The organism is Actinomadura sp. 9N407 (assembly GCF_044326315.1).
Taxonomy (GTDB): Bacteria; Actinomycetota; Actinomycetes; order Streptosporangiales; family Streptosporangiaceae; genus Spirillospora.
The window spans coordinates 114304-171451 of the sequence record NZ_JBIRAW010000010.1; the positions used below are offsets into that span (position 1 = coordinate 114304).

The following is a 57148-nucleotide window of genomic DNA, read 5'->3' on the forward strand; positions in this document are numbered from 1 at the left end:
TGGGCTGTCGCGGCCGCGGTGGTCGCCGAGTTCGGGGCGGTCCTGGCCACGTTCCGGTTCATGTCCGGCTGGGGGAATCAGCGGTACGGGCTCCTCACACTCTCGGTGCTGGTCGGCGGCGTCTGGCTGCTCGGGCTGTACATGCGGACCCGGCGGCAGTACCTGCGCTCGGTGGAATTGCGGGCCGAGCGGCTGGAACGCGAGCGCGACACCGAGGTACAGATCGCGATGGCCTCGGAGCGCGCCCGGATCGCCCGAGAGCTGCACGATGTCGTCGCGCACAACGTGAGCGTGATCGTGGTGCAGGCCGACGGCGCCTCGTACGCGATCGAGACCGACACCGAGCGGGCCCGGCAGGCACTGGAGGCGATCTCGGCGACCGGCCGGCAGGCGCTGGCCGAGATGCGCCGGATGCTCGGGGTCCTGCGGGAGACCGATGACGGCGGCTCGTACGCGCCGCAGCCGGGGGTGGAGCAGCTCACCGACCTGGTGGCGCAGATCAGGGACGCCGGGCTGCCGCTGGAGTTCGCGGTCGAGGGCGTACCGCTGGAGATCTCCGAGGGCCGGCAGCTGACCATCTTCCGGATCGTCCAGGAGTCGCTGACCAACACCCTCAAGCACGGCGGGCCCCGCGCCACGGCGCGGGTGTGCCTGCATTACGGTGACGACGCGATCGAGATCCGCGTCACCGACGACGGCCGGGGAGCCAGCGCCCACAACGACGGGCGCGGGCACGGGCTGATGGGGATGCGCGAGCGCGCCGCCGTCTACGGCGGCGGTGTCGAGGCCGGCCCCCGCCCCGGCGGCGGTTTCCAGGTCGTCGCACGCATTCCGGTACGCGAGGAGGCCAAGATTTGAGCGAGGCAGCATTTTGAGTGAGGCACGATGTTGAGCGAGGCACCATGTTGAGCGAGGCACCATGTTGAGCGAGTTCGAGGATTCTTCGCGGCCCGTGCGGGTGCTGCTCGTGGACGATCAGGAGCTGGTGCGGGCGGGCTTCACGATGGTGCTGGACGCGCAGCCGGACATCGAGGTCGTCGGCGAGGCCGGGGACGGGGCGCAGGCGCTGGAACGGCTGCGGCACACCGCCGCCGACGTGGTGCTGATGGACGTGCGGATGCCGCGGATGGACGGGATCGAGGCGACCCGGCGGATCACCTCGGACGGCACCGCCAAGGTGATCATCCTGACCACGTTCGACCTGGACGAGTACGCGTTCGCGGCGATCAAGGCCGGGGCCGCCGGGTTCCTGCTGAAGGACGCGGGGCCGGCCCAGCTGATCGAGGCGATCAAGTCGGTGCACTCGGGGGACGCGGTGGTGGCGCCGAGCACGACCCGGCGGCTGCTGGACCGGTTCGCGGTGCATCTGCCGGACGAGGAGCGGCGGGCGGCGAGCGGGGCACTGGACTCGCTGACCGCGCGCGAGGACCAGGTGCTGCGGCTGGTGGCCCGCGGGCTGTCCAACGCCGAGATCGCCGAACGGCTGTACGTGTCGGAGGCCACGGTCAAGACGCATATGGGGCGGATCCTGATGAAGCTGGAGCTGCGGGACCGGGTCCAGGCGGTGGTCTTCGCGTACGAGACGGGCCTGGTCAAGAGTGGACAAATGGGTGACTCTATGTAACAGGCCGATTACCGTTCGATGACCTTTCGTGCGCGAACCCGGCTTACCGTTTGCATTACCAATGAGTAGTTGAATAACTACCGTACGTGACGTCACGTTGATCGTGACGGCATGCGCATGTGAATGCAGGAAGGGCCTACGGCCCCCACGTACGGGAGGATCCACGTGCTCAAGAAGCTCGCAGCGACCGGCGTTCTGACCTTCGCCGTCTCCGGCGCCATCATGGCCGCCGCCGGGGCGGCCAGCGCCGACGCCTACACCACGAACGACAACAGCGCCGTCTCGGGCAACCAGGTGATCGCGCCGGTCTCCGTCCCGGTCACCGCGTGCGGCAACAACGTCCAGGTGATCGCGGTCCTGAGCGACTCCGGCGCCGGGTGCGAGGGCAACGCCACCGTGTACCCGCGGCACCACGGCAAGGGTCACCACTCGTAACACCGCTCGTAACACCACACCGAAAGCGCCGGTGACCCCGCTCCGGGGGTCACCGGCGCTTTCGCGTGCGTACGGGCCCTGCGTCCGTACGGGCCCTTTGTGCGTACGAGCCCTCTGTGCATACGAGCCCTCTGTGCGTACGTGGCCTGTAAGCCGGTGCGGTGACGATCGCGTACGACTCAAGTCGTACGGCGGCGCCGGAACCCGCCCTGATGCTGATGCCAAGCGTGGCCGCGCGGTCGATGGCACGGAGGGCGGCCGTTCCTAACGTTGGTGATGGCCGAGATCAGCTCGCCAGGACCCCTGTTTGCCAGGACACCTGTTTGCCAGGACACCTGCTCGCCGTGACCCGAAGGAGCCAACGTGACCAGTACGTTCACCACCCCGCCCGGACCGGCGCCGAGCGCGGGAACGGCACCGCCGGCCGCGCGGGCCACCGAGGTGACCAAGGTGTACGGGACGGGTGACGCGGCCGTGCACGCCCTGCGCGGAGTCTCCGTCGGGTTCGCCGCCGGGGCCTTCACCGCGATCATGGGGCCGTCCGGATCGGGCAAGTCGACGCTGATGCACTGCCTGGCCGGGCTCGACACCGTCAGCGGCGGCCGGATCATGCTGGGCGACGCCGAGATCACCGGGATGAACGACCGGCAGCTCACGCTGCTGCGCCGGGAGCGGGTCGGGTTCGTTTTCCAGGCGTTCAACCTGCTGCCCACGCTGACGGCCGAGCAGAACATCCTGCTGCCCTCCCAGCTGGCCGGGCGCAAGCCGGATCGAGCGTGGTTCGACCAGGTGGTGGAGGTGGTCGGGCTGCGGGACCGGCTGAGCCACCGGCCCGGCGAGCTGTCCGGCGGGCAGCAGCAGCGGGTCGCCTGCGCGCGGGCGCTGGTCTCCCGGCCCGAGGTGATCTTCGCGGACGAGCCGACCGGCAACCTGGACTCCACGTCCAGCGCCGAGGTGCTCGGCTTCCTGCGGACCTCCGTCCGCGAGATGGGCCGGACGATCGTCATGGTCACGCACGACCCGGTGGCCGCCTCGTACGCCGACCGGGTGGTGTTCCTGCGCGACGGCGAGATCGTCACCGAGCTGTACGGGCCGACGCCCGACACCGTCCTGGACCGCCTCAAGAGCCTGGGCGGCTGACCGATGCTGAAGACGACACTCGCGGGCCTGCGGGCCCACAAGCTGCGGCTGCTGCTGACGGCGGTCGCGATCACCCTCGGGGTGGGGTTCATCGGCGGGACGTTCGTCCTGACCGACACCATGCAGGCGGGGGTCCAGAAGTCCTTCGCCCAGTCCGCCGACAAGGTGGACGTGGCGGTGCTGCCGTCGGACGAGGCCGAGGACGGCCTGCCCGCCGAGATGCTGGCCCGGATCCGCTCGGTACCGGGCGTCCAGGAGGCCCAGGGCCGGGTCCGGGGCGACGCCGCGCTGATCGGCAAGGACGGCAAGGCGGTCGGCGACGTCCCGACGCTCGGGATCTCGGTCACCGGCGGCCGGATGCCCCGGTACGAGTTCGACCAGGGCCGGGCACCGAACGGGCCGAACGAGGCCGTCCTGGACTCGCGGGTCGCCTCGCGCGAGAAGTTCAAGGTCGGCGACACCGTCACGGTGCTGGACGGCCGGAAGGCCACGCACACGTTCACCGTGGTCGGCCTGATCGGCGTCGGCCTCGACAGCGACGCCGCCTTCCGCGGCTCGGTCGGCTTCGACACCGCCACCGCGATCCGGATGACCGGCGAGCGGACGTACGCCGAGATCAACGTCGCCGGCGCGGACCGTACCGCGGTCGCCGCGGCCGTCGGCCAAGGCGAGCACCGGGTGCTGACGGGCAGCGCGCTGGCCGACGAGCTGGCCTCCGCCGCGGGCGCCGACACCAAGATCATCCGTACCGGGCTGCTGCTGTTCGGCCTGGTCGCGATGCTGGTCTCGGCGCTGGTCATCTACAACACGTTCTCGATCCTGATCGCGCAGCGGATGCGCGAGATGGCGCTGCTGCGCTGTGTCGGCGCGACCCGCCGGCAGGTCTTCGGCGGCGTCCTGATCGAGTCGGTCGTGGTCGGGCTCGTCGGCTCGCTGCTCGGCCTGCTGGCCGGGCTGGGCCTGGGCGCCGGGATGCTGGCGCTGCTGGACGCGTTCGGCGTCAGCGGCCCGGCGGGTCCCGCGATGAGCGCCGGGGACGTCACCCTGGCGCCCCGTACCGTGCTGGTCGGCCTGGCCGTCGGCGTCGTCGTGACCGTGCTGGCGGCGATCCTGCCCGCGCGCGCCGCGACCCGGGTGCCGCCCGTCGTCGCGCTCCGTTCCGAACTGGAGCCCGGCAGCGCGCGGTTCCGCCTCGGCTGGCCGCGCGCGATCCTGACCGGGCTGTTCGGCGCGCTGGGCTTCACGGTCGCGCTCCTGGGCTCGGTCGTCATGGAGAAGGGCGAGACGGCGATGTACGCGGTCGCGGCCGGAGGAGCCCTGGTGTTCCTCGCGGTGATCGCCCTGATGCCCGCGCTGGTCCGGCCGCTGGGCCGGGTCGTCGGCGCGCTGCCCGGACGGGCCGCCGGCGTCCCGGGACGGCTCGCGGTCGAGAACGCCCGCCGCTCGCCCCGGCGCACCGCGACCACGACGATCGCGCTGACCATCGGGGTCGGCCTGATGAGCCTGTTCGCGGTGATCGCCGCAAGCGGCAAGGCCACCTCCACCCAGCAGCTGAACGAGCAGTTCCCGATGGACTTCCAGATCCAGCCCCAGTACGGCGACGAGGACCCGAAGGTCCCGCACGCGCTGGCGCAGAGCCTGCGCGGCCGTTCCGAGCTCGGCGCGGTGATCGAGCAGCGGCTGCGGGACGGCGAGATCGCCGGGCAGGACGGCACGGTCGGCTCGATCACCCAGTCCGCCCTGGGCGAGGTCATCAAGCCGACCTTCGCCAGCGGTTCCGCGGGCGACCTGCGCGACGGCGCGGCCCTGCTGGACGAGGAGACCGCCAAGGCACAGAACCTGCGGGCCGGGCAGACCGTGACGGTCAGGGCCGTACCGGAGAGCAAGGGCGAGGGTGACATTCCCCGCGCGCAGGGCCCCGGGCTCCAGGTGAAGGTGGCCGCCATCTACGGCGGCAACGTGCCGATGGAGGGGCTGCTGCTGACCGAGGCGGACTTCGGCCGGCTGTACGGGGCGAACTCCGACCCGTACCGGATCTTCGTCACGGCCGCCGGCGGCGTCACGGCCGAGCGGGCGCGGGCGGCCGTGGACGAGGCGGCCCGCCCGTACCCGACCGCCAAGTACACCTCGGGCGCCGAGATCCGGGAGGAGTTCACCAAGGCGATCGACACGCTGCTGCTGGTGTTCGGCGGGCTGCTGGCGCTGGCGATCGTGATCGCGCTGTTCGGGATCGCCAACACGCTGACACTGTCGGTGGTGGAACGGACCCGCGAGTCCGCGCTGCTGCGGGCGCTCGGGCTGACCAAGCGGCAGCTGCGCCGGATGCTGTCGGTGGAGGCGCTGGTCATGGCCGTGATCGGTGCCTTGACCGGGGTACTGCTCGGGGTGGCGTTCGGCTGGGCGGCGACGCAGTCGATGGGCGAGTCCGCCGTCTTCGCGCTGCCGTACCTGCAGATCGCCGGGTTCATGGTGCTGGCCGGGGCCGCGGGGATGCTCGCCGCCGTGCTGCCGGCCCGGCGGGCGGCCAAGGCCTCGATCGTGGAGTCGCTGTCGTTCGACTGAGCCGGTCGTCCGTGTGACCTGACCGTCCGTGTCACCTGGTCGTACGTGTGGCCCGGTCGTCCGGGTGACCCGGTCCATCCGCCCGGCGGATGCTCCGCCCCCATCGTTCGTACGGGATGAGCGATGGGGGCGGAGCCGTTGGCGGAGTGTCTGTCATCACTCCGCGCGACCAGCGCTACTCAGAGTTACCGCGCGCCGGATGATCGCGGCAAGGGTTCCAAGGAAAGAGGCCGGGAATGTGGCGTCGGCATCGAACGTTCCGTAACGTTCGGTAGTCGAATCCTTGCCGGAACGTGAGTGTCGGCGCCGCGTGGATCTCGGGTCACCGCGGTGCTGTGCGGCCGCCGACGCGCGGGTACGCTGGGTCGCGCACGTCCGGTACCTACCTTGAGGACTGGAACGAGAACATGGATGGACAGCGCACGCCTTCCTCCGGCGCGCCCGAAAACGGCGCCGCCGGTAACGCCCCGCGTCCCGAGGACAGGCCCGCGCGGCTGACGGTCGGCGTGGTCGGAGCGGGACGTGTCGGTACGGCGCTCGGTGTGGCCCTGGCCCACGCCGGCCACCGGGTGGTCGCGGCGGCAGCGGTCTCCGAGACCTCGCTGCGGCGTACCGAGGAACGCCTTCCCGGCGCCGCCCTGGTCACCCCGCAGGAAGTGGTCCAGGCCGCCGATCTGGTGCTGCTGACCGTCCCCGACGACGTCCTGCCGGAGCTGGCCGCCGGGCTGGTCGCCGCCGAAGTGCCGTTCACCGGCAAACTCGTCGCGCACACCAGCGGCCGGTACGGGATCGCCGTGCTGGACCCCATCACGAGGGCCGGCGGCCTCCCGCTGGCCCTGCACCCGGTCATGACGTTCACCGGCCGTCCCGACGACGTGAACCGGCTGTCCGGCAGCTCGTTCGGCGTCACGGCGCCCGAGGCGCTGCGCCCGGTCGCCGAGGCGCTGGTACTGGAGATGGGCGGCGAGCCGTCCTGGATCGCCGAGGACCGCCGTGCGCTCTACCACGCAGCCCTGGCGGGCGCCGCCAACCACCTGGTCACGCTGGTCGTGGAGTCGATGGACCTGCTCGGCAAGGCCGGGGTCGCCGAGCCGGGCCGGATGCTCGGCCCGCTGCTGGGCGCCTCCCTGGACAACGCGCTGCGGCTCGGCATCGACGGCCTCACCGGCCCGGTCGCCCGCGGCGACGCCGGCACGGTCGCCGAGCACGTCGGCGAGCTGGGCCGGGTCTCGCCCGAGGGGCGCGGCGCGTACGTGGCGCTGGCCCGGCTGACCGCCGACCGCGCGCTCGCGGCCGGCCTGCTCAAGCCCGAGGACGCCGAACGGCTCCTCGAAGCGCTGGCGGACTGACGAAGGGGACACGGTGGCTGAGCAGGCGGGCACGCTGGTGGTTTCGCGGACGCGGGAGGAGTTGGCCGCGGCGCGTTCCGGTGTGCGGGGCACGCTGGCGCTGGTGCCGACCATGGGGGCGCTGCACGAAGGGCACCGGTCGCTGATCCGGCTCGCGCGGGAGAGCGCGGACACGGTCGCGGTCAGCATCTTCGTCAACCCGCTGCAGTTCGGGCCGGACGAGGACTTCGACCGCTACCCGCGCACGCTGGACGACGATCTCGCGATCTGCGCGGCCGAGGGCGTGGACCTGGTCTTCGCGCCGTCCGGCTCGGTGATGTACCCGTCCCGGCCGCAGGTCACGATCAAGTCCGGGCCGATGGGCGCGGTGGTCGAGGGGGCCGCGCGGCCGGGCCACTTCGACGGAATGCTGACCGTCGTCATGAAGTTGTTCCAGCTGGTACGGCCGGACATGGCGATCTTCGGGGAGAAGGACGCCCAGCAGCTGGCCATGATCCGCCGGATGGTGGCCGACCTGAACGTGCCCGTCGAGGTGATGGGCGCCCCGACCGTACGGGAGCCGGACGGCCTGGCCCTGTCCAGCCGCAACCGCTACCTGTCGGCGGCCGAGCGGGAGACGGCGGCGTTCCTCTCGACCGCGCTGCGGGCGGGCGCCGATGCCGTCGGCGCCGGTCCCGCGGAGGTCGTCCGCGCGGCCCGTACCGTCCTGGACAAGGCCGCGACCGCGGACCCGCCGCTGGTCATGGACTACCTGGTCCTGGTCGACCCCTCGACGTTCGTCGAGATCGACGACGCCGGCTACACCGGCCCGGCGGTGCTCGCCGCGGCGGGCCTGGTCGGTGCCACCCATCTGATCGACAACCTGCCCCTCCGGTTCGCCCCGCCCGAGTTGGCCCCGCCCGAGTCAGCCCCGAACGAGTTCGCCCCGCCCAAGGAGTCCTGATGTTCCGGACGATGTTCAAGTCGAAGATCCACCGCGCCACCGTCACCCAGGCCGACCTGCACTACGTCGGGTCGCTGACCATCGACGAGGACCTGCTGGACGCGGCGGACCTGCTGCCCGGCGAGCAGGTGCACGTGGTGGACATCGACAACGGCGCCCGGCTGGAGACGTACCTGATCGCCGGCGAGCGCGGCTCCGGCGTGATCGGCATCAACGGCGCCGCCGCCCGGCTGGTCTCGCCCGGCGACCTGGTGATCATCATCAGCTATGCCGCGATGACCGACGCGGAGGCCCGCGCGTTCGAGCCCAAGGTCGTGCACGTGGACCGGTCGAACACGATCATCTCGGTCGGCAGCGATCTCGCCGAGCCCGTCCCCGGCTCCCCCGACCTGCGCGGAGACCTGGCGCACCGCTGAACGGCACCCCGCCGAAGGCGCTCCTCCGGGGTTAATGTCACAATGACGAGAACCGACTCCCCGAGGAGATCGTCATGAGCCTTGCCGCCCCTGCCCCCGTACGGACCGCCGAGACCGGCGTCATCGTGATCGGCTCCGGCATCGCCGGGCTCAGCGTGGCGCTCCGCCTCCGGCCGTACGGGCGCGTCCTGCTGGTCACCAAGGCGTTCCTGGACGAGGGCTCCACCCGCTGGGCGCAGGGCGGCATCGCGGCGGCGCTGGCGCCCGACGACAGCCCGGCGGAGCACCTCGCCGACACCCTCACCGCCGGGGTCGGCCTGTGCGACGAGGAGGCCGTACGGGTCCTGGTGGACGAGGGCCCCGGCGCCGTACAGCGGCTCATCGCGCACGGTACCGAGTTCGACCGGGACGAGGACGGCGGGATCGCGCTGACCCGGGAGGGCGGCCACCACCGGCGGCGCATCGCGCACGCGGGCGGCGACGCCACCGGCACCGAGATCAGCCGCGCCCTGCTCGACGCGCTCAAGGACACCGGCGTGGACGTGTACGAGCACGCCCTGGCGCTCGACCTGCTGAAGGACGGCACCGGCCGCGCGGCCGGCGTCAGGCTGCACATGATCGGCGACGGCCGGGCCGGCGAGGTCGTCGAGGTACGGGCGCGGGCCGTCGTCCTGGCCACCGGCGGCCTCGGCCAGGTGTACTCCGCCACGACCAACCCCGAGGTCTCGACCGGCGACGGCGTGGCGCTCGCGCTGCGCGCCGGCGCGGACGTGACCGACCTGGAGTTCGTCCAGTTCCACCCCACCGTGCTGTGGCTGGGCGAGGGCGCGCGCGGCCAGCAGCCGCTGATCTCCGAGGCGGTACGGGGCGAGGGCGCCCATCTGATCGACCACGCGGGCGAGCGGTTCATGCTCGGCCGGCACGAGCTGGCCGACCTGGCACCGCGCGATGTCGTGGCCAAGGGGATCATGACCCGGATGCGCGAGACCGGGGCGTCCCACATGCTGCTGGACGGCCGCCACCTGGGCGCCCGCGTCTGGGAACGGCGCTTCCCGACCATCCTGGCCGCCTGCCGGCACCACGGCATCGACCCGGTGAACGAGCCGATCCCGGTCGTACCGGCGGCCCACTACGCCAGCGGAGGCGTCCGTACCGACCTGCACGGCCGGACATCGGTGCCCGGCCTCTACGCGTGCGGCGAGGTCGCCTGCACGGGCGTGCACGGCGCCAACCGCCTGGCGTCCAACTCCCTCCTCGAAGGGCTCGTCTTCGCCGAACGCATCGTCGAGGCCCTGCGCTCCGACCTGGAAACTCCTTCCAGCCTGGGAACTCCTTCCAGCACCGGCACAGCACCCGCCGACGTCCACGCTCTGATCGATCCCGCCGAACGCGGGAACATTCAGCGGATCATGACCACCTACGCCGGAGTCCTGCGCAACGCCGAGGGCCTCGCCGCCGCCGAACGCGAGCTGCGCGCCCTCGCCGAGCACGGAGCGGACGCCGAGCAGGGGACGGACGTCGAGCCGGGCGTGCCGGCCTGGGAGGCCACCAACCTGCACACGGTCGCGACCGCGATCGTCGCCGCCGCGCTCCGCCGCGAGGAGACCCGCGGCAGCCACTGGCGCGAGGACTTCCCCGACCGCGACGACACCTGGGCCCGCCACCAAACCATCCGCATGACCACCACGGGCCTCACCACCACCGACCTCACCACCACGAGCCTCACCACCACGGGCGAGCCACGTTGACTCGTGGCGTGTTCGCCTCAAGCGAGCGCCTGAAAGGCGAACACGCCACGAGTCGAGCACTCCATGAGTCGAGCACTCCGCGAGCCGAGCACGCCATGAGTCGAGCACGCCATGAGCCGAGAGAAGGGAAGCGACATGACACCCGAGCTGGAGGGGCGGCTGCGGGACGCCGGGCTGGATCCACAGGCTGTGGAGAACCTGGTCCGGGTCGCCTTGGCCGAGGACGGCGAGGTCGACGTCACCAGCGAGCCGATCTTCGGCCCGGACGACGTCGCGAGCGGTGACTTCACCGCCCGCGAGGACGGTGTCATCGCCGGGATCCCCGTGGCCGCGGTCGTCTTCGGGCTGCTGGACGTCGAGCACACCGCCAAGGTCGCCGACGGTGAACGGGTCGCGGCCGGCCAGGTGCTGCTGACCGTCACCGGCGCCACCCGCGCCGTACTGCGCGCTGAACGTACGGCCCTGAACCTGCTCACCCACCTGTCCGGGATCGCCACCGAGACGCGCCGCTGGGCCGACGCGATCGAGGGGACCGAGGCCCGGGTCCGCGACACCCGCAAGACCCTCGCCGGCCTGCGCGCCCTGCAGAAGTACGCGGTGCGCTGCGGCGGCGGCGTCAATCACCGGATGGGCCTGAACGACGCCGCGCTGATCAAGGACAACCATGTGGCCGCGGCCGGCTCGGTCACCGCCGCGTACCGGGCGATCCGGGCCGTCTATCCCGCGCTGCACGTCCAGGTCGAGTGCGACACCCTCGACCAGGTGGACGAGGCGCTGGCCGCGGGCGCCACCGCGATCCTGCTGGACAACATGAGTGACGCCGAGATGACCGAGGCGGTACGGCGCGTCGCGGGCCGCGCCGAGCTCGAGGCCAGCGGCGGCCTCACGCTTGACCGGGCCCGAGACGCGGCCGTGACCGGTGTGGACTACCTTGCTGTAGGCGCGCTGACACATTCGGCGCGCGTGTTCGACATCGGCCTTGACTTCACCTGACCAGCGGGGACCGGATGCTGCTCACCATCGACGTCGGTAACACCCACACCGTCCTCGGCCTGTTCGAGGGCGAGGAGGTGATCGAGCACTGGAGGATCAACACCGATCCGCGGCGTACCGCCGACGAGATCGCCGTGGTCCTCCAGGGCCTGGTCCAGCAGAGCCCACTGCTGGCCGACACCGACATCAGCGGTATCGCGCTCTGCTCCACCGTCCCGTCGGTCCTGCACGAGATGCGCGAGATGTGCCGCCGCTACTACGGCGACGTGGCCGCCATCATCGTCGAGCCCGGGGTCAAGACCGGCGTCCCGGTCCGGATGGACAACCCCAAGGAGGTCGGGGCCGACCGCATCGTCAACGCGCTGGCCGCCGTCCACCTGCACGGTGGCCCCGCGATCGTGGTTGACTTCGGCACCGCCACCACGTTCGACGCCGTATCGAGCAAGGGCGAGTACGTCGGCGGCGCCATCGCCCCCGGCATCGAGATCTCGATAGACGCGCTGTCCTCCGCCGGCGCCCAGCTGCACAAGATCGAGCTGGTCCGTCCCCGGAACGTCGTCGCCAAGAACACCGTCGAAGCGCTGCAATCGGGCATCATCTTCGGCTTCGCCGGACAGGTCGACGGCATCGTCGAACGGATGTCGGAAGAGCTGTCCGCCGAGCCGGACGAGGTCAAGGTCATCGCCACCGGCGGTCTCGCTCCGCTGGTCCTGGAGGAGTCCCGCAGCATCGACGTCTTCGAGCCCTGGCTGACCCTCGTGGGCCTCCGCCTCATCTACGAACGCAATACGCCGTAACGAACTCGTTCGCGGGGCATCGCGGTCGGCCGATAGCCTTGATTTCGTGAGTGACGAGACCTACGACGACCTGCCCGAACAGATGCGGGTACGCCGCGAGAAGCTTGAGCGGCTCCGCGAGAGCGGGATCGACCCGTACCCGGTGACCTTTCCCCGCACGGCGACCATCGCCGAGGTGCGGGAGAAATACCCCGAGCTGGAGCCGGGCACCGAGACGGGGGAGAAGGTCGGCGTCACCGGCCGGGTCATGCTGATCCGCAACACCGGCAAGCTGTGCTTCGCCACGCTGCGCGACGGCAGCGGTGACCTGCAGGTCATGCTGTCGCTGGCCAACGTCGGGCAGGAGCAGCTCGACTTCTGGAAGCGCGAGGTCGACCTCGGCGACCATGTCGGGGTCGAGGGCGAGATCATCACGTCCCGGCGCGGCGAGCTGTCGGTGATGGCCGACCGGTTCGCGATCACGTCCAAGTGCCTGCGGCCGCTGCCGGAGAAGCACGCGGGCCTGACCGACCCGGAGGCGCGGGTCCGGCAGCGGTACGTGGACCTGATCGTCAACGACGAGGCCCGGGAGATGGCCCGGATCCGCAGCGCGACCGTGCGCGCGGTCCGCGACTTCTGGCACGAGGAGGGGTACCTCGAGGTCGAGACCCCGATGCTGCAGCCGATCCACGGCGGGGCGGCGGCGCGGCCGTTCGCGACGCACATCAACGCGTACGGCATGGACCTGTACCTGCGGATCGCGATCGAGCTCTACCTCAAGCGGCTGGTCGTCGGCGGCATCGAGAAGGTCTTCGAGATCAACCGGAACTTCCGGAACGAGGGCGCCGACTCGACCCACAACCCCGAGTTCACGATGCTCGAGGCGTACGGGACGTACCTCGACTACAACGACATGGCCGACCTGACCCAGCGGATGTACCAGCGGGCCGTGGTGGCGGCGCTGGGCACCACGGTCGTGGTGAACGACGGCCGCGAGATCGACCTGGGGCTGCCCGAGTGGCCGCGGATCACCCTGTACGGGGCGGTCTCGGAGGCGGTGGGCGAGGAGATCACCCCGCACACGCCGCTGGACGAGGTCCGCAAGCACGCCGACGGGCGCGGTATCCAGTACGACCCCAAGTGGGGGCAGGGCAAGCTCGTCCAGGAGCTGTTCGAGGAGCTGGTGGAGCACACGCTCGTCCAGCCGACGTTCGTCATGGACTACCCGCTGGAGACCTCGCCGCTGACCCGCCAGCACCGCGAGGAGCCGCTGCTCACCGAGAAGTGGGACCTGATCGGGTTCGGTACGGAGCTGGGGACGGCCTACTCCGAGCTGATCGACCCGATCGAGCAGCGCCGCCGGCTGACCGAGCAGTCGCTGCTGGCCGCCGGGGGCGACGCCGAGGCGATGCGGCTGGACGAGGACTTCCTGCGGGCGCTGGAGTACGCGATGCCGCCGACCGGCGGGATGGGCGCCGGGATCGACCGGATGATCATGGCCTTCACCGGCAAGAACATCCGCGAGACCATCCTCTTCCCGCTGGTGAAGCCGGAGTGAGCCTCGCGAAGCCGGAGTGAGACCCCGCGAAGCCGAGTGAGGGTCGCGAAGCAGAGTGAGGGCCGCTGAAGCCGGAGCGAGGGCACTGCCGACCTAGTGGATGGTCACAGGAAGCGCCGAAACGCCCCGTAGGACGAGATTGTCGCGATAGGTGAGCGGGGTAGCCGTCAGGGCCACATCGCGCTCGAAAAGCCGTCTCAGCGCGATCTGGCCCTCAAGGCGGGCCAGGGGCGCCCCCAGGCAGAAGTGGATCCCGTGGCCGAACGAGAGGTGGCGCGGCGTCTCGTTCGGCCCTGCCGCCCACCTCGTCCCCTCGGCGTAGCGGGCCAGGTCCAGCCGGTCCGGGTCGGTGAAGGCGTCCGGGTCGCGGTTGGCGGCTCCGGTGAGGAGCAGGACCATCTCGCCCTTCGCGATCGTCGTCCCGCCCAGGTCGCGGTCCTCCAGGGCCGCGCGCAGGGTGAGCTGCACCGGCGGGTCGTACCGGAGCAGTTCCTCGATCGCGGCCGCCGTCTCGCCGGGGCGGGTACGGAACCGGTCGAGCTGCTCCGGATGGCGCAGCAGTGCCAGCGCGCCGTTCCCGATCAGGTTGACGGTGGTCTCGTGCCCGGCGACCAGCAGTAGGACGCAGGTGGCCAGCAGTTCATCCTCGGTGAGGGCCGCGCCGTCGTCCGGCACCGCGACCAGCGCGCTGAGCAGGTCGTCGCGCGGCTCGGCCCGGCGCCGCGCGGCCAGCTCACGGAAGTACGCCGCGAACTCCTCGCGCGCCTCGTCCCGCCGGGCCAGATCACCGGCGGGCAGCAGGAAGTCGGGATCCAGTCCGCGGGCGAGCGCGTCCGACCAGCCCTTGAACAGCTCGCGGTCCTCCGGGGGCACGCCCAGCAGCTCGCTGATCAGGATGACCGGCAGCGGGTAGGCGAGCGTCTCGATCACATCGATCTCGCCGCGCGCCCCGTCCAGCAGCTCGGCGACCAGCTCCTCGGCGCGCGGGCGGAGCCGTTCGATCAGCCGGGGCGTGAACGCCTTGCTCACCAGCCGGCGCAGCCGGGTGTGATCGGGCGGGTCCATCGTCAGGAACGAGCGGCGGCGCATCGGCGAGTCGCGCCACAGGCCGCCGTTCTCGGGCCGGTGGCCGAACCGCGGATCGCGCAGCACCTGCTCGCACAGCGCGTGCGAGGTGCTGACCCACAGGCCGGCGGGCGTCCGGATCGGCCGGTCGGCGGCGTCCAGCTTGCGATAGCGGGTGTACGGGTCGGCGCGGAAGGCCGGATCGAATGGATCGAATCCGAGTACCTCGGCCGTGCCGATCGCGGGGTCCATAGGGACAGCATGCGGGTATTGAATCCGTTGTCAACAGAGTCCCGTGCCGACAGTGTCCCGGTGGCTCAGGCGGACTCCCGGACGATCAGCTCGGGGGTGAGGATCACCTGCCGGTGCAGGTGCGACTCGGCCTCGCCGAACTCGGCCAGCGCCAGTTCGGCGGCCTCCTCGCCGACCGCGAGCCGGGGCTGCCGGATCGTGGTCAGCGGTACGGCCGAGCTGCTGGCCAGCTCGATGTCGTCGTAGCCGATCACCGCGATGTCCTCGGGTACCCGGACGCCGCGCCGCAGCAGCTCGTTGATCAGGCCGATCGCGAGCAGGTCGTTGGCGCAGAACACGCCGTCCGGGACCGGTGACAGGCCCAGCAGCCGCTCGGCCGCGGCCCGGCCGCCGGTCGGGGTCAGGCCGTCCTGCGTCAGCGTGAGCAGCTCGCCGCCGCCGGCCTTGGCCAGCGTGCGGGCGGCGCCGTGGCCGCGCTCGACGACCGGCCGCGGCTGCGGGACGCCGGTCACGAAGGCCAGCCGGTCGCGGCCCATCGACAGCAGGTGCGCGGCCGCGATGTCGCCGCCGGCGACATGGTCGACCTGGACCGAGCACATCTCGGGCGCGGCATGGTCGATCAGCACGACGGCCACGCCCGCGGCGCGCAGCCGGTCGACCCCGGCGGCGTCCAGGGCCACCGGGACGATCAGCGCGCCTGCGGCCTGGTGCTCGATCAGCAGCTCCAGCCCGCGCCGCTCCTTGTCCGGCGAGTAGTCGCTGCTGAGCCAGAGCGCGTCGTGCCCGGCGTCGTTGATCGTCAGCTCCGCGCCGCGGGCGACGTCGGTGGCGTACGGGTTGGTGAGGTCCTCCACGACGATGCCGAACGCCCGGGGGCGCGGCGATGTCCCACGGCGATCCGAGCCGCGCCGAGGGCCCTGGCGGAGCCTCCTGGCGGACTCGTTCCGGACGAAACCGAGCTCCTGGATCGCCGCGCGAACGCGGTCACGGGTAGCTTCGGCCACGAGGTCTGGCCGGTTTAGGACATTCGAAACCGTCCCAACTGAAACTCCGGCACGCCTCGCGACTTCGCGAATGCTGGTCTGTGGCAACTCACTCCTCGTCGACCCCGGGCCTGTTTTCGCAGGTTATCGAGTTTCCCGCTGGATACCCCCGTACCGCGGGTCACACCATGCATACAAACGCCTACACATAGTGCCGAACCGGCGCTTGACGGGCCGGATCCGGCCGCCTAGCGTTCCGAGCCGAAGCGTAGCTTGAAACGATTCACGATCTTCGTTCACGGCCGGAACGAAGGTGTCGGACGATCGGACGAGAAGGGACGGGTGCAGATGGCTGGCGATCGAGGCCCGTCTCTGGCAAGGCGCTCTCCTTCCCGGCGGGGTCGTCCACGTCATCGTGGGCACGCCCCTCGCGCCCGAAGGTGCGTCCGTGTTCGGTTGGCCAACGTGTGCATCGTCACCCGGAGTTCCCCGATGGCGCCCGCCAATCGGCCCATCGGCCACGTCCGGCCAAGCACCCGCTTCGGCAGCAGAATCGATGATCAACGTCCGGAGACTCCGGACCCGGCAACCGACGCGTACAGATCGAGGCCTACCCGTGCCTGTGTAGCGAAGGACTGCATCCCCGCGGTCATCACGGACGAGGGAGGACGGAGTGGAACAGGCCACACTCGCACGTCGTGTCACCGACGACTCGCGACTGAACGAGGAGGAGCTACGCCTGCTCGCGCAGATCGCCAGCGGTGTCACAGCCGATGTGGCGGCACGCAAGCTCGAGTTGAGCGCCCGGACCCTGCGGCGCCGGCTGCGGACGATCTGCGACCGGCTCGAGGTCAACACCCCTATCGAGGCCGTTGTGTGGGCGGCCCGTAGGCAGCTCATCTAAGGGGAGCTCCGCTCAGGAGCGCGCCCTCGCCCGCCGGGAGGAGGCGGGCGGAACCCGATGGATCACAGCCGACACGCGAACTCCGTCCCCCCGTGGCGGCGACGCCGCCCCCTGGCAGGTAGGTCCCTGCAGAGGCGTCGCCGCGGACGTTGTTCCCCTTACCCCCTGGTTACCCCTGGCTAAGGCCCCCCGCCAGAACTCCCTCTGTCTCAAAGCCCCGGCCCACGGCGCTCGCCTGGCGGCTGTGTTCATTAAGCCCCGGCCCACGGCGCTCGCCTGGCGGCTCGCACCGTGACCGTGCCTTGTGCGAGCGCGGCATCGCTCCGCGATCTGCCCGATGACGCTCGCCTTCGGCATCGCCTCACCGGCCAGGTAACGCGCTCGCGCCGTGGCTGAGGCCACTGTGAGACAAGCCCCGGCCCCGTCCCCGGCCCCTGGCCAGGCGGCCCGTACCGCCCGCCTTCAGGCCAGGCCCATCCGTACAGCCGCCTCAGGCAAGGCCGCTCGCCCTCGGATCGGCCCGTCCGTGCCGCCGTCTCGGGTCAGGCGACCCGGACCGCGCCGGCGAAGGGGCGGCCCCCGATGGGAGCGATCTTCACGACGTCACCGGTCTGCGGGGCGTGCAGCATCTTGCCGTCGCCCACGTACATGCCGACATGGTGCAGGTCGGAGTAGAAGAACACCAGATCGCCCGGCTGGAGCTTGTCGCGGGAGATGTGCGTGCCCGCGTTCCACTGGCTGCCGGTGTAGTGCGGCAGGCTGATGCCGACCTTCCCGTACGCCCACATGATCAGGCCGGAGCAGTCGAAGGTGCTGGGACCGGCGGCGCCCCACACGTACGGGCGGCCGATCTTGCCCATCGCCAGCCGGAGCGCCTGGGCGGCCTTACCGGAGCCGACGACGGGGAGCTTGGCGAGCTGCGTGGGGTCCTTCTTGACGAGCTTGCCGCGCACCTTCTCGTAGAGCGTGGTGACCTTCTTGCGCTGCGCCTCGAGGTCGCCGCGCAGCTTCCCGACCTGCTTGGCACGCTCCTCGGCGGACTTGCGGGCGCGCTGGGCCGACTGCATGGCCCGGATCATGCTCGCGGCCTGGGTGCCCTCCTGCTCGGCGAAGTACCGCAGCGTGGCGGCCTGGTCGAGCATGGCCTGCGGGTCCTGGGCGGCGAGGAACGAGACGGTCGGATCGGCGCCGCCCTGCATGTAGCTGGTGGCGGCCAGGGTGCCGACCTTGTCCCGGATGCCCTGCAGCGAGTCCTCCTGCCGCTTGGCGTTGTCGGTGGCGACCTTGGCGGCCCGCTGTGACTGCTGGAGCTTCACCCGCAGCCCGTTGTACTGCTCGGTGAGCTGTTCGAGCTTGTCGGCGAGCTTGTGCGCTTCGGCCTCGAGCTCCTTGGTGGTGGGCTCGGGGTCCGCGTGGACCGCGGGGACCGTGAGGAACGAGGCGGCGGCCAGCACGCCGGCGAGCGCGCCCGCCCGTACCGTGCTCACCCGTACCGTGCACATCCGTACCAGGCTCGCCCGGGCGAATGATTTCACCGATTCTCCTCCTGTCCGCCTACCGGGTGGCTGACGGCTTTGGGGCCGGTGCAGCTCGCTGATCACGGTCGGCCGATACCAGCGCAGGAGACTAACGGAGTCACCAGGCGGTGCCAACCAGAACCCGGGAAATCCCAGGTGCCATCCGGCGATTTGAGAAGAGTGTCCGTTTGTGCTGCGCGGACCTTGCTGTGGTTTCTATCACTTTGCGGCATCGCCCCGGGACGCTTTGCCGATGTCACCCGCCGTTCCGACCCGGCCCGGGCCTCCGATGGCTCCGGGCCTCCTATAGCGTGGCCTGTTTGTGGAAGTGGTGATCAGGCGTGCCCGTACCGCCGACGTTCAGCAGATCAGCCGGCTCGTGGGCCTGTACGCCGGTTCCGGACGGCGCCTGCTGCGGAAGGCCACGGTCAAGCTCTTCGAGGACGTCCAGGAATTCTGGGTCGCCGAGGAGCCGGCCGCCGGAACGGGCCCTGCCGCCGGAATGGAACCCGCCGCCGGAACGGAACCTGCCACCGGAACGGAACCGGGGCGGATCATCGGATGCGGTGCCCTGCACGTGATGTGGGAGGACCTTGCTGAGGTCCGTTCGGTCGCGGTCGACCGCGATCAGGTGGGCCGCGGCATCGGGCACCGGATCGTCGCCCGGCTTCTCGAAACGGCCAGGGAACTGGGCGTGGAGCGGGTGTTCTGTCTTACCTTCGAGGTGGAGTTCTTCGGGCGGCACGGGTTCCGCCCGATCCTGGGGACTCCGGTTTCGCCCGAGGTGTACGAAGAACTCCTCCGCTCCTACGACGAAGGCGTGGCAGAGTTCCTGGACCTCGACCGGGTCAAGCCGAATACCTTGGGCAATACCCGGATGTTGCTTCGCCTGGAGGACTGACCGATGAGTAGATCCCCCCGCCGCGGCAGGCCGTACCAGCCGCCGGGCCAGCCGCCTCAGGGGTACGGCGCGCAGGGCCCGCCGCCGCCCTATCAGGGTTCCCAATGGCAGCAACCGCAACAACAGCAGCCGGCCCCGCAATGGCAGAACCAGCAGCCGCCGCAGCAGAACTGGCAGCAGCAGCCCGCGCATGATCAGGGCTACGGGTACCAGGGCGGCGGGTACGACGACGTCTCCGAGGCCGCGAGCCTGCCGCTGGCGCCCATTCTCCGGCGTGCCGGCGCACGCCTTATCGACAACGCGCTCGTCGCGGTGTTCGGCTTCGCGCTCGTGCTGCCGATCGCCATCGGAACGATCGGCCTCGGCAGCGCCGGGAGCAAGACCGACACCGAGGGCGGTGTCTGGAATTGGCCCATCATCTTCACCCTCTTCGCCGTCATGTCGGTGCTGCCGTTCATCTACGAAGCGGTGCAGCTCTCCATGTGGGGCCGCACGATCGGCAAGCGCGTGATGCATGTCGGCGTCGTTCAGGTGCGGCCCGCAGGGGACGCCGTGACGACGACCCAGGCGGTCTGGCGCGCGGGAATCGTCCACGTCGCCTACCAGTTGGGGATCTTCTTCTTCCTCGTTCTGGCCGTCATGGTGTGGGAGTACTTCGCGTACGGGGTGCTCCTGGTCTTCATCGGCGTCGTGATGGCCCACCTGTGGGCGATCTGGGACCAGCCGCTCCACCAGTCCCTGCACGACCGGTTCTCCGGCACGCTCGTGATCGACGAGCGCGTGGAGTACACCGAGGGCGACGAGGGCACCGGATACACCCAGTACGGCGAGTAGAGGCGAGCAGAGGAGCAGAGCGGGATGGCTGCGGATCAGGCACCGGGGGCCGGCCCGCTTTCCGACGAGGAGCCCGGGCGGCCCGCGGGCGCGCCCGGGCTTCCTGCTGAGCCGGTCATGGCCGAGCCGCTCATGGCCGAGCCGGCACAGCGGCTCGTGGCCCGGATAGTCGACACGCTCGTGGTGGGCCTTCCGGTGATGCTGGCCGTTCGCGAGACCGTGCCGCCCACCGATGTCGATATCGTCGCGCCACCGGCGGTCGCGGGGTTCCTGCTTCTGTACGAGTGGATTCAGCTGGCCCTGTGGGGCCGGACTTTGGGCAAACGCTTCGCCGGTATCGAAGTCGTGTCCCAGAGGGCGGCAGAGGGCGTTTCAGGCGGTTTGGACGTCTCGCGGCCGGGCGCCGGCCGTTCCCTCCTTCGGACGGCGCTCTATGCGCTTCCTATTGGCGTACGGCCAGTGCCGGTGTTCGGTCTGATCGCCGGTCTGTTCTGGGTGGGGAACGCGGCCATGATGTACGAGGGCGGCCGGCGCCAGGCGTTGCACGACCGGCTTGCCGGCACGATCGTCGTGAAGCGCACGTCGTGAAGCGCCGTCGTGAAGCGCACCGTCGTGAAGCAACGATCGCTCTGACGGCGCGGGAGATGAGTGACGCGGGAGATGAGTGGACGCCGCGGGAGTTGAGTAACGACATTGAGGACTTATCCACTGTTATCGGTATGCAGTAGAGTCGCCCGCGCCGTACCCGACCGCGGACCAGTTCCAGGCCGTGACCCCGAGATGGCAACGGATTTCGCCGACATCCCCGGCACCGGTATCCATGTACGACCCCCGGTGGACCGGGGTGATCGGCATGCCGTCCGGGTGGCGCGTCCTGCCGTGCATCCCTGTGGAATGCACGGGACGGCGTGGTTAGTGCCGTTACGTCAGGGTTAATCGATGGCCGGGGGGTGGTGTTGCCCTCCCGGTTAAGGTGGTGACCGGCCCAATTCCGGCCGGGCCGGCGGGCCGCGGTACGGGCCGGGAAAGCTCCGGCGGACCGGGAAACCGGTCCAATGCATGATCGTCTCGCTGGTCGCGGACTCTCGGGTGACCTCCGTCACCCGAAAATCCGGGCGGCCGCCCGCGACGGGACAAAATACATACACCGTCCCATCGGGCGGGCGAACCCTCGCGCCGCGAGCCCCCGCGTATCGGCCCTTGCCGCCGCGTATCGCCCGCCTGCCGGATTCCGCGAGCCCCGATTACGAGGAGTTACCGGCAGGCAAGCAACTTCATGTCGGGTGTTGAATTGTCATCGGCAAGCATCGCGGTATATCTTTGTCAACCGAATGCAGTTTGCTCCAGCTGAAAGGTCTGTCCCCATGGCACAGAAGGTTCAGGTGCTTCTCGTCGACGACCTCGACGGTGGCGAGGCGGACGAGACCGTAGCGTTCTCGATCGACGGCGCCTCCTACGAGATCGACCTCAGTAGCGCCAACGCAAAGAAGCTGCGGGATTCCCTGCAGCCGTTCGTGGAGAAGTCCCGTAAGGCCGGCGCCACCACCCGCCGTCGCCGCCAGCGCGGCGCGTCGAGTCGCGAGCGCAGCGCCGAGATCCGTGCCTGGGCCAAGGACCATGGCATCAAGGTCAATGAGCGCGGCCGCATCCCGGCCAATGTGATCGAGAAGTATGAGGCCGCCCACTGAGACGCCTCGCCTGTGACGGCCCGTCTCCCGTGGGGCTCGATTCCCCACAGGAGAGGGGCCGTTCGCTTGTGGCGTAGAGATCTGCGGGTTGTTCCGGCCGGGGTGAGGTAGACAGGTCTCCAGCGGCCATCGTGCCGGTCGTCATGAGCCTTCCTGCGAGCGCCATGAACGACCTGCGAAAAGCTCCCGTTCGCTTGCGGCGTAGCGGGAACATGACACGCCGGGGCGGTAGTTGGATGAGACTGAACAGCGCTTAGCTGGGGAACGTCTCCTGGTGGGAGTGCACCGGGCGGCCTCCTCGGGGCGGGCTAGCATGCGGAAGGACAGGTTCGGACATCCCGGACTCTGACCAACCGCTCTGTGAGGAGCGACGAGATGTTCGAGAGGTTCACCGACCGCGCGCGGCGGGTTGTCGTCCTGGCTCAAGAAGAAGCCAGGATGCTCAACCACAACTACATCGGTACCGAGCACATCCTCCTTGGTCTGATCCACGAGGGCGAGGGTGTGGCCGCCAAGGCGCTCGAGAGCCTGGGGATCAGCCTGGAGGCGGTCCGCCAGCAGGTCGAGGAGATCATCGGCCAGGGCCAGCAGGCGCCTTCGGGGCACATCCCGTTCACTCCGCGCGCCAAGAAGGTGCTGGAGCTGTCGTTGCGCGAGGCGCTGCAGCTCGGCCACAACTACATCGGTACCGAGCACATCCTGCTGGGGCTGATCCGCGAGGGTGAGGGCGTCGCCGCCCAGGTGCTGGTCAAGCTGGGGGCCGATCTCAACCGGGTCCGCCAGCAGGTCATCCAGCTGCTGCACGGCTACCAGGGCAAGGAGCCCGCCGCCTCCGGCGGTCCTGCCGAGGCCACGCCGTCCACCTCGCTGGTGCTCGACCAGTTCGGCCGCAACCTGACCCAGGCGGCCCGGGAGGGCAAGCTCGACCCGGTCATCGGCCGGGACAAGGAGATCGAGCGGGTCATGCAGGTGCTGTCCCGCCGTACCAAGAACAACCCGGTACTGGTGGGCGAGCCCGGCGTCGGCAAGACGGCCGTCGTCGAGGGCCTGGCCCAGAAGATCGTCAAGGGCGAGGTGCCCGAGACCCTGAAGGACAAGCAGCTCTACACCCTCGACCTCGGCGCGCTGGTCGCCGGTTCCCGCTACCGCGGTGACTTCGAGGAACGGCTGAAGAAGGTCCTCAAGGAGATCCGCACCCGCGGCGACATCATCCTGTTCATCGACGAGCTGCACACGCTCGTCGGAGCGGGCGCGGCCGAGGGCGCGATCGACGCCGCCAGCATCCTCAAGCCGATGCTGGCCCGCGGCGAGCTGCAGACCATCGGCGCGACGACGCTGGACGAGTACCGCAAGCACCTGGAGAAGGACGCGGCGCTGGAGCGGCGCTTCCAGCCGATCCAGGTGGCCGAGCCGTCGCTCAGCCACACGATCGAGATCCTCAAGGGCCTGCGGGACCGGTACGAGGCGCACCACCGCGTCTCGATCACCGACGCCGCGCTGGTCTCCGCCGCGCAGCTGGCCGACCGCTACATCAGCGACCGGTTCCTGCCCGACAAGGCGATCGACCTGATCGACGAGGCCGGATCCCGGATGCGGATCCGCCGGATGACCGCGCCGCCGGACCTGCGCGAGTACGACGAGAAGATCGCCGACGTCCGCCGCGAGAAGGAATCGGCGATCGACGCCCAGGACTTCGAGAAGGCGGCCGCGCTCCGCGACTCCGAGAAGCAGCTCCTGGCGCAGAAGGCGCAGCGGGAGAAGGAGTGGAAGGCCGGCGACATGGACGTCGTGGCGGAGGTGACCGAGGAGCTGATCGCCGAGGTCCTGGCCACCGCCACCGGTATCCCGGTCTTCAAGCTCACCGAGGAGGAGTCCAGCCGGCTCCTCAACATGGAGGGCGAGCTCCACAAGCGCGTCATCGGCCAGGAGGACGCCATACGAGCGCTCTCCCAGTCGATCCGCCGTACCCGCGCCGGACTCAAGGACCCGAAGCGTCCTGGCGGCTCGTTCATCTTCGCCGGCCCGTCCGGTGTCGGTAAGACCGAGCTGTCCAAGACCCTCGCCGAGTTCCTGTTCGGTGATGAGGACGCGCTGATCCAGCTGGACATGTCGGAGTTCATGGAGAAGCACACGGTCTCGCGGCTGTTCGGTTCTCCTCCCGGCTATGTCGGGTACGAGGAGGGCGGGCAGCTGACCGAGAAGGTGCGGCGCAAGCCGTTCTCGGTGGTGCTGTTCGATGAGATCGAGAAGGCGCACCAGGACATCTTCAACTCGCTGCTGCAGATCCTGGAGGACGGTCGGCTGACCGACGCCCAGGGCCGGGTGGTGGACTTCAAGAACACCGTGATCATCATGACCACGAACCTGGGAACCCGCGACATCTCCAAGGGCCAGTCCCTCGGCTTCAGCCGGTCCAATGACGAGCAGGGCTCGTACGACCGGATGAAGTCGAAGGTGGGCGAGGAGCTCAAGCAGCACTTCCGGCCCGAGTTCCTCAACCGTGTCGATGACACGGTGGTGTTCCACCAGCTGACGCCGGCGGAGATCATCCAGATCGTGGATCTGATGGTCGCCAAGGTCGACGAGCGGCTCAAGGACCGGGACATGGGCCTGGAGGTGCGGCAGGAGGCCAAGGACCTGCTGGCCGAGCGCGGTTACGACCCGGTGCTGGGCGCGCGGCCGCTGCGCCGCACGATCCAGCGCGAGATCGAGGACCAGCTCTCGGAGAAGATCCTCTACAAGGAGCTGCAGTCCGGCCAGATCGTGATCGTGGGCGTCGAGGGCAGCGGCGAGGAGGCCAAGTTCACCTTCAAGGGTGTTCCCAAGCCCTCCACCGTTCCCGACAGCCCGCCCCCGATCGAGGGCGCGGTCAACTTCAACAAGGACTGAATCAACAAGGACTGATCCGTCCCAGCCCGTGCGAAGGGCCCGTACCGTCCACCGGTACGGGCCCTTCTCGCATCTGGGACGGTCGGGCTCGACGGTCAGGTTCGCAGCCAGACGCCTATCTCGGCGTTGAGGCGCGTCTTGATCTCCATGGGGGCGAAGGACGCCTCTACGCCTGCGCGTGCCAAGTCGGCGAGAACGGAATCGTCGTAGCCGAACGTGTCGCGTACGAGGGTGTACTCCTGCGCCAGCGGGATCCCGGTCATGCAGGGGATGTCGGTGTTGAGGGTCACGAGGAGCCCCTCCTCGCGCAGGCGCTGAAGGGGGTGCTCGGCCAGGGAGGGGGCGAATCCGAGGGCCACGTTGGACGAGGGGCACACCTCCAGAGGAAGGCGCCGTTCCCGTACCTCGGCCACCAGGTCGGGGTCGTCGAGGATGCGAATGCCGTGCCCTAGGCGCTCCGTACGGCCCGTCGTGATGGCCTGGCGGATGCTGGCCGCCCCTTCCGCCTCACCCGCGTGGTGGACGACGTGGAGCCCCTTCTCGCGGGCCGTCTGGAAGACCTCGGTGAACGGGTCGCCCGGATAGGACTCGTCGCCGGCGAGCCCGATCGCGACGACATCGTCGTACCGCAGGGCCAGGTCCAAGGTGCGCCAGGCACGTTCCACGGAACGGCGCCGGGAGTGGTCCAGAATCACGCGGAACTCGATGCCGAAGTCGTCCCGTCCCCTGGCCAAGCCCTCCAGTACGGCGGCCAGCGGCATTTCCAGGTCGCCGAGCCGTTCGCCGTGGGCGGCGGCCGTGAAGGACACCTCCGCGTAGCGAGTGCCCTGCGCGGCCTCGTCCTCGCAGTATTCGTAGGCGATCCGGCGGAAGTCCTCGGCGCGGACGAGGGAGGCCCGTACGAGGTCGTTCTGCGCGAAGAAGTCGGCGAACCCACCGAACGAATGCCCCGCCGCCAGGTGCTCGGGGAAAGCGAGCCCGTTGGCCTTCCCGATCTCCCGGAGGGTCGTCCACCGGACGGAGCTTTCCAGATGAACGTGGAGGTGGGCCTTGGGCAGCCTCAGTAGGTCGCGCACCGGCTCAAGCTAGCCGTCGCGCTTCGGCCGTTTCAGCCGATTTCCATGTACGGGCCGCGGTTCGAGCCGCCGCAGGACGTGCGCCGCGAAAACCGGCGACCGCGTCCCTCAGAGGCGAGTATCAGGCTATGCTTATATAAGTCGACACTGGAGGTGAACGAAGATGGACTTCGCCGATGCCCTGGGGGCCGTGCGGCGCGAGGTCGTCCGGGACGAGGAGACGGTCGTGGTGCGGATGCGCCGCAGCTACGCCACGCCGATCGAGGACCTCTGGGACGCGATCACCGATGCCACGAGGCTGAGCCGCTGGTTCCTGCCCATCGAGGGGGAGTTGCGGGCCGGAGGGTCCTTCCAGTTCAAGGACAACGCGGGCGGCGAGATCCTGCGCTGCGAGCCGCCCGGCCTGCTGCAGGTCAGCTATGGCGGCGAGACCAGCCTGGTGGAGGTACGGCTCACGTCCGAGGAGAAGGGCACCGAGCTCGTTCTGGAGCATTCCGTTCCTCTGGAACTCGCCGGGAACGCCGCAGGCGCGCTCTATGTCGGCCCCGGCTGGGACATCGCGTTCCTCGGTCTGGGGCTGCATCTGGACGGCGAGGTCGTAGCGGACCCCGTGGCGTGGGAGAACTCCCTGCCGGTCCAGAGGTACGCGCTGCGTACGGTCGATGCCTGGGCCGAGGCGGCGTCAGGGGCCGCCACCGCGGAGGAGATCGGGCAGGCGGCCGGGGTGTCGCGTTCCCAGTTCGCCCCGGAGGTGTCCGGCGATCAGGCCGGCGACGCGTAGAAACCGTCCAGAGGTACTCGGACACACGCGCACGGTCTCGGCCGCCGCGAGCCGGCCCCGCGGCGGCCGAGGATCCCGTTCACGGTGAGGGTGCGTAGCCGTGCCTCGTCCACCGTGGGCGCCTCGAACGGGCCACGACATTCCTCACAGACTCCGCGGAGCCGGATGTTCTTGATCAGTGAGGGCCGAGCCGGACACCAGGGCGCGGGCGGCGTCGGCGAAGTACTGCTCATCGGCACTGGGGGCGAGGCCGAGAGCGATGCCCTGGCTGAGGCCGATGAACAGCGCCCTGAGCGCGGTGACCAGGCGCTGCGCCTGATGTGACGTTACGACCTTCCCGTCGTACGACCTGCCGGTGAACAGTGCGATCAGGTGGCTCTCCTGTGCCCGGACCGAGGCGGCGAGCTGGGAGCTCAGCTCAGGGTCGTGCAGCGCCATGTCCAGCAGGGTGATCTGCAATGACAGGCCGGACAGCGCGTCCGGGGCGTCGCAACTGCGCCGGTAGTACCGGGCAAAGGCGTCGACCGCTTCAAGGAGGCCCACGTCAGCGGGGATCGCTTGGTCGATCTCCTCATAGTGCGGCTGCAGGTGGTCGGCGACCACGGCGACCACCAGGCCGGTCTTGCTGCCGAACAGCGAGTAGACGGCACCGGTGGTCAGGTCGGCCCGCTCCGCGATCTCCTCGAGCTTGGCGCGGTGCCCGTCTCGGGAGATGACCCGGAAGGCGGCATCGAGCAGCGCGCGGCGGTTGCGTTCCTTGGTCTCCGCTCTCGTCATTCTCATAATCCCGTTATTCTAGTAATCACATTACGGGATCGGGACGGCTGTCCCCGGGAGGAGCACTCATGACGCGAGCCGAGGCCGTGGCATCGTCGACGACCCACCGGGTGGGGGCCATCGCCGACGGCGCCGTCAAGGTGATGCTCGGTGCCGCCTTCATCATCGGCGCCGGCGGGTTCGGTGAGTTGCTCGGAGTGTCCACCTGGCTGATGGTCGTCGCCGGTGTTGCCCTGCTGATAGGCGGTGGAGTCGAGATCAGGTACGTGCGCAGCCGCTCGATGCGCACTTACCTTCGGCTGATGGTCCTCTACGACAGCGGCTGGGTGCTGGCGACGCTTGTCGGCCTGCTGATGGCCTGGCAGGGAGGCAGTGCCGGGGGCGAGGTATGGATCGGATACCAGACGGCAGCTCCCATCATGCTCACCGCGCTGCTGGTAGCCGCTCCCCCCGCTGTGGACGCCCGGGCAGAGAACGCCGCAGCTTGAGTCAGGTGGGGAGGGCGTATCGGCCGTCGTCCAAGGGGTCGACCAGGCCGTCGCTCACAAGGGCGTCCAGGGCGCGCTCCCGCTGGACGGCATCCGTCCAGACGACGTCCAGCAGGGCCTTCTCTACCGGGCCCTCGGCGTCTCTCAGGATGGCCAGGAGGCGGCCCCGGCATTGGCGGTCGGTGCCCGTGTAGGTCTGGCCGCGCCGGGGCGGGCCGGCGTATGCGGGGCGGCCGGCGCGTTGCCAGGCGCATTGGGCGATCACAGGGCAGTCGACGCACCGCGGGGAACGGGCCGTACAGACGAGGGCGCCCAGCTCCATGACCGCGACCGCCCAGCGGGCCGCCGTCGGAGGATCGAGCGGGAGCAGGGACTCGGCCAGCCGGAGCTCGGCCCTGGTCTGGGCCTTGGGCGGGTACTCCTCGCCCGAGCAGAGCCGGGCCAGGACGCGCCGTACGTTGGTGTCCAGGACGGCGTGGCGCTGCCCGTAGGCGAAGCTGGCGACCGCGGCGGCGGTGTACGCGCCGATGCCGGGCAGGGCCAGCAGGTCGTCATGGGATGAGGGCACCTGGCCCCCATGCCGCTCCACGATGGCTCTGGCGCTCTCATGGAGCCGCAGGGCGCGCCGGGGATAGCCGAGCCGCCCCCAGGCCCGTACGGCCTCTCCGGACGGCTCGGCGGCCAGTGAGGCGGGCTCGGGCCAGCGGTCCAGCCACTCGCGCCAGACCGGCAGTACGCGGACGACCGGGGTCTGCTGGAGCATGATCTCGCTGACCAGGATGCCCCAGGGGGAGGCACCCGGCTCCCGCCAGGGGAGTTCGCGGGCGTTCGCCTCGTACCAGCCGAGGATCGGGAGGGTGTACGTCGTGTTCATGGTCGGCCGCCATTGTGGCACGGGCAATGTGGCGGGGCCCCGCGTACGGCGGGTCGCCACCGAGACCAAGATCAAAGAACGCATACTGACCGTATGGGACCCGGCACCGAAAGTGACCTAGAGGAACTGGACGCCGAGCAGTACTGGCGGCGGCGCGCGGCCGTCCTCGCCGGGGTCCTCGCCGTGGTCGGCCTGCTGGCGTGGGCCTGCGGGTCCGGCGGCGAAGGCGAGGCGGTACGGGGCGCGGCGGCGGCCGGGGCCGCGAGCACGCCGATCCCGCCGGCGGTGCCGTCCGCCACGCCGACCAAGAGCGCGGAGGCGCAGCGCGAGGACGGGTCCTGCGATCCGGAGGCCGTGGTCGTGACGATGACGACCGTCCGCCGTACGTACGGGCCGGGGGAGCGGCCACGGTTCCAGGTGATCGCGGTGAACACGGGTGATCGTGCCTGCGAGTTCGGGGTCGGGCCCGGAGATCTCGATCTCAGGATCAGGTCGGGTGCCGACAAGGTCTGGTCCTCGGCGGCCTGCGCGCGAGGGCGCGGCTCGTCCGTCCGTACGCTGCGCAAGGGCATCCCGTACGTCGAGATCGTCAGCTGGGACCGCAAGCGCACCACCGGGGACTGCCCGGGCGCCCGTCCATCGGCACGGCCCGGCACCTACGTCGCCACCATCGACTCGAAGATCGTCAAGACCCCGGCCCAGGTCTTCCGGCTGCGCTGACCCCTGCCGGCCACCACCGGGCCGGCCTCACCACAGGCCGGCCTCACCACGGGCGTCACAGATCCGGGTCCGTACGGTACGGCGGTCCCAACCGACGGGTGATTAGGGCAGGGGAGTAAAGCGGCCCGTCAGACGCGGCGTTCCAGGACTAGACGCGCCGCTCCAGGATCAGACATGCCATTCCAAGATCACACATACCGTTCCAGGATCAGCCGTTCCAGGATCAGCCGTTCCAGGGTCAGACGTAGCGTTCCAGGATCGAGGACTCGGCCAGCCGGGACAGGCCCTCACGGACGCTGCGGGCCCGGGACTCGCCCACCCCGCCGACGCCTTGGAGGTCGTCGATGCTGGCCGCCAGCAGCTTCTGCAGCCCGCCGAAGTGCTCCACCAGGCGCTCGACCACCAGGCCGGGCAGCCGGGGCACCTTGGCCAGCAGGCGGTAGCCCTTGGGGCTGACCGGCAGGTCGAGGGCGTCCGGGCCGGCGAAGCCCATCACCTCGGCGACCGTGGTCAGGTCGAGCAGCTCGGTGGCCGACAGCAGGTCGAGATCGCTCAGCACGGCGTCGAAGCCGCGGTCGCGGGCGTCCGGGGACGGGTAGTCGCGGACGATCAGCTCCCGGTCGACGTCGACGCCCGAGACCAGCTCGTCCAGCTGCAGCGACAGCAGCCGGCCGTCGGTGCCCAGCTCGACGACGTAGCCCTCGATCTCGTCGGCGATCCGGCGGACCATCTCCAGCCGCTGGACGACCGCGCTGACGTCGCGGACCGTCACCAGGTCCTCGATCTCCAGGGCCGACAGCGTGCCGGAGACCTCGTCGAGCCGCAGCTTGTAGCGCTCGAGCGTGGCCAGGGCCTGGTTGGCCTTGGACAGGATGGCCGCCGAGTCCTCCAGGACGTACCGGATGCCGTCGAGGTAGAGCGCGATGATGTGCATCGACTGGCTCACCGAGATGACCGGATAGCCGACCTGGCGGGCGACCCGCTCCGCCGTACGGTGCCGGGTCCCCGACTCCTCGGTGGGGATCGTGGAGTCCGGGACGAGGTGGACCGCGGCCCGGACGATCCGCGCGTGGTGGCCGTCGAGCACGATCGCGCCGTCCATCTTGGCGAGCTCGCGCAGCCGGGTGGCGGAGAACTCGACGTCGAGCTCGAACCCGCCCGAGCACACCTCCTCGACGAGCTTGTCGTAGCCGAGCACGATCAGTCCGCCGGTGTGTCCCCGCAGGATCCGTTCCAGTCCGTCGCGGATCGCCGTGCCCGGGGCCACCGCGGCGAGCGTGGCCCTGCGTCGTTCGTCATGACCCTTGTCGTGTGCTGGCACCTGGCCCCCGGAGGTCGCTGGACGGCGTCAGTTTACCGATGAGCCCCGGTCACGGGGTCTCCACCTGGCCCTAAGCGTGGGTCGTGTGACGCAACACTCTGGTGTTACGCCTGTTAGGGCGCCGTAAAAGCCACTTGAAGCGCTTGGGTGAGACTGTCCACTTCCATCACTTTCATGCCTTCATGACTGCTGAGGAGCGGGTCCGCGCGCTTGAGCGGCGAGCCGTCGCCGAACGCCAGCGAGCCGCGCGGGACGATCGCGTGCTTGAAGCCGAGCCGGGCGGCCTCGGCCAGCCTGCGCTGCACGCCCGGCACGACGCGCACCTCACCGGCCAGGCCGACCTCGCCGAGCGCGATCAGGCTGCCCGACAGCGACTGCTCGACGGTCGACCCGGCGACGGCCAGGGCCAGCGCGAGGTCGACGGAGGTCTCCGACAGCCGGACGCCGCCGACCGTCGAGACGTACACGTCCTGCTCGTGCATGGAGATCTTGCAGCGCTGGGCCAGCACGGCCAGCACCATCGCGACCCTGGACGTGTCGAGGCCGGACGTGGCGCGCCGGGGCGAGGGCAGGTGCGACTTGGCCACCAGAGCCTGGACCTCGGCGACCAGCGGGCGCCGCCCCTCCAGCGTCACGGTCACGCACGTACCCGGAACGGGCTCCTCGCGCCGGGTCAGGAACAGGCCGCTGGGGTCGGGCAGCCCCACGATTCCCAGCTCGGACAGGTCGAAGCAGCCCAGCTCGTCGGTGGGGCCGTAGCGGTTCTTCACCGCGCGGATCATCCGCAGCCGGCTGTGCCGGTCGCCCTCGAAGTAGAGCACCACGTCCACCAGGTGCTCCAGCAGCCGGGGCCCGGCGATCGCGCCCTCCTTGGTGACGTGGCCGACCAGCACGACGGTGATGCCGCGTTCCTTGGCGATCCGGATGAGGTTGGCGGCGACCTCGCGGATCTGCGTCACGCCGCCCGGCGCGCCGTCGGCCTCGGCCGTTCCGATGGTCTGGATGGAGTCGACGACCACCAGGACGGGCTGCACCGTGTCGATGTGCCCCAGCACGGCCGACAGCTCGGTCTCGGCCGCCAGATAGAGATCGTCGGTGATCGCCCCCACCCGGTCGGCCCGCAACCGCACCTGCTCGGCCGACTCCTCGCCGGTGATGTAGAGAACGGGCCGCCGCTCCGTTCCGGCGGCATCGCCCCCACCGGCCGGCCCTGAGCCATTGGTCTGCCCGGCCCCATTGGACGACCCTGGGCCATTGGACGACGCAGTCCCATTGGACGCCGCGGAGCCACCTGTTGACGTGGCCTCGCCGGGCGCCGCAGAGCCTCCGGGTGACGCGACCCCATCAGACGACCGGATGTCACTGGCCGACGTGGTGCCGTTCTGTGCGGCCGAGCCACCGAATGAGGTGGTGGAGGCCAGGGCGGCGACCTCCAGGAGCAGGGTGGACTTGCCGATGCCGGGCTCGCCCGCCAGCAGGACGACGGCGCCGGGGACGATGCCGCCGCCCAGGACGCGGTCGAGCTCATCGAGGCCGGTCGGTCTGGTCTGCGAGGAGCGGACGTCGACCTGGCCGATGGGCCGGGCGGGGGTGGTGACGGCACCCGCCGCGACCACCCGCGCGGGGCTGGCCGAGCCGGCCTCGATGACCGTGCCCCAGACCTGGCACTCGCCGCAGCGGCCGATCCATTTGGAGGTCTGCCAGCCGCACTCCGTGCAGCGGTAGGTCGGCTTCGCCGTCTTCGCCTTGGCCATGCGCCGAAGCGTAGAGGGCGGCACCGACAATCCCGGGCCCGGTCGCCGGACGCGGTGACATCACGGTGACCGAATGTGTGACATTGCTTACCCAGCCCGCCTGGAACGCGTGACGCTCCGTCACCCGAACGCCGGGGTTGCCCTGAACGTCAGGAGCACCCCGAACGTCAGGAGCAACCCGAACGTCAAGGTCACCCCGAACGCCGGGGTCGCCCCGAACGCCAGTGTCACCTGGGCGTCAGGCGGCGAGGGACGTGCGGGCCCGTTCGATCAGGTCGCCGAGGTGGTCGGAGACGGCGCTCGGACGTTCCAGCATGGCCATGTGGCCGGCGGACGGGACGACCTCCAGCCGGCCGGACGGGACGCAGCCGGCGATCTTGAGGCTGTGCTCGACCGGGGTGAGCCGGTCGTGCTCGGCGCCGATGACCAGCGTGTCGGCCCCGGCCAGCGCGCCGCACTCGCTGATCACCTCGGTGGTGATCATGGAGTGCAGGAAGCCGAGGAACGCGTCCATCCGGGTGTCGGCCATCATCTGCTCGGCGAACGCCACCGCGTTCGGTCCGGCGTCCGGGCCGAACGCGATCAGGTCCTCCATCAGCATCGAGCCGGTACGTCCCACCCGGCGGACCTTCTCGATGGCCGGCGATCCGGCGCCGGCGGCCCGCAGCGCGCGGGGCAGCACCCGCTGGGTGAGCCGCGTCAGCGCGACCGGGAGGCCCAGCGTGACCTGGCCGAGCCCGCCCGAGGACGTGCACAGCAGGCCGGTGGCGACCACCCTGCGGTTGAACAGCTCCGGGTACTCGTCGGCGAACTGCATGATCGTCATGCCGCCCATCGAGTGCCCGATCAGGACCACCGGGGTGTCCTCCGGGACGGTCTGCTCGATCACCGCGGCCAGGTCGCCCGCCAGCCGGTCGAGCGCGTACCCGCCGCGGTCCCCGCCCTGCGAGCGGCCGTGCCCGCGCTGGTCCCAGAAGACGAGCCGGCCGAGGTCGCGCAGGGCCTTGCGCTGGAAGTGCCAGGAGTCCTGGGTGAGCGTCCAGCCGTGCGAGAACACGATCGCCAGATCGGTACGGTCCACCCCGTCGACCTCGGCGTAAAGGCGGGTGCCGTCGCTCGCCCGTACCGGTACGGGACGCCCGCGCAGGCTGCCGAACGGCTCGCCCGCGAACGGGTCGGGCCGCATCTGGAGCTGCCGGAGGGCGTGCCGCTGCGCGGCCAGCCCGGCGCCGGCCGCCCCCGCGCCGAGCGCGGTCGCGGCGAGGATGGTGCGGCTCGTTCTGGCGGCACGGCCCATGCTGCTGGCCTCCTTCTACGCCGGTACGCCCGCGATCCGCTGAAGCGCCCGGAATGTCTGTGGCGGATTCATTGTGATGCACCGCCGGGGAATCGGCACCAGCCGGGTACGTCCGGATCGTCCATGCCCTGTTCACGCCCTGAGCGAGGCTCGTTCAGCGCAGGAGCGCCGTTCAGCGCAGGAGCGCCGTTCAGCGCAGGCGCCACCAGAGTCAGTGCAGGCGCCACCAGAGGTTGACGGCGTAGTCGACCTCGCGGCCGGGGTGCTCGCGCAGGGCGGCCTCGGCCAGCTCGGGCGGGAACTCGATGCCCAGGACGGCGGCCAGGTCGTCGCGGGTCTCGAACGACCACCGGATGGTCAGCGGCTCGCGCTGGAAGCCGTGCCGGGCCCAGAACCGCTCGACCGCGCCGGGATCGTACGAGGGCAGGCTGCGCCGGAACCAGCCGCCGAACGTGGAGCGGGTGGCGTCGTTGTCGATGATGAAGATCGCGCCGCCGCGCCGGACGACCCGGCCGAGCTCGGCCAGTCCCGGCTCGCAGCCGGGGCCGAAGAAGTAGGCCCACCGGGCGTGCACCACGTCGACGGACGCGTCCGGAAGTGGCAATGCCTGCGCCGCTCCCATACGTACCGTGACATTCGGGACGTCTCGCACCCGGCGGCGGGCGGCCGAGGCCAGTCCCGAATGCGGCTCGATCCCGATCACCCGGGCCGCCTCGCGGGCGAAGACCGGCAGGTGGAAGCCCGTACCGCAGCCGAGGTCGAGCACCGTGGCCCCGTCCCACGGGCGGATGGCGCGCATCGCCGAGTCGAGCGTCCCGTCGGGGTCCACGGCACGGTTCTCGATCTCGTACACCCGCGGCGAGTTCCAGATGTTCGGGCTCGGTACGGCCCCCGGTGCGATCTCGGCCACGGGAACCCAGGGTAGCCACTCGGTGTGCCGGGAAATCGGGCTCGGTGCCGTCCGCGGGTTTCTTCGGGGCTCCGGGCGCATAGGCTTTCCGTTGCGTGAGCGCCGCCGGGCGGGGCAGGGTGCCATTGGGTCCGGCCCAACGGAGCCCACGGACGATAGCCCATGGGTGCGAGCCCGCGGGCGAGACCGCTTAGCGACCACCATGCAGCTACCACCATGCAGCGACCACCATGGCGAGGGAGCCTTGACCCCGCAGCACAACGGCGCCGCCACTCCGGCCATCCGCGTGCCGGATGCGCCGATCACGCTGTCCACGGCGTCGGTCTATCCGGAGAAGGTGCCGAGCGCCTTCGAGATCGCCGCGCTGCTCGGGTACGACGGCATCGAGATCATGGTCTCGACCGACGCCTCGTCGCAGGACCTCAACGTGCTGCGCCGGCTGTCGGACTACCACCAGGTCCCGATCAAGTCGATCCACGCGCCCTGCCTGCTGCTGACGCAGCGGGTGTGGGGCCGCGAGCCGTGGGGCAAGCTCGTCCGCTCCAAGGAGGTCGCCGAGGAGCTGGGCGCCGACGTGGTGGTGGTGCATCCGCCGTTCCGCTGGCAGCGCGAGTACGCCCGGGAGTTCGTCGAGGGCCTGGCCCGCATGCAGGACGAGACCGACGTCCTGTTCGCTGTGGAGAACATGTTCCCGCTTAAGGCGCGCGGCGCCGAGGCGGGCATGTACCTGCCCGACTGGAACCCGGTCGACCAGGACTACCCGTTCGTGACCCTGGACCTGTCGCACACCGCCGTTTCCGGCTCCGACGCGCTCGACATGGCCGACCGGCTCGGCGAGCGGCTGCGGCACGTCCACCTGGCCGACGGCGTCGGTGTCACCAACAAGGACGAGCATCTGGTGCCCGGCCGGGGCAACCAGCCGTGCGGCCAGATGCTGGAACGGCTGGCCGACGACGCCTACGGCGGCCACATCTGCCTGGAGGTCAACACCCGCCGCGCCGCCAGCCGTGCCGAGCGGATGGAGGACCTGGCCGAGGCGCTCGCGTTCACCCGCCTGCACCTTGCCGCCGCCGAAGGCGCCACCGGCTCCCGAGCGTGGGAGGTCACGCCGGGCGGTGAGGTGTCCCCCAGGAGCGCGTGGTGACCGAGGCGGAGCCCGTACGCCCGGATCCAGAGCCCGAACCCACGGAGCCTGTACGCCCCGATTCCGTACGTCCGGAGGCCGAGCGTCCGGGAATCGAACGGCGTCCTGGACGCCGGCCGGGCCCGACCGAGACCCGCGAGGCGATCCTGGCCGCCGCCCGTGAGCTGTTCGCCGAGAAGGGGTACGACGGCGCCTCGCTGCGCGCCATCGCCCGTACCGCCGGGGTCGATCCCGCCCTGGTGCACCACTTCTTCGGCAACAAGGAGGGTGTCTTCGTCGCGGCCATGCGGTTCCCGGTGGACCCGTCGGAGCTGGTCCCCAGGATCATGGCGGCGCCCCGGGACCGTCTCGGCGAGACCCTGGTCCGCACGTTCCTTGAGGTCTGGACCGACGACGAGCGGCGCGCGCCGATCATGGCGATGCTGCGGTCCGCGATGACCAACGAGCAGGCCGCCGTGATGATGCGGCAGTTCGTGAGCTCGGCGCTGCTCGGCCGGGCGGCCGAGATCCACGGGATCCCGCTGATCCGGGTCAACGCCGCCGCCGGCCAGATGATCGGCGTGATGCTGCTCCGGTACGTGCTGAAGGTCGAGCCGATCGCCTCGGCCTCTCCCGAGGAACTGGTCGAGCTGCTGGCTCCCAGCATCCAGCTTTACCTGGCCTGACCGTCCCCTTTGCCCCCCTGCGTGTCGCCCCCTGCGTGCGGCCCCTGCCGCGCGCCGCTTTTCGCATGCCCGGGGCCTTGACCGCGAGCGACCGGCGACATAAATTCAACACATGATGAGTTCTAGTCCCGCGTCCGGCCCTGCTTCTGGTCCGGGTACCGCGGTGAGCGTCCGCGGGCTGCAGGTGGAACGGGGTGGACGGCCGGTCCTGCACGGGCTCGACTTCGAGGTACCGCGCGGCTCGGTCATCGGGCTGCTGGGCCCGAGCGGCTGCGGCAAGACCACGCTGATGCGGGCCGTGGTGGGCGTGCAGATCGTCAAGGGCGGCGAGGTCACCGTGCTCGGCGAGCCCGCCGGATCGCCCGGTCTGCGGCGCCGCGTCGGCTACGCGACCCAGTCGCCCGCCGTCTACGCCGACCTCAGCGTCCGGGAGAACATGCGCTACTTCGCCGCCGTCCTCGGCGCGCCGCGTTCCGACGCCGACCGCGTCATCGACGAGGTGGGCCTGGGCGGCGCCCGCGACCAGCTCGCCGCGACCCTGTCCGGCGGCCAGTTCAGCCGCGCCAACCTGGCGGTCGCCCTGCTCGGCACGCCCGAGCTGCTCGTCCTGGACGAGCCGACCGTGGGCCTGGACCCGGTGCTGCGCCAGGAGCTGTGGGAGCTGTTCCGGGAGCTGGCCGAACGGGGCACCACCCTCATGGTCTCCAGCCACGTCATGGACGAGGCCGGCCGCACCGACCGGCTGCTGCTGATGCGCGAGGGCCGGATCCTGGCCGACGGCACGCCCGAGTCGCTGCGCGCCCGTACCGGCCGGAACGACCTGGAGGCGGCGTTCCTGCACCTGATCAGCGAGCGGGCGGGGAGTCCCTCATGAACGTCTCGATCACGCTGGCCACGACGCGCCGCATCCTGCGGCAGCTCCGGCACGACCACCGCACGATCGGCCTGATGGTCGGGGTACCGACGCTGCTGATGATCCTGCTCCGGTACGTGTTCGACGGGCCCGGCCTGTTCGACCGGATCGGGCCGATGCTGCTCGGGCTGTTCCCGTTCGTGATCATGTTCGTGGTGACCAGCGTCGGCACGCTGCGCGAGCGCACCAGCGGCACGCTGGAACGGCTGATGACCATGCCGATGGGCAAGCTGGACCTGCTGCTGGGCTATGCGCTGGCGTTCGGGCTGCTGGCCCTGGTGCAGGTCGGGGTGGCGCTGGGGATCGCGCTGACCTGGCTGGATCTGGACCTCGTCGGCTCGGTCTGGTCGCTGCTGCTGGTCGCGATCCTGAACGCCCTGCTCGGTGTGGCGCTGGGCCTGCTCGCCAGCGCGTTCGCGCGTACCGAGTTCCAGGCGGTGCAGTTCATGCCCGCGTTCGTCCTGCCGCAGCTGCTGCTGTGCGGGCTGCTCGTACCGCGCGAGAAGATGGCCGGCTGGCTGGAGGCGATCTCGAACGTGCTGCCGCTGTCGTACGCGATGGACGCCATGCAGCGGGTGACCGTGGAGGCCGAGTTCAGCGGCACGCTCACCCGCGACGTCGTGGTCATCTCCGGATGCGTGCTCGTGGCGCTGCTGCTGGGCGCCGCCACGCTGCGCCGCCGTACAGACTGAGCCACGCTGCGCTGCCGCCCTGCGCCGTCGCCCTGTGCCGCCCTGAGCCGCGTACCGAGTTGCGCACTCAGTACGCGCACTCAGTACGCGCACTCAGTACGCGCACTGAGCTGCCGGACCGACCGAGCCGCCATAGTGACTGACCTGGGCGCCCCCGGCTGCTAATCTCGCGCGACATGAGTCCCCTTGACCCGCCGGGTCCCGGCGCGCCCGTACCGGGGCCGGGTTCCGGCGCCGGAACCGCCGCCGCCGGCCAGTCCCCGGCCGGCCAAATCCCGGTGGGCCAGACCCCGGCGGGCCAAATCCCGGTGGGCCAGGACCCGGCGGGCCAGATCCCGGCGGGCCAGGACCCGCACGGGTTCTTCGCGCCCGGCGGCTCGGGCGACGATCCGGGGGGCCCGCCCGGACCGGGGGACGACACGCCGGCCAGGAAGCGCCGCTGGCCCCGAGTCCTCGCCGCGGTGGGCGTGTTCCTGCTGCTGATCGTGGTCGGCACGGCGGGCCTCGTCTGGCAGCGCCAGTCGGCGTACAACGGCAACATCGAGCGGGTCCCGAGCGCGATGCCGACCGGCAAGAACCGGCCGGGCCCGAACGTCGCCGGTACCCAGAACTGGCTGCTGGTCGGCTCCGACAGCCGCGCCGAGGTCGGTACGACCGGTGCGGGCGCCCGGGTCTGGAAGCAGGGCGGCCAGCGGTCCGACACGATCATGCTGCTGCACCTGCCGGCCGACCGCAGCAAGGCGTACGTGATCTCGTTCCCCCGGGACTCCTGGGTACAGATCCCCGGCTACGGCCCGCAGAAGATCAACGCGGCGTTCTCCTACGGTGGCCCACCGCTGCTGATCGAGACCGTGGAGTCTCTCACCGGCATCCGGATCGACCACTTCGGTGCGATCGACTTCAACGGGTTCAAGTCGATGACCGACGCGCTCGGCGGCGTCGAGGTCAACATCGAGAAGAGCGTGTACGACCCGGCCCGCAAGGTGCACTGGCCGGCGGGCCGGCAGACGCTCGACGGCGAGAAGGCGCTGCTGTTCGTCCGGCAGCGCTACAACCTGGCCAACGGCGACTTCGACCGGATCAAGCGCCAGCAGGCGTTCCTGCGCGCGCTGGCCAAGAAGGCCTCGGACGGCGGTACGGTCTCCAACCCGCTCAAGCTGAACCGGTTCCTGTCGGCGCTGACCAAGTCGATCAGCGTGGACGACTCGGTCTCGGGCGGCGACCTGCGCAAGCTGGCGCTCAGCATGCGCGGGGTCCGGCCCGGCGACGTGGAGTTCATGACCGCGCCGCACAAGGGCAGCGCGCAGCGCGCCAAGCAGAGCGTGGTGCTGCTCGACAAGGCCAAGGCGACGGCCCTGTTCGAGGCCGTGAAGACCGCCGAGGTGGCCCAGTACGTGGAGAAGTACGGCGGCACGAACCGCGTCGGCACGGTCTCCTGATCAGCGCGGCCTCCTGACCGGCGCGGCGATCAGGAGGCCAGTGAGCCGGGCCCTTCTCCGGGCATTAACCTGAAAAGGCGGGACGATGCCGTCCCGTACGGAGAAGGGGATGCAAGTGCTTCGTCAGGCCCTGCTGTTCGCGTCGCGCAGCGACGGCTTCCGCAAGATCGTGGAGACCGCGCCGCTGTCCCGCGACGTCGTCCGCCGGTTCATCGCGGGCGAGACGATCGACGACGCGATGCGGGTCACGGGCGCGCTGACCGACGAGGGGCTGCTGGTCAGCCTGGACGTCCTAGGCGAGGACGTGCACGACGCCGACCAGGCGGGCGCGACCGTCAAGCACTACGTCGAGCTGCTCGAACGGCTGGCCGGCACCGATCTGGGGCCGCGCGCCGAGGTGTCGCTGAAGCCGTCCGCGATCGGCCAGAACTTCGACGAGGCCCTCGCGCTGGAGAACGCCCGCCGCATCTGCACGGCGGCCCGTTCGGCGAGCACCACGGTCACGCTCGACATGGAGGACCACGAGCAGGTCGACTCGACCCTGCGGATCCTGCACGAACTGCGGCGCGACTTCCCCGACACGGGCGCGGTCGTCCAGGCGTACCTGCGCCGCGCCGAGGAGCACTGTGCCGAGCTGGCGTACGAGGGCTCGCGCGTACGGCTGTGCAAGGGCGCCTACGCCGCGCCCGACCGGGTCGCGTTCACCGGCAAGACCGAGATCGACAAGTCGTTCGTGCGCTGCATGAAGGTCCTGATGGCCGGCAAGGGTTACCCGATGCTGGCCACGCACGACCCGCGCCTGGTCGACATCGCCGGCGCGCTGGCGGTGCTCCACGACCGCGACCCGAACACCTTCGAGTACCAGATGCTGTACGGCATCCGTCCCCAGGAGCAGCGGCGGCTGGCCGAGCAGGGGGCCAAGGTGCGGGTGTACGTCGCGTACGGCGACGAGTGGTACGGCTACTTCATGCGCCGGATGGCCGAGCGCCCGTCCAACCTTGGATTCTTCATGCGCTCGGTGGCCACCAAGTCCTGACCGCCGTCCCGCCAGCCAGCCTCGACCGCGGTGCCTCGACCGCGGTGCCTCGACCGCGGTGCCTCGACCGCGGTGCCTCGACCGCGGTGCCTCGACCGCGGTGCCTCAACCGCGGTGCCTCAACCGCGGTGCCTCAACCGCAGTGCCTCAACCACGGGGCCGCGGCGAGCTGGCGCTAGGCTGGCGGCGTCGTTGGACCCCACGTCAAGGTGTACGAATGATCGCGATTCTGGGTGCCGGCAAGATGGGCGAGGCGCTGCTGTCCGGCGTGCTGCGCGCCGGCCGCCATCCGTCCGAGCTCAAGGCCACCGTCCGCCGCGAGGAGCGCGGTGCGCTGCTGCGCGAGCGGTACGGCGTCGAGATCGTCGGCAACGACGAGGCCGCGTCCACCGCGGACACGCTGGTGCTGGCGGTCAAGCCGCAGGACATGGGCGTGCTGCTGGCCGAGGTCGGCGACCGGGTCAGGCCGGGGACGCTGGTCATCTCGATGGCCGCCGGGATCGTCACGGGCTTCATCGAGGAGCGGCTGCCGGCCGGCGTCCCGGTCGTCCGGGTCATGTCCAACACGCCCGTTGTCGTGGACGAGGCGATGAGCGTGATCTCGGCGGGCTCGCACGCGGGCGAGGACCATCTGAAGCTGGCCGAGGAGCTGCTGTCGCCGGTCGGGAAGGTGCTGCGCCTGCCCGAGTCCCTGCAGGACGGCGCGACGGCCCTGTCCGGCAGCGGCCCGGCGTACTTCTACTACCTGGTCGAGGCGATGGTGGACGCGGGCATCCTGCTGGGGATGCCGCGCGCGGCGGCGCTGGAGATGGTGATCCAGTCGGCGGTGGGGGCCGCTGTGATGCTGCGCGACTCCGGCGAGCATCCGGTGATGCTGCGCGAAGCGGTCACCTCGCCCGGCGGTACGACGATCTCGGCGATCCGGGAGCTGGAGCGGCACGGGGTACGGGCCGCGGTGCTGGAGGCCATCGAGGCCGCCCGCAACCGGGGCCGCGAGCTGGCCGGCGGCTGACCGCCGGCCGAGTCACCCGCCGACCTCCCGGTCGGAAAGATCACTACTCGGAATGGTTGATCCAAATCAGACCTCGTGACCGTGTAAGGGATATGGGACTTCTGCTGCGCGTCCTGGTGGCCGCCGGGCTGCTCATCGACGCCTACGTCCACTGGAGCTTCGCGCCCGACATGGTGAACGTCGGGGAGGGCGGCGCCATCACCGGTGACGTGCTGTTCCGCGGCCAGGCGGTGGTCGCGGCGGTGGTCGCGGTGCTCGTCCTCCTCTGGGCCCGGCGGTGGACCTACGCCATCGCGTTCGTGGTCGCGGTGAGCGCCTTCGGCGCCGTTCTCCTGTACTACATGGTCGACCTGTCGACGCTCGGCCCCATCCCGGACCTGTACGACCCGGCCTGGTACCGCGAGAAGACGATCAGCGCCATCGGTGAGGCCGTGGCCGCCACCGCCGCCATGTTCGGCATCATGACCGCCGGCAAGCGCCGGGACCGTTCCGAGGGCTCCCCGGCCCCCGCCGCGTCCCCACCCGCGCCCCACGCCCCCTGACGGGTCCCACCGACACGCGTCCCCCTGACACATGTTCCACTGACACATGCCCCTGACCCACATCCCCTGATGAAGTGGCGCATGTCTTTAATGGGACGGCTGGCCTTAATGGGACGTTTGGGGCAAGGTGTCGGGCAAGTACTGACGTAGCGGCAGGACGCCTCCTACGATGCCTCCGTGGCCCTCCGGCGCTCGGCCCCCACTGCTCGTTCAGGGACATCTGCTCGTCCAGGAACGACTGCTCGTTCGAGAACGCTCCCTGCGCTGATCATCGCCCTGCTGCTGGCCGCGGAGCTCAGCGCCTGTACGAGCGGCGGCGGGGACGGCCAGGACAGGTTCAAGCTCGGCCGGGTGTCCCGTGCGGACGTGTCGGAGCTGGTCGAGGCGCCCGCCAAGGTGGCCGCGCGGGCCACCGCCACGGTGCGTTCTCCGTCCGAGGGCACCGTCAGGCGCCTCTACGTCAAGGATGGCGACCGGGTCCGCGAGGGCGAGGTCCTGGCGAAGATCGACTCGCCTGCGGCGCGGGAGCGGCTCGCCCAGGCCCGCGAAGCGGACGGATCCGTGGCCGGCGGCGGTACGAGCCTTCCCGCCGGACTGGACGCCACCGCGTTCCAGCGCGGCACGGACCGTACGGTACGGGACGGGTTCGCCGCCGCCCGCAAGGTGGCGGCCAGGATCCCCGACCTGCGGCAGCGGGCGGCGGCGCTGGCCGGGATCGCCAAGGCCGAGGGGGAGTACCGGACCGCCTCGCAGGCCGCGAGGGAGGCGGTCGCGCGGCTGAACGACGGGCTCGGCAGCCTCGGTACGGCGGTCTCCTCGATCACGGCGGCCCAGCGCGTGCAGACCAGGTCCGCCGTGCGTTCGGCGGAACGGACCGTACAAGACCTCACGATCAAGGCGCCGTTCGACGGCGTGGCCAGTGTGGGCGGCCCGGCCGGGGGTACCGGTGGGCTCGGCGCCGTGCTCGACCAGTTGCCCGGCCAACTCGGAGCCCAAGCAGGAGGCGGCGGCGGGCTCCCGATCCCGAGCGGGGCCGGAGGCGGTGCCAAGGACGCGACCTCGATCGCCACTGGAGTACCGGTGGCAGCCGGGGATGCGATCGTCACGGTCACCGACGTCTCCCGCCTGTCCCTGGCCGCCGACGTCGACGAGACCGACGTGCTGCGGATCGCGGACGGCGTGCGGGCGGACGTGGAGTTCGACGCCGTCCAGGGTGGCACGTACCCCGCCGAGGTCACCGGCATCGGCGTCACGCCCACCGAATCCAGCGGCGGGGGCGTCTCGTACAAGGTCACCCTGACCCTCGGCGAGGGCACGATGTCGGGCGGCGGCCGCGCGCCCCGTCCCAAGCCCGGCATGAGCGCCGTGGTCAACCTGCGGGTACGCGAGGTACGCGGCGTGCTGTCGGTGCCATCCTCGGCGATCGTCAGCAGCGGCCGCGAGTCGATCGTCTGGGCGGTCGCGGACGGCCGGGCCCAGCGGCGCGTGGTGGGGCTCGGAGCCCAGGGCGACACGGTCGTCCAGATCGTACGGGGCCTGCGCGAAGGCGAGCAGATCGTCGTACGCGGCGCCGACGCGGTCGAACCGGGCCAGGAGTTCGGAACGTGACCCCTGGCGCGAGCGACGCCCCCGCGCTGGAGGCGGTGGACGTCACCCGCGCCTACAAGATGGAGGGCGTCTCCGTACAGGCGCTGCGCGGAGTGAGCCTGCGCGTCGACGAGGGCGAGTTCGCCGCGATCCTCGGGCCGTCCGGCTCCGGAAAGTCCACCCTGATGCACCTGCTCGGCTGCCTGGACCGCCCGACCGCCGGCACGCTGCGCGTCGGCGGCCGGAACGTCGCCGAACTCTCCGACACCGAACTCGCCGAACTGCGCAACTCCCGCGTGGGGTTCGTCTTCCAGTCGTTCCACCTCCTCGCCCGTACGAGCGCGCGCGAGAACGTGGCGCTGCCGCTGGTCTACCGGGGCATGCCGCGCGCCGAACGCCGGCGCCTAGCCGTCCAGGCCCTCACCACCGTCGGCCTCGAACACCGGGTCGGCCACCGTCCCGGCCAGCTGTCCGGAGGCGAGCAGCAGCGGGTCGCCATCGCCCGCGCACTGGTCGGCGACCCCGGTGTCGTGCTGGCCGACGAACCCACCGGGAACCTCGACACCCGTACCGGCCACGAGGTGATGGACCTCCTTGAACGCCTCAACCACGAGCGGGGCATGGCGATCATCCTGGTCACCCATGAGCCCGACATCGCCGCCCGTGCCCGCCGCCAGATCCACATCCGCGACGGCCTGATCGAACGGGACACGGGCGCATGAGGGACACGGGCAGATCGGGAGCACGGGCGGATGAGGAGCACGGGCGGATGAGGAGCCGATGAGGTACGGCGAGTCGTTCCGGGTGGCGCTGGAGGCGCTGCGCGTCAACCGGCTGCGCAGCGCGCTCACCATGTTCGGCGTGGTCATCGGCGTCGCCGCCGTAGTGGTCCTGGTCGCGATCGGCAGCGGCGCCCGCGACTTGGTGGAGAGCGAGATCGAGGGCCTCGGCTCCAACATCATCTTCGTGGCGCCCGGGCAGCTGGGCATCGGCTCACCGCCGTCCATCAGCCGGATGCGCCTGGAGGACGTCTCCTACCTCGGCCGCGTCGTCGGCGACGAGAGCCGGATCGCCGTGGCCCTCAACTCCGGCCAGACCGTACGAGCCGGGCGCAACCAGACGTACTCCAGCATCGTCGGCGCCAACCAGAACCTGCGCAACGTCTTCGACCGTCCCGTCCGGCGCGGCCGCTACCTCAGCGAAACCGACGTGGACACGCGCCGCCGCGTCGTCGTCTTGGGCTCCGACATCGCCCGCGAGCTGTTCGGCGACGTCGATCCGGTCGGCCGGCAGATCGCGATCGGGGGCGGCACCCGGTTCCGCGTGGTCGGCGTGTTCGAGACCGTCGGCCAGACGTTCGGCCAGACCAGGGACACCGAGGTGCACATCCCGGTGACGACCGCCCAGCGGATGTTCGGCGTCACCCGGATCGACTACCTCGCCATCCGCGCCCCGTCCAGCGACGCCATCCCGCGCCTGCAACGGCAGGTGGTGGACGCCCTGGAGACCCGGTACCGGGGCGAACAGTTCACCGCGATCACCCAGACCCAGCTGCTCGGCACCATCGGCACCGTACTGAGCGCGCTGACCGGCGTCCTGGCCGCGATCGCGGCGATCTCGCTCCTGGTAGGCGGCGTCGGGGTCTCCAACATCATGCTGGTCGGCGTCCGCGAACGGACCCGCGAGATCGGGCTCCGCAAGGCCTTGGGCGCCCGCCAGCGCGACATCCTCACCCAGTTCCTGGCCGAGGCGGTCATGCTGACGACCCTCGGCGGGGTCGCCGGGATCTTGCTCGGCGCCGGCGCCTCGCTGACCATCTCCGCCGTGTCACCCGTACCGGCCTCGATCACCTGGTGGTCACCCGTCCTGGCGTTCGCGGTCTCCGCCGCGGTCGGCGTCTTCTTCGGCGTCGTCCCCGCCCGCCGCGCCGGCCGCCTGGACCCGGTTATCGCCCTCCGTACGGAGTGACCCGTGCTGCGTGACCTGTACTGAGTGACCCGTGCTGAGTAACCCGGACTGAGTGACCCGGACTGCGTGACCCGGACGGAAGACGGGAGTTGGCGAGGCATCTCCGCAGGGCCACGGCTCAAGGCCAGGTGACCCTGCGGAGATGCCTCAAGATCTGAGGACTACGCGGGCTACACGAACTACGCGGCTTCGGTGTCGGCGGCGCCGGGGGCGATGACCGAGCGGATGAAGCGGCCGGTCTCGCGCATCGCGGCGTCGGCCTCGGGCAGCACGCGGTTGAGGATCTGGAAGACGTGCATCTGGCCGTTCCACACCTGTAGTTCGCAGGCGGTCCCGGCCTCGTTCAACTCCCGGGCCAGCTCCTCGGCCTCCGGCCGCAACACCTCGGCGCCGCCGACCTGGATCAGGAACGGGGGCGTGTCCGTCCAGGGGCAAGTGAGCAGGGCCAGCCGCGGGTCGTCGAATCCGGCCGGCCCCACCACGAGGCGGGCGACCCGGCGCGCCGAGCGAGCGCTGATGTACGGGTCGCGGGCGCGCTGCTGCGCCTGGATGGAAAGTTCGCAGGTCAGATCGACCCAGGGGGAGAACAGAACGGTCCCGGCCGGGCGCGGCAGGCCGGTCCGGCAGATTTCGCCGGTCAGCGCGGCGGCCAGATGCCCGCCGGCCGAGTCGCCGGCGATCACGATGCCGGCGGCCGGGATCCCGCGGTCCAGCAGCCAGCGGTACGCGGCCAGCGCGTCCTCCAGCGGGGCCGGAAAGCAGTGCTCGGGGGCCAGCCGGTAGCGGGGCGCGAAGACCGGGAGGCCGGTCTCCAACGCGAGCCGCGAGGTGATCGGCCGGTGCGTGCGGGGCGAGCAGACCACGTACCCGCCGCCGTGCAGGTACAGGACGGCCCCGGCCGGATCGGCCTCCTCGGCGTCGCGCGTCACGACCCATTCACCGCGGACCGAGCGCCGCAGCCGTCCCGACTCCACCTGGGGATCGATCACCTGGCGGACGCGGACGCGCTGGCTCGGCCGTAGCAGCAGCGAGGCGGCGTCGACCGTGGAACGGGCCGTACGGATCCCGCGAGCGTGGCCGGGCACCCGATGGACGAACGGCCGCACGCCCAGCCGGATCGCGGTGGAGACGACCTGGCTCCGGACGCTGGGCCAGCGATCATACGCGGCACCCTCGTTCGGGTCGTGTTCAGAACGATCCAGGCCAGAACGATCCAGGCCAGAACGGTCGTGGGCGGCACGGTCCTGGCCAGAACGGTCGTGGACAGCACGATCGTGGGCAGAACGGCCGTGCCCGGAATGCTCCTGGACGGCGTCGTCGGGGACGGGATCCGCGGCCCTCGGCAGGGACAGCACACGCTCTGCGGAGCGGGCGATCGAGCGATGCGGGTCCATCAACCCCCCAGTGCGCCGTCTCGGGTGCGTTTTCGGGCGCATTACATAGATGCCCATTTCTTCCAGGTAGTTCACGTAACAACTTCGTAGCACCGGGGTGCGGTGGGTCGATGCGGGCCAATTTCCCGGGGGGAACGGGCCTCCCGAGACCTCATGTGACCCAGGACACGCGGCCGTGGCCTGGACGGGGGCGGTAGCGTGAGGCCATGAGCAGTCCCCCGTCGCCCGTGTCCTCCGAGAACTGCGGGCTGCAAATCCTGTGGGACGACCGGCTCATCTCCTATGATTTCGGCCCCGACCACCCCATGAACCCCGTACGGGTCGAGCTGACGATGGCCCTGGCGCGCGCGTACGGCCTGCCGGACGAGCCGAACGTACGGGTCGAGGCGTTCGAGGCCGCCGACGACAAGCTGCTCGGCCTCGTCCACGACGAGGCCTACATCAGCGCCGTGAAGCATTGCGGTGCCACCGGCCTGCCCGAGCTCCGGTTCGGTCTCGGCAGCGCCGACAATCCCGTCTTCCTGGGCATGCACGACGCCACCGCCCTGGTGGCAGGGGCTTCGGTCGCCGGTGCGCGGGCCGTCTGGACGGGGGAGACGGAGCACGCCGCCAACATCTCCGGCGGCCTCCACCACGCGCTCCGAGGGGCGGCCAGCGGGTTCTGCGTCTACAACGACCCGGCGATCGCGATCGCCTGGCTCCTGGAGAACGGCGCCGAACGTGTCGCGTACGTCGACGTCGACGTCCACCACGGCGACGGCGTCCAGGCGGCCTTCTACAACGATCCGCGCGTCCTGACGGTCAGCCTGCACGAGACACCGCGAACGCTGTTCCCCGGCACCGGCTTCCCCAACGAGACCGGCGGGCCCGGTGCGAAGGGCACGGCGGTGAACGTGGCCCTGCCGCCCGGCACCGGCGACGCCGCCTGGCTGCGCGCGTTCGACGCGGTGGTGCCCCAGGTGCTGGAGGCGTTCCAGCCGCAGATCCTGGTCAGCCAGCACGGCTGCGACAGCCACGCCCTGGACCCGCTGGCCCACCTGATCCTGACCCTGGACGGGCAGCGTACGGCGTACTCCTGGCTGCACCGGCTCGCCCACGAGCACGCCGGCGGCCGCTGGCTGGTGACCGGGGGCGGTGGCTACGAACTGGTCCAGGTCGTACCGAGGGCCTGGACGCACCTGCTGGCCGAGGCGGCGGGACGGCCGATCGACCCGCAGGCGGCGTGCCCGGAGGAGTGGCGCGAATTCGTCCGGCGGCGGACCGACGAGATCGCCCCGCGCCGGATGACCGATGGCAAGAGCGTGGTGGAGGTCATGACGTGGGGGAACGGCTACGATCCGGCGAGCCCGGTGGACCAGGCGGTGCTGGCGACCCGGCGGGCCGTGTTCCCGGAACACGGCCTGGACCCCATGGCGGTCCTATGACCAGGGACGAGCGGACCAGGGACGAGCGGACCAGCTACCAGCGGACCAGTGACCAGCGGACCAGCGGCCAGCGGCTGACCTGCGACCAGCGGTGTGCGGCGACCGGACCTGTGGCGGGAGTACTGTGACGGCCGTTCCGGAACGGGCGGAGCTGCGCGAGCAGCTGGTCCGCACGATGATCGCCGGTGATGTGGCCACCCCGCGCCAGAACAACCTGCTGCACTTCCGGCGGATGGCGGCGGGCAACCCGTACTACCAGTTCGGCCTGGACCTCAAGCCCTCGTGGACCGAGGGCGAGGTGCTGGCGATGATGGTCGAGCGCTGCGGGGTCGATCCCGACCCGATGCACCTGTACGGGGACGACACGATCGACCCGGACATCACCATCGACTCGCTGGAGGAGATGGGCGACCGGATCGGGCAGGCCGCGCGGAACCGGGAGCGGGTCGTCCTGGCCACCGGCCATCCGGCGACGCTGACCCCCGTCTACCAGGCGGCGGCCGAGGCCCTGCGCGCCTCGGGCTGCCAGGTCCTGACGCCTGCGGCGGGCTGGTCATACGAGGTCGACACCGGGTACGGCTTCGAGCGGCGGAAGATCGTGTACGCGCCGGGCGGCGTGGCCATGCTGGAAGGGGACGAGGGGCGGACGCACCACACCCACGACCCCTTCCCGATGGAGGCGATGCTGGCCGAGCTCGCAACCGAATCGAAGGATTGGCCGGATCTGGCCATCGCCGACCACGGCTGGGCCGGGGCCGCCGGCGAGGCCGGGATCGACACGGTGGGATTCGCGGACTGTAACGACCCGGCGCTGTTCGCCGGCGCGGCCGAAGGCAAGGTCCAGGTGGTCGTCCCGCTGGACGACGGCATATCGCCGCACCACTACGGCCCGATGACCGCGTACCTGCTGCACCGGGCCGGGCTGGCCTGACCGCTTGCGGCCTCGATCGGCCTCGATCTGCCGTGCCGGCACGCCCGGATGTGTCACTGAATGTGACGGAACGGCCGTACCGGGGCTGCTGCGTGCGCGCGAAGCCCTAGTGGACTGCTGAGTCGCAGGTCATCGCGTGGTTTGGCTTGACAAGCGGTTGTCGGGCTACGCCCAGTCCCGTCAGGTCCACGCTGCGTACGAACGCACGGTGTCGCCACTAGGGGTGGCCGCTGTGACAGCACTGTGGCCCCTGGGACAGGTCGAGATACGCAAATGGGTGGAACTCCCCTCTTGCGACTATCGATACACGATTTACGCTGGAGGAAGTACACGTGCGTGATCAAAGTCACCCAAAGGTCCGGTGCGCGGCACGTGTGGAAGAGGGCGTCCGATGAGCTCAGGCGAGCGACCTCTGAGTGAGGTCAGGTTCCTGACCGTGGCCGAAGTGGCGGCGGTGATGCGGGTGTCCAAGATGACCGTCTACCGCCTCGTCCACTCGGGCGAGCTGCCCGCGATCCGCGTGGGCCGGTCGTTCCGGGTACCCGAGCAGGCCGTACACGACTATCTGCGCGAAGCGTTCATCGAAGCCGGATAACGGGGTAGGGCGGGGGCCATGAGACAGGTCCTCGCAGCGACACCCGAGATCCGGCCGTGCAGGGGACAGCCGCGCGGATCCCGCAATCCGCGCGGGCAGCCGGGCAAGAACGCAGGGCAAGGACCGGTCGGCGGCCGTCAGTGTCCGCGGACTGTGCGTCAGTGTCCGCGGACTGTGGCGGCCGTTCCCGGTGCCTGGGGAGCCGGGGCCATCCGCGATGTCCGTGGCCTCCTGGGCGCCGGAGTGACCGGCGCCCGGACAGGCGCTGCGCCGGCGGCGGAGAACGCCGCCCAGCCCAGGATGCAGTGCGCCCAGACCAAGATGCAGTGCGCCCAGGCCGGGATGCAGTGTCCCCGGCCCAGAATGCAGGGCCTCCAGGCCAGAATGCAGCGCCCTCAGGCCAGAATGCGGGGCCCCCACGCCAGGATTAACGCCGCCCGGCCAAGGGGTGAAGGCGCCGCGAGACCCGTCCCGGTGACGTCATGGCCGACCGGGGGCCTGACCGCGACCGATGCAGCGGTACGCTTGGGCTTCGGACCGTGCGCGTCGGCGGAGTTCAGCTCGCCGGACGGCACGGCCGATTCCTGTAGACACCCGGTATGTAGACACCCGAAACGCGGAGCGAGGTCTCGTGGGCTCTGTCATCAAGAAGCGTCGCAAGCGGATGGCGAAGAAGAAGCACCGCAAGCTGCTGAAGAAGACGCGCATCCAGCGTCGCAACAAGAAGTAAACACACCGGCCACTCAGCCGTAAGGGGTGGGGCGCACAGTGTCTTCCATGCCCTCCACTGCGGCCCGTGTCGTCCTCGTCACGGGCGTGTCCCGTTTCCTGGGGGCGCGGGTCGCCAACACCCTGCAGGCCGACCCACGCATCGAACGGGTCATCGGCGTGGACACGGTCCCACCCGCGACGTCACTCGGGCGCACCGAGTTCGTCCGCGTCGACATCCGTACGCCGAGCATCGCGAAGGTCATCTCCTCCGCCGAGGTCGACACGGTGGTTCACCTGAATCTGGTGACCTCACCGTCGGTGCCCCGGGCGAAGGTGAAGGAATTCAACGTCATCGGCACGATGCAGCTGCTGGCGGCGTGCCAGCGGTCGCCGGACACGCGCAAGCTCGTCGTGCGGTCCTCGGCCGCGGTGTACGGGTCCTCGCCGATGGACCCGGCGGTGTTCGCCGAGGACGACGAGCCCGTCGAGGCGCCCACGTCCGGCTACGCCAAGGACGCGGTCGAGGTCGAGGGGTTCGTCCGCGGGCTGTGCCGGCGGCGCTCGGACCTGAAGGTGTCGGTGCTGCGCTTCGCCAACTTCCTCGGGCCGGGGGTCGACTCACCCCTGACCCGCTACCTGCGGATGCCGGTCGTCCCGACGGTGCTGGGCTTCGATCCCCGGCTCCAGTTCGTACACGAGGACGACGGCATCGAAGTGCTGCGCCGGATGACGGTCGAGGACCACCCCGGCACGTACAATGTCGCCGGTGACGGCGTGCTGCTGCTCTCGCAGGCCCTGCGCCGCGCCGGCCGCTCGTACGTACCGCTGCCCTCGCAGACGATCGCGGCCGCGGGCGATGCCGGCCGCCGCTTCGCCGGCCTGTCGGGCTTCTCGCCCGAACTCCTGCGCTGGCTCACGTACGGCCGCGTCCTGGACACCCGCCGCCTCGAGACGGAGCTGTCCTGGATGCCCAAATACACGACGGAGGCGGCGTTCGCGGACTTCGTCTCGGCCCGGTTGCCGAGCCGCAGCGCCCCACTCCAGCTTCTCGAACGGCTGATGGCCCGGAGGCCCACGTGATGAACGCGCAGCACGATCCGTACGACGAGGGCGCGCGCGTCATCCAGCTGGACTCCGCGCGCCAAGAGCGCGAGTCATCGAACCACGGGCCGTCCGGCCACCGGTCGTCGAACCACGGGTCGTCCAGCCACGGGTCGTCCGGCCACGAGCCGTCAGGGCTCGAACGCAAGCTGGCCTCAGGACTGTCCTTCCTCCGGCGCCGCCTGGCCGGCGAGTACGAAGTCGACGAGTTCGGCTTCGACTCCGAGTTCAACGACACGATCCTGCTCCCGTTCGCCCGCGCCTTCTACGAGCGCTGGTTCCGCGTCGAACTCTTCGGCCTCGACAACGTACCGGCCGAGGGCGGCGCGCTCATCGTCGCCAACCACTCCGGTACGGTCCCGCTCGACGGCATCATGCTCTCGGTCGGCATGCACGACCACGCCAAGCGTGACCTGCGCCTGCTGGGCGCCGACCTGATCTACCAGGTCCCGCTGCTGGGCCACCTGTCCCGCAAGGCCGGCCACACCCTCGCCTGCCACGCCGACGCCGGCCGCCTGCTGGACAAGGGCGAGCTCGTCGGCGTCTTCCCGGAGGGCTTCAAGGGCGTCGGCAAACCGTTCAGCGAGCGGTACCGCCTGCAGCGCTTCGGCCGGGGCGGCTTCGTCGGCACCGCCCTCCGCTCGAACGTCCCGATCATCCCCTGCGCGATCGTCGGCGCCGAGGAGATCTACCCCAAGCTCGCCGACCTGCGCCCCCTGGCCCGCCTGTTCGGCCTCCCGTACTTCCCGGTCACCCCGACCTGGCCCCTGTTCGGCCCCGCGGGCCTGGTGCCCCTGCCGTCCAAGTGGATGATCCAGTTCGGCGAGCCGATGACCCTGGACGAGTACGACGCGGCCTCGGCCGAGGACCCGATGACCGTTTTCGACATCACCGACCACGTCCGCGAGAACGTCCAGCAGATGCTCTACGACACCCTGCTCCGCCGAGGCCCCGCCTTCTTTTAGCGGCCCGCGCTCCAATGCCCCGCGCTCCGCGCTCCAATCCCCCGCGCTCCGCGCTCCAATGGCCCCCCGCGCTCTGCGTTCTTTAGGTCCGCGCTCCGCGCTCCGCGCTTTTTAGGCCCACCTCCGCGCTCTTTAGGTCCGCGCGCCGTGCTCCGAAGAGCCGACCGTTCGACTCCTCAGGCCGCCGGCACCGGCTTCTTGAGCACCTCCACTAGTGCCGCGATGCTGTGCTCCCCGTACCCCGCCGCGACGGCCCGCTGCAGTAGGTCGTGCAGGGGAGCGTGCCATGCCACATCGATGCCGGCCTCCTGGCCGAGCTCCTCGTCGTAGGGGATTCCCGCAAGGAAGACGTTCACGGTGGACATGGGCTCGGAGTAGTCGCCGCCATCGATCTCCCGCGCGAGGATCGGCAGCAAGGAGATGATCATTTCCAGCCACTTGGCGGTGAACGGCACCAGCGTGCTCGCCGCGAGCCCGCGCGCCTGGACGGCCGCGACCCCCTGGAAGAAGCCGACGAGCGTGGGCAGCAGCGTGCCGCCCACCGCCATCTCGTAGAGGGCGGCCAGATCGGCCTGGTCGCCGAGATGCACGGTGTCGCCTCCCAGCACCTCCAGCGTCGCCTTGAACTCCTCGAAGACGGTCCTGTCACCGGCGTAGTACAGCAGCGTGTCCGAGGCTCCGACGGCCGAGGGGACGTTCTTGATCGCTCCGTCCAGGAAACGGGCACCGTGGCCGATGGCCCAGTCGGCCATCTGGCGGGCCCCGGCGGGCGAGCCGCTGTTCAGCGTGACGAGCGCGCGCCCCGCCAGCGCCGCCGCGTCTGCTTCTAGGACCTGGCGCGTGTCGTCGTAGCCGGTCAGGCAGGTGATGACGAGCGGACTCGCCGTCACCGCGTCCTGGACCGTCGCCGCGTGCGCGGCTCCCTTGGCGACAAGAGAAGCGGCCTTGTCGGCGGTTCTGTTCCACACGGTGGTCGGATGTCCGGCCGCGATGAACGCCTCGGCCAATGCCCTGCCCATCGAGCCCAATCCGATGATGGTCACGGGTGTGCGGCTATTCCTGGTCAAGTGCGGTCTCCAGTAGCAAAGAAGTGAGTACGGCCGAGTGCCCGCCCCACACCGCTCTTGATCGTGGTGGGGGCGCCCGATCCATGCTGGAGCTACACTGATGTTTTCTCAAGTACCGACAATATTGTCGGGTACATACACTTATGTAAGTGAGAGTGGCGATGAAGCAGCGCACCTTCACCTGCGGGCTCGACGCCGCCATCGCCGTCATGGGCGGCAAGTGGAAGGGACTGATCCTCTTCGCCCTCCAGGACGGCCCGCTCCGCTTCGGAGAGTTGCGGCGCGCGGTGGTCGGCATCAGTGAGCGCGTGCTGATCCTGCAGCTTCGTGAGATGGAGACCACCGGCCTGCTGCATCGCGAGGTCTACCACCAGGTCCCACCGAAGGTGGAGTACTCGCTCACCGAGTTCGGCCGCTCGCTCAACACCGCGATCGCACCGCTCGGCGAGTGGGGCGATGAGCATATCGAGCGCATCGAGACCGTCCCGTGGGACCAGGTCCGCTGATCCGGGCAGAGGCCGTGTGGGCAACATCCCTGGGGCTCCCGGCCGACCAGATCGCCGACGTCGAACGGCTGGTGTCCCTCGGTACCCAGCGCATCGACGGAATCTCTATCCTGATGACCTCGACTTCGTCCCTGATGACCCCGACTTCGTCGCGATCGCAGACACTTCGTCGTATTCGCAGACACTTCGTTGTACTCGCAGTCCTGACGGAAACCGCTTCTGCGTCATCGCCACCGGCCGCGGCCGAGATCTGGCGCGGAATCCACTGGAGGAAAGATGACGGACGCGCCGCCGCGTGGGCTTGAGGAACGACTGCGGGACACCCGCGCGAGGCTGGAGAGCGACGTCGACCTGTGGGTCGCGACGCCGGGCTCCCCGGACGGCGTCCACCTCATCCCGCTCTCCTACTTGTGGGACGGGACCGCGTTCCTCGTCTCCACGCCGCGCGCCTCGGCCACCGGCCGCAACCTGCTGGCGGACGGCCAGGTCCGACTCGGCCTCGGCCCGACCCGCGACGTCGTCATCGTCGACGGCACCGCCGAGCCGGTGGACATCGCCGACCTCGGCGCCGGCACGGGCGATGCGTTCGCGACCAAGACCGGTTTCGACCCGCGCGAACTCGACGAGCCTTACCAGTACTTCCTGATCCGTCCGCGGCGCGTCCAAGCCTGGCGAGAGGTGAACGAATTGGAAGGACGCACCCTCATGCGCGACGGCCACTGGCTCGGCTGACCTGGAGCCTCAGCGACCACGGGTTCAGAAGAAGCGGCCCGCGTCGGGTCGGAGGCTTGTACGCTCGCGGATCTCGGCCATACGGGTCGCGTCGCCGTCGGGATCGGTGATTCTGGTGGCCCCCGCGGAGCCGGTCGGTCGACGCGGACGGCCCTCCCCGACCACGTGCGCGATGACCGAGCCGACGCGCTGAAGGCGATGATCGTGAGCGATGACTCCCCTCCCAGGCCCATCGCCGTGCGGATCGGCGTTCCCTATCTCGCGCTGCCGTGGACTGGGATCACTGGCCTTCTCGCTTACGACTGGAACTCCTCGGACCTGCTCGTGCCCGTCATCTGGATGGTCCTGTGGGTGACCGCCTGCCATGCCATGCTCTACCGGGTCTGGCGGGGCGGCCGGAAAGCCATTGGGGTGGCATCCCTTCTCGTCGTGGGCGTCTCTTCCCTTCTGCTCATCAAAGCGGTCGTGCCGCCCGTTCTGGGGACCCTCATCTATCTGACCGGGCTGGTGCTCGGGTATCCCGCTTGGGGGGAGATGCTCGGCTGGCCCGGCCCCCTTTGGTGGGCGGTCGTCGTCGCCAACGCCGCAGGGGCGGTCATGGGAATTGCGCTGCGCCGAAGGGCGGTCAGGGAGTGGGCCGAGGGCATCCGGGGCGCGGACGGAAAACGAAGCCCCGAACAGGGCACCTATGGCGAGGATCGGCAGGATGGCCATCACGACGGCTAGTAAAGGAATGGACGGGATGATGTCCGGGCCGGTAGCGTTCTGCTGCACGTGACACCGCCCGAGGAGGTGAGACCCATGAACGCTGTTTCGACGTGGGTGCTCCCCCTTCCAGTCACGGTCGGGCGATTGACGTAGGTGTCGCCGGGAGCGCCTCGAACAAGGCACTCTCGAAAGGCAACACCGATGCACTCTCACCAGTTCAGCGCCGACCCGTCGTCGAACCGTACGGTCGAGCGAGACTTCACTGCGGGCGATGGCCCCGAACTCGGGTCGCCGGCCTCCGGCACCGATCGCGCGCCCCTCATGTTCGACGTGATCATTGTCGGATGCGGGCCGACCGGTGCGATGCTGGCCGCCGAACTGCGGCTGCACGATGTGCGGGTACTCGTTCTGGAGAAGGAAACCGAGCCCGTGTCGTTCGTCCGCATAGTCAGTCTGCACATGCGCAGTCTCGAGCTGATGGCGATGCGCGGCCTGCTGGAGCGCATTCTCGAACGCGGAAGACGGCGTCCGGTCGGCGGTATCTTCGCCGCCATCACCAAACCCGCGCCCGAGGGCCTGGACTCCGCGCACGCCTATCTGCTGGGCATCCCGCAGCCGGTCATCAATCACCTGCTGGAAAACCATGCGATCGACCTGGGTGCGCAGGTCCGGCGCGGTTGCGCGGTCGCCGATCTCGAGCAGGACGACGAGGGTGTGACCGTCGAGCTGGCCGGCGGAGAACGGCTGCGTGCGCGCTACCTCGTCGGCTGTGACGGCGCGCGCAGCACGGTGCGCAAACGGCTCGGCGTCGGCTTCCCTGGCGAGCCCGCACGGAGCGAGACGCTGATGGGCGAGATGCAAGTGGGTGTGCCGCAGGAAGAGATCGCCGCCAAGATGGCCGAAATCAGCCAGACCCATGGGTCATTCTGGCTCAGACCGTTCGGTGAAGGGGCCTATAGCGTCCTGGTCCCGGCCGCGGGAGTCAGCGAGCGTGCGGAACCGCCCACCCTGGAAGATTTCAAACAGCAGTTGCGTACCATCGCCGGTACCGATTTCGGCGTGCACTCCCCGCGCTGGCTGTCCCGCTTCGGCGATGCCACCCGGCTGGCCGAACGTTATCGCGTCGGGCGGGTGTTGCTGGCCGGCGACGCGGCACACATCCATCCACCCATCGGCGGCCAGGGCCTCAACGTGGGCGTTCAGGACGCATTCAACCTCGGCTGGAAAATGGCCGCCCAGATCCGCGGCTGGGCGCCGGAAACACTGCTGGACACCTACCAGGCCGAACGCCATCCGGTCGCCGAGGACGTGCTGGAGAACACCCGCGCCCAGACGGAACTGCTGTCCACCGAACCCGGCCCGCAGGCCGTGCGCAGGCTGCTCACCGAACTGATGGACTTCGACGAGGTGAACCGCCATCTGATCGAAAAGATCACCGCGA

Annotated in this window: 55 protein-coding genes (2 of these 55 running past the window's edge); 43 read left to right on the forward strand and 12 right to left on the reverse strand. The window is 70.3% G+C overall.

Features of this window, described 5'->3' with window-relative positions; translation table 11 throughout:
- The 12 genes from ACH34Q_RS17955 to lysX all read left to right on the forward strand — a co-directional run.
- Positions 1-858 carry the 3' portion of a sensor histidine kinase gene (locus tag ACH34Q_RS17955; protein ID WP_395984093.1) on the forward strand. The gene continues 312 nt to the left of window position 1, outside the view, so 858 of the gene's 1170 nt are visible here — the last part of the coding sequence; its start codon lies beyond the left edge, outside the window; its stop codon occupies positions 856-858.
- A 61-nt stretch (positions 859-919) separates the two neighbouring features.
- On the forward strand, positions 920-1624 hold the full coding sequence (locus ACH34Q_RS17960; RefSeq protein WP_395984094.1) for a response regulator: 705 nt from the start codon (positions 920-922) through the stop codon (positions 1622-1624).
- 165 nt (positions 1625-1789) lie between these two features.
- On the forward strand, positions 1790-2059 hold the full coding sequence (locus ACH34Q_RS17965) for a chaplin family protein (protein ID WP_395984095.1): 270 nt from the start codon (positions 1790-1792) through the stop codon (positions 2057-2059).
- Positions 2060-2422: 363 nt separating this feature from the next.
- The gene (locus ACH34Q_RS17970) at positions 2423-3199 is read left to right on the forward strand and encodes an ABC transporter ATP-binding protein (RefSeq protein ID WP_395984096.1); all 777 of its coding nucleotides are present in this window, start codon (positions 2423-2425) and stop codon (positions 3197-3199) included.
- 3 nt (positions 3200-3202) lie between these two features.
- Positions 3203-5761 (forward strand): ABC transporter permease, encoded by a 2559-nt coding sequence (locus ACH34Q_RS17975; protein WP_395984097.1) that lies wholly within the window; start codon positions 3203-3205, stop codon positions 5759-5761.
- Between the two features lie 407 nt (positions 5762-6168).
- Positions 6169-7110: a Rossmann-like and DUF2520 domain-containing protein gene (locus ACH34Q_RS17980; protein WP_395984098.1), complete on the forward strand. Its 942-nt coding sequence runs from the start codon at positions 6169-6171 to the stop codon at positions 7108-7110.
- 13 nt (positions 7111-7123) lie between these two features.
- Positions 7124-8053, forward strand: a complete 930-nt coding sequence (gene panC / locus ACH34Q_RS17985) for a pantoate--beta-alanine ligase (RefSeq protein WP_395984099.1) — start codon at positions 7124-7126, stop codon at positions 8051-8053.
- On the forward strand, positions 8053-8469 hold the full coding sequence (gene panD, locus ACH34Q_RS17990) for an aspartate 1-decarboxylase (RefSeq protein ID WP_395984100.1): 417 nt from the start codon (positions 8053-8055) through the stop codon (positions 8467-8469). Before panC ends, panD begins: the two co-directional genes overlap by 1 nt.
- 74 nt (positions 8470-8543) lie before the next feature.
- Positions 8544-10217: an L-aspartate oxidase gene (locus tag ACH34Q_RS17995; protein WP_395984101.1), complete on the forward strand. Its 1674-nt coding sequence runs from the start codon at positions 8544-8546 to the stop codon at positions 10215-10217.
- 135 nt (positions 10218-10352) lie between these two features.
- A complete protein-coding gene (gene nadC / locus ACH34Q_RS18000) occupies positions 10353-11210 on the forward strand; it encodes a carboxylating nicotinate-nucleotide diphosphorylase (protein ID WP_395984102.1) in 858 nt (285 codons plus the stop codon).
- Between the two features lie 14 nt (positions 11211-11224).
- On the forward strand, positions 11225-12007 hold the full coding sequence (locus ACH34Q_RS18005; protein ID WP_395984103.1) for a type III pantothenate kinase: 783 nt from the start codon (positions 11225-11227) through the stop codon (positions 12005-12007).
- Positions 11997-13544: a bifunctional lysylphosphatidylglycerol synthetase/lysine--tRNA ligase LysX gene (lysX, locus tag ACH34Q_RS18010; RefSeq protein ID WP_395984280.1), complete on the forward strand. Its 1548-nt coding sequence runs from the start codon at positions 11997-11999 to the stop codon at positions 13542-13544. Before ACH34Q_RS18005 ends, lysX begins: the two co-directional genes overlap by 11 nt.
- Before the next feature lie 93 nt (positions 13545-13637).
- Here lysX and ACH34Q_RS18015 read toward each other — a convergent pair whose 3' ends face one another.
- Positions 13638-14861 carry a cytochrome P450 gene (locus ACH34Q_RS18015; RefSeq protein ID WP_395984104.1) on the reverse strand — a complete coding sequence of 408 codons (1224 nt, stop codon included), beginning with the start codon at positions 14859-14861 and terminating at the stop codon, positions 13638-13640.
- A 65-nt stretch (positions 14862-14926) separates the two neighbouring features.
- Positions 14927-15952, reverse strand: coding sequence for a LacI family DNA-binding transcriptional regulator (locus ACH34Q_RS18020; RefSeq protein WP_395984105.1), 1026 nt, complete (start codon positions 15950-15952; stop codon positions 14927-14929).
- A gap of 565 nt (positions 15953-16517) precedes the next feature.
- Between ACH34Q_RS18020 and ACH34Q_RS18025 the strand changes: the two genes are divergently transcribed.
- Positions 16518-16748 carry a LuxR family transcriptional regulator gene (locus ACH34Q_RS18025; protein ID WP_395984106.1) on the forward strand — a complete coding sequence of 77 codons (231 nt, stop codon included), beginning with the start codon at positions 16518-16520 and terminating at the stop codon, positions 16746-16748.
- A 542-nt stretch (positions 16749-17290) separates the two neighbouring features.
- Here ACH34Q_RS18025 and ACH34Q_RS18030 read toward each other — a convergent pair.
- Positions 17291-18283: an NlpC/P60 family protein gene (locus ACH34Q_RS18030; protein ID WP_395984107.1), complete on the reverse strand. Its 993-nt coding sequence runs from the start codon at positions 18281-18283 to the stop codon at positions 17291-17293.
- A 304-nt stretch (positions 18284-18587) separates the two neighbouring features.
- On the opposite strand from ACH34Q_RS18030, the gene ACH34Q_RS18035 reads away from it, so the two are divergent.
- The 5 genes from ACH34Q_RS18035 (at position 18588) to ACH34Q_RS18055 (ending at position 24577) form a co-directional block, all read left to right on the forward strand.
- Positions 18588-19166 carry an amino-acid N-acetyltransferase gene (locus ACH34Q_RS18035; protein ID WP_395984108.1) on the forward strand — a complete coding sequence of 193 codons (579 nt, stop codon included), beginning with the start codon at positions 18588-18590 and terminating at the stop codon, positions 19164-19166.
- A 3-nt stretch (positions 19167-19169) separates the two neighbouring features.
- Entirely contained in the window at positions 19170-20000 is an 831-nt protein-coding gene (locus tag ACH34Q_RS18040) for an RDD family protein (protein ID WP_395984109.1), read from the forward strand.
- 24 nt (positions 20001-20024) lie between these two features.
- Positions 20025-20588, forward strand: coding sequence for an RDD family protein (locus ACH34Q_RS18045; protein ID WP_395984110.1), 564 nt, complete (start codon positions 20025-20027; stop codon positions 20586-20588).
- 776 nt (positions 20589-21364) lie between these two features.
- Complete coding sequence (locus tag ACH34Q_RS18050; RefSeq protein ID WP_197009256.1) at positions 21365-21688, forward strand: Lsr2 family protein; 324 nt, start codon at positions 21365-21367, stop codon at positions 21686-21688.
- 375 nt (positions 21689-22063) lie between these two features.
- Complete coding sequence (locus ACH34Q_RS18055) at positions 22064-24577, forward strand: ATP-dependent Clp protease ATP-binding subunit (protein WP_395984111.1); 2514 nt, start codon at positions 22064-22066, stop codon at positions 24575-24577.
- Positions 24578-24672: 95 nt separating this feature from the next.
- Here the strand turns inward: ACH34Q_RS18055 and add are convergent, their stop codons facing one another.
- Positions 24673-25653, reverse strand: a complete 981-nt coding sequence (add, locus tag ACH34Q_RS18060) for an adenosine deaminase (protein WP_395984112.1) — start codon at positions 25651-25653, stop codon at positions 24673-24675.
- Positions 25654-25816: 163 nt separating this feature from the next.
- Here add and ACH34Q_RS18065 point away from each other — a divergent pair, with 163 nt between their 5' ends.
- Complete coding sequence (locus ACH34Q_RS18065; protein ID WP_395984113.1) at positions 25817-26434, forward strand: SRPBCC family protein; 618 nt, start codon at positions 25817-25819, stop codon at positions 26432-26434.
- A gap of 144 nt (positions 26435-26578) precedes the next feature.
- Here ACH34Q_RS18065 and ACH34Q_RS18070 read toward each other — a convergent pair whose 3' ends face one another.
- Entirely contained in the window at positions 26579-27211 is a 633-nt protein-coding gene (locus ACH34Q_RS18070) for a TetR/AcrR family transcriptional regulator (protein ID WP_395984114.1), read from the reverse strand.
- A 68-nt stretch (positions 27212-27279) separates the two neighbouring features.
- On the opposite strand from ACH34Q_RS18070, the gene ACH34Q_RS18075 reads away from it, so the two are divergent.
- On the forward strand, positions 27280-27699 hold the full coding sequence (locus ACH34Q_RS18075) for a hypothetical protein (protein ID WP_395984115.1): 420 nt from the start codon (positions 27280-27282) through the stop codon (positions 27697-27699).
- Between the two features lies 1 nt (position 27700).
- Here ACH34Q_RS18075 and ACH34Q_RS18080 read toward each other — a convergent pair whose 3' ends face one another.
- Positions 27701-28573, reverse strand: a complete 873-nt coding sequence (locus ACH34Q_RS18080; RefSeq protein ID WP_395984116.1) for an A/G-specific adenine glycosylase — start codon at positions 28571-28573, stop codon at positions 27701-27703.
- 93 nt (positions 28574-28666) lie between these two features.
- Between ACH34Q_RS18080 and ACH34Q_RS18085 the strand changes: the two genes are divergently transcribed.
- Complete coding sequence (locus ACH34Q_RS18085) at positions 28667-29293, forward strand: hypothetical protein (RefSeq protein ID WP_395984117.1); 627 nt, start codon at positions 28667-28669, stop codon at positions 29291-29293.
- A gap of 238 nt (positions 29294-29531) precedes the next feature.
- Here the strand turns inward: ACH34Q_RS18085 and disA are convergent, their stop codons facing one another.
- The 4 genes from disA to ACH34Q_RS18105 all read right to left on the reverse strand — a co-directional run bounded on the left by disA (position 29532) and on the right by ACH34Q_RS18105 (position 34575).
- Positions 29532-30614 (reverse strand): DNA integrity scanning diadenylate cyclase DisA, encoded by a 1083-nt coding sequence (disA, locus tag ACH34Q_RS18090; protein ID WP_395984118.1) that lies wholly within the window; start codon positions 30612-30614, stop codon positions 29532-29534.
- Positions 30615-30727: 113 nt separating this feature from the next.
- Complete coding sequence (gene radA / locus ACH34Q_RS18095) at positions 30728-32368, reverse strand: DNA repair protein RadA (protein WP_395984119.1); 1641 nt, start codon at positions 32366-32368, stop codon at positions 30728-30730.
- 238 nt (positions 32369-32606) lie between these two features.
- Complete coding sequence (locus tag ACH34Q_RS18100; protein WP_395984120.1) at positions 32607-33665, reverse strand: alpha/beta fold hydrolase; 1059 nt, start codon at positions 33663-33665, stop codon at positions 32607-32609.
- A gap of 211 nt (positions 33666-33876) precedes the next feature.
- Positions 33877-34575: a class I SAM-dependent methyltransferase gene (locus ACH34Q_RS18105; RefSeq protein ID WP_395984121.1), complete on the reverse strand. Its 699-nt coding sequence runs from the start codon at positions 34573-34575 to the stop codon at positions 33877-33879.
- Between the two features lie 244 nt (positions 34576-34819).
- On the opposite strand from ACH34Q_RS18105, the gene ACH34Q_RS18110 reads away from it, so the two are divergent.
- From ACH34Q_RS18110 to ACH34Q_RS18160, 11 genes are all read left to right on the forward strand, one after another.
- The gene (locus tag ACH34Q_RS18110; protein ID WP_395984122.1) at positions 34820-35719 is read left to right on the forward strand and encodes a sugar phosphate isomerase/epimerase family protein; all 900 of its coding nucleotides are present in this window, start codon (positions 34820-34822) and stop codon (positions 35717-35719) included.
- Entirely contained in the window at positions 35716-36384 is a 669-nt protein-coding gene (locus ACH34Q_RS18115; RefSeq protein WP_395984123.1) for a TetR family transcriptional regulator, read from the forward strand. Before ACH34Q_RS18110 ends, ACH34Q_RS18115 begins: the two co-directional genes overlap by 4 nt.
- A 112-nt stretch (positions 36385-36496) precedes the next feature.
- Positions 36497-37258 carry an ABC transporter ATP-binding protein gene (locus ACH34Q_RS18120; RefSeq protein ID WP_395984124.1) on the forward strand — a complete coding sequence of 254 codons (762 nt, stop codon included), beginning with the start codon at positions 36497-36499 and terminating at the stop codon, positions 37256-37258.
- Positions 37255-37989 carry an ABC transporter permease gene (locus ACH34Q_RS18125; RefSeq protein ID WP_395984125.1) on the forward strand — a complete coding sequence of 245 codons (735 nt, stop codon included), beginning with the start codon at positions 37255-37257 and terminating at the stop codon, positions 37987-37989. The genes ACH34Q_RS18120 and ACH34Q_RS18125 overlap by 4 nt, the downstream gene beginning before the upstream one ends.
- 176 nt (positions 37990-38165) lie before the next feature.
- Positions 38166-39428 (forward strand): LCP family protein, encoded by a 1263-nt coding sequence (locus ACH34Q_RS18130; RefSeq protein ID WP_395984126.1) that lies wholly within the window; start codon positions 38166-38168, stop codon positions 39426-39428.
- 115 nt (positions 39429-39543) lie between these two features.
- Positions 39544-40464, forward strand: a complete 921-nt coding sequence (locus tag ACH34Q_RS18135; protein ID WP_395984281.1) for a proline dehydrogenase family protein — start codon at positions 39544-39546, stop codon at positions 40462-40464.
- Between the two features lie 217 nt (positions 40465-40681).
- Positions 40682-41476 (forward strand): pyrroline-5-carboxylate reductase, encoded by a 795-nt coding sequence (proC, locus tag ACH34Q_RS18140; protein WP_395984127.1) that lies wholly within the window; start codon positions 40682-40684, stop codon positions 41474-41476.
- Between the two features lie 92 nt (positions 41477-41568).
- Complete coding sequence (locus tag ACH34Q_RS18145; protein ID WP_395984128.1) at positions 41569-42018, forward strand: hypothetical protein; 450 nt, start codon at positions 41569-41571, stop codon at positions 42016-42018.
- Positions 42019-42195: 177 nt separating this feature from the next.
- The gene (locus ACH34Q_RS18150; protein WP_395984129.1) at positions 42196-43626 is read left to right on the forward strand and encodes an efflux RND transporter periplasmic adaptor subunit; all 1431 of its coding nucleotides are present in this window, start codon (positions 42196-42198) and stop codon (positions 43624-43626) included.
- Entirely contained in the window at positions 43623-44327 is a 705-nt protein-coding gene (locus ACH34Q_RS18155; RefSeq protein WP_395984130.1) for an ABC transporter ATP-binding protein, read from the forward strand. The genes ACH34Q_RS18150 and ACH34Q_RS18155 overlap by 4 nt, the downstream gene beginning before the upstream one ends.
- Before the next feature lie 58 nt (positions 44328-44385).
- The gene (locus ACH34Q_RS18160; RefSeq protein WP_395984131.1) at positions 44386-45573 is read left to right on the forward strand and encodes an ABC transporter permease; all 1188 of its coding nucleotides are present in this window, start codon (positions 44386-44388) and stop codon (positions 45571-45573) included.
- 179 nt (positions 45574-45752) lie between these two features.
- Here the strand turns inward: ACH34Q_RS18160 and ACH34Q_RS18165 are convergent, their stop codons facing one another.
- Positions 45753-46967 (reverse strand): alpha/beta hydrolase, encoded by a 1215-nt coding sequence (locus tag ACH34Q_RS18165; protein ID WP_395984132.1) that lies wholly within the window; start codon positions 46965-46967, stop codon positions 45753-45755.
- Positions 46968-47221: 254 nt separating this feature from the next.
- Between ACH34Q_RS18165 and ACH34Q_RS18170 the strand changes: the two genes are divergently transcribed.
- From ACH34Q_RS18170 to ACH34Q_RS18200, 7 genes are all read left to right on the forward strand, one after another.
- Complete coding sequence (locus ACH34Q_RS18170; RefSeq protein WP_395984282.1) at positions 47222-48391, forward strand: acetoin utilization protein AcuC; 1170 nt, start codon at positions 47222-47224, stop codon at positions 48389-48391.
- On the forward strand, positions 48388-48519 hold the full coding sequence (locus ACH34Q_RS18175) for a hypothetical protein (RefSeq protein ID WP_395984133.1): 132 nt from the start codon (positions 48388-48390) through the stop codon (positions 48517-48519). Before ACH34Q_RS18170 ends, ACH34Q_RS18175 begins: the two co-directional genes overlap by 4 nt.
- The gene (locus tag ACH34Q_RS18180; protein WP_395984134.1) at positions 48516-49322 is read left to right on the forward strand and encodes a phosphatase; all 807 of its coding nucleotides are present in this window, start codon (positions 48516-48518) and stop codon (positions 49320-49322) included. The genes ACH34Q_RS18175 and ACH34Q_RS18180 overlap by 4 nt, the downstream gene beginning before the upstream one ends.
- Before the next feature lie 391 nt (positions 49323-49713).
- Positions 49714-49917: a helix-turn-helix domain-containing protein gene (locus ACH34Q_RS18185; RefSeq protein ID WP_030163775.1), complete on the forward strand. Its 204-nt coding sequence runs from the start codon at positions 49714-49716 to the stop codon at positions 49915-49917.
- A gap of 631 nt (positions 49918-50548) precedes the next feature.
- Complete coding sequence (locus ACH34Q_RS18190) at positions 50549-50647, forward strand: 30S ribosomal protein bS22 (protein ID WP_018654693.1); 99 nt, start codon at positions 50549-50551, stop codon at positions 50645-50647.
- Positions 50648-50694: 47 nt separating this feature from the next.
- On the forward strand, positions 50695-51708 hold the full coding sequence (locus ACH34Q_RS18195; RefSeq protein ID WP_395984135.1) for an NAD-dependent epimerase/dehydratase family protein: 1014 nt from the start codon (positions 50695-50697) through the stop codon (positions 51706-51708).
- Entirely contained in the window at positions 51708-52694 is a 987-nt protein-coding gene (locus ACH34Q_RS18200) for a lysophospholipid acyltransferase family protein (protein ID WP_395984137.1), read from the forward strand. The genes ACH34Q_RS18195 and ACH34Q_RS18200 overlap by 1 nt, the downstream gene beginning before the upstream one ends.
- 176 nt (positions 52695-52870) lie before the next feature.
- Here the strand turns inward: ACH34Q_RS18200 and ACH34Q_RS18205 are convergent, their stop codons facing one another.
- Entirely contained in the window at positions 52871-53761 is an 891-nt protein-coding gene (locus ACH34Q_RS18205; RefSeq protein ID WP_395984138.1) for an NAD(P)-dependent oxidoreductase, read from the reverse strand.
- A gap of 161 nt (positions 53762-53922) precedes the next feature.
- Between ACH34Q_RS18205 and ACH34Q_RS18210 the strand changes: the two genes are divergently transcribed.
- From ACH34Q_RS18210 to rox, 4 genes are all read left to right on the forward strand, one after another.
- Positions 53923-54267, forward strand: a complete 345-nt coding sequence (locus ACH34Q_RS18210; RefSeq protein ID WP_395984283.1) for a winged helix-turn-helix transcriptional regulator — start codon at positions 53923-53925, stop codon at positions 54265-54267.
- A gap of 276 nt (positions 54268-54543) precedes the next feature.
- A complete protein-coding gene (locus ACH34Q_RS18215; protein ID WP_395984139.1) occupies positions 54544-54999 on the forward strand; it encodes a pyridoxamine 5'-phosphate oxidase family protein in 456 nt (151 codons plus the stop codon).
- Positions 55000-55203: 204 nt separating this feature from the next.
- On the forward strand, positions 55204-55725 hold the full coding sequence (locus ACH34Q_RS18220) for a hypothetical protein (protein WP_395984140.1): 522 nt from the start codon (positions 55204-55206) through the stop codon (positions 55723-55725).
- 303 nt (positions 55726-56028) lie between these two features.
- On the forward strand, positions 56029-57148 hold the 5' portion of the coding sequence (gene rox / locus ACH34Q_RS18225; RefSeq protein ID WP_395984284.1) for a rifampin monooxygenase. It continues 305 nt past the right edge of the window; only the first 1120 of its 1425 coding nucleotides appear in the window; its start codon is at positions 56029-56031; its stop codon lies off the right edge, out of view.

Coding starts and splice junctions, on each gene's coding strand:
- ACH34Q_RS18045 (WP_395984110.1), top strand. CDS start 20,025: ATGGCTGCGGATCAGGCACCGGGGGCCGGCCCGCTTTCCGACGAGGAG.
- ACH34Q_RS18100 (WP_395984120.1), bottom strand. CDS start 33,665: ATGGGCCGTGCCGCCAGAACGAGCCGCACCATCCTCGCCGCGACCGCG.
- ACH34Q_RS17995 (WP_395984101.1), top strand. CDS start 8,544: ATGAGCCTTGCCGCCCCTGCCCCCGTACGGACCGCCGAGACCGGCGTC.
- ACH34Q_RS18040 (WP_395984109.1), top strand. CDS start 19,170: ATGAGTAGATCCCCCCGCCGCGGCAGGCCGTACCAGCCGCCGGGCCAG.
- ACH34Q_RS18015 (WP_395984104.1), bottom strand. CDS start 14,861: ATGGACCCCGCGATCGGCACGGCCGAGGTACTCGGATTCGATCCATTC.
- ACH34Q_RS18215 (WP_395984139.1), top strand. CDS start 54,544: ATGACGGACGCGCCGCCGCGTGGGCTTGAGGAACGACTGCGGGACACC.
- panD (WP_395984100.1), top strand. CDS start 8,053: ATGTTCCGGACGATGTTCAAGTCGAAGATCCACCGCGCCACCGTCACC.
- ACH34Q_RS18165 (WP_395984132.1), bottom strand. CDS start 46,967: ATGGACCCGCATCGCTCGATCGCCCGCTCCGCAGAGCGTGTGCTGTCC.
- ACH34Q_RS17975 (WP_395984097.1), top strand. CDS start 3,203: ATGCTGAAGACGACACTCGCGGGCCTGCGGGCCCACAAGCTGCGGCTG.
- ACH34Q_RS18070 (WP_395984114.1), bottom strand. CDS start 27,211: ATGACGAGAGCGGAGACCAAGGAACGCAACCGCCGCGCGCTGCTCGAT.
- ACH34Q_RS18005 (WP_395984103.1), top strand. CDS start 11,225: ATGCTGCTCACCATCGACGTCGGTAACACCCACACCGTCCTCGGCCTG.
- ACH34Q_RS18195 (WP_395984135.1), top strand. CDS start 50,695: ATGCCCTCCACTGCGGCCCGTGTCGTCCTCGTCACGGGCGTGTCCCGT.
- ACH34Q_RS18175 (WP_395984133.1), top strand. CDS start 48,388: ATGACCAGGGACGAGCGGACCAGGGACGAGCGGACCAGCTACCAGCGG.
- ACH34Q_RS18145 (WP_395984128.1), top strand. CDS start 41,569: ATGGGACTTCTGCTGCGCGTCCTGGTGGCCGCCGGGCTGCTCATCGAC.
- ACH34Q_RS18050 (WP_197009256.1), top strand. CDS start 21,365: ATGGCACAGAAGGTTCAGGTGCTTCTCGTCGACGACCTCGACGGTGGC.
- ACH34Q_RS18080 (WP_395984116.1), bottom strand. CDS start 28,573: ATGAACACGACGTACACCCTCCCGATCCTCGGCTGGTACGAGGCGAAC.
- ACH34Q_RS18210 (WP_395984283.1), top strand. CDS start 53,923: ATGAAGCAGCGCACCTTCACCTGCGGGCTCGACGCCGCCATCGCCGTC.
- ACH34Q_RS18200 (WP_395984137.1), top strand. CDS start 51,708: ATGAACGCGCAGCACGATCCGTACGACGAGGGCGCGCGCGTCATCCAG.
- ACH34Q_RS18185 (WP_030163775.1), top strand. CDS start 49,714: ATGAGCTCAGGCGAGCGACCTCTGAGTGAGGTCAGGTTCCTGACCGTG.
- ACH34Q_RS18085 (WP_395984117.1), top strand. CDS start 28,667: ATGGGACCCGGCACCGAAAGTGACCTAGAGGAACTGGACGCCGAGCAG.
- ACH34Q_RS18125 (WP_395984125.1), top strand. CDS start 37,255: ATGAACGTCTCGATCACGCTGGCCACGACGCGCCGCATCCTGCGGCAG.
- ACH34Q_RS18120 (WP_395984124.1), top strand. CDS start 36,497: ATGATGAGTTCTAGTCCCGCGTCCGGCCCTGCTTCTGGTCCGGGTACC.
- ACH34Q_RS18160 (WP_395984131.1), top strand. CDS start 44,386: ATGAGGTACGGCGAGTCGTTCCGGGTGGCGCTGGAGGCGCTGCGCGTC.
- ACH34Q_RS18065 (WP_395984113.1), top strand. CDS start 25,817: ATGGACTTCGCCGATGCCCTGGGGGCCGTGCGGCGCGAGGTCGTCCGG.
- ACH34Q_RS18130 (WP_395984126.1), top strand. CDS start 38,166: ATGAGTCCCCTTGACCCGCCGGGTCCCGGCGCGCCCGTACCGGGGCCG.
- ACH34Q_RS18075 (WP_395984115.1), top strand. CDS start 27,280: ATGACGCGAGCCGAGGCCGTGGCATCGTCGACGACCCACCGGGTGGGG.
- nadC (WP_395984102.1), top strand. CDS start 10,353: ATGACACCCGAGCTGGAGGGGCGGCTGCGGGACGCCGGGCTGGATCCA.
- ACH34Q_RS17960 (WP_395984094.1), top strand. CDS start 920: ATGTTGAGCGAGTTCGAGGATTCTTCGCGGCCCGTGCGGGTGCTGCTC.
- proC (WP_395984127.1), top strand. CDS start 40,682: ATGATCGCGATTCTGGGTGCCGGCAAGATGGGCGAGGCGCTGCTGTCC.
- ACH34Q_RS18055 (WP_395984111.1), top strand. CDS start 22,064: ATGTTCGAGAGGTTCACCGACCGCGCGCGGCGGGTTGTCGTCCTGGCT.
- ACH34Q_RS17980 (WP_395984098.1), top strand. CDS start 6,169: ATGGATGGACAGCGCACGCCTTCCTCCGGCGCGCCCGAAAACGGCGCC.
- radA (WP_395984119.1), bottom strand. CDS start 32,368: ATGGCCAAGGCGAAGACGGCGAAGCCGACCTACCGCTGCACGGAGTGC.